This is a genomic window from Lysinibacillus telephonicus (assembly GCF_003966145.1).
In the GTDB taxonomy this organism is placed as follows: domain Bacteria; phylum Bacillota; class Bacilli; order Bacillales_A; family Planococcaceae; genus Ureibacillus; species Ureibacillus telephonicus.
Genome location: NZ_RXNR01000024.1, coordinates 1 through 57671 on the forward strand (window position 1 = coordinate 1; position 57671 = coordinate 57671).

The 57671-nt window shown below is 34.8% G+C and carries 55 protein-coding genes, 2 tRNA genes and 1 riboswitch (1 of these 58 running past the window's edge); of the genes, 25 read left to right on the plus strand and 32 right to left on the minus strand.

From position 1 onward, the window contains the following. Positions 1–162: 162 nt before the first annotated feature. From EKG35_RS10000 to EKG35_RS10010, 3 genes are all read right to left on the minus strand, one after another. Positions 163–717, minus strand: coding sequence for an NADPH-dependent FMN reductase (locus tag EKG35_RS10000; RefSeq protein WP_126294311.1), 555 nt, complete (start codon positions 715–717; stop codon positions 163–165). Positions 718–807: 90 nt separating this feature from the next. Continuing rightward, positions 808–2646 (minus strand): cation:proton antiporter, encoded by a 1839-nt coding sequence (locus EKG35_RS10005; RefSeq protein WP_126294312.1) that lies wholly within the window; start codon positions 2644–2646, stop codon positions 808–810. Positions 2647–2743: 97 nt separating this feature from the next. Then, positions 2744–3592, minus strand: a complete 849-nt coding sequence (locus EKG35_RS10010) for an oxidoreductase (protein WP_246020294.1) — start codon at positions 3590–3592, stop codon at positions 2744–2746. A gap of 115 nt (positions 3593–3707) precedes the next feature. Between EKG35_RS10010 and EKG35_RS10015 the strand changes: the two genes are divergently transcribed. Beyond that, entirely contained in the window at positions 3708–4757 is a 1050-nt protein-coding gene (locus EKG35_RS10015; protein ID WP_126294313.1) for a PseG/SpsG family protein, read from the plus strand. 112 nt (positions 4758–4869) lie between these two features. Here the strand turns inward: EKG35_RS10015 and EKG35_RS10020 are convergent, their stop codons facing one another. The 5 genes from EKG35_RS10020 to EKG35_RS10040 all read right to left on the minus strand — a co-directional run bounded on the left by EKG35_RS10020 (position 4870) and on the right by EKG35_RS10040 (position 10548). Beyond that, positions 4870–5685: an ABC transporter ATP-binding protein gene (locus EKG35_RS10020; protein WP_126294314.1), complete on the minus strand. Its 816-nt coding sequence runs from the start codon at positions 5683–5685 to the stop codon at positions 4870–4872. Positions 5686–5719: 34 nt separating this feature from the next. Continuing rightward, on the minus strand, positions 5720–6760 hold the full coding sequence (locus EKG35_RS10025; protein ID WP_126294315.1) for a FecCD family ABC transporter permease: 1041 nt from the start codon (positions 6758–6760) through the stop codon (positions 5720–5722). Then, positions 6753–7781 (minus strand): FecCD family ABC transporter permease, encoded by a 1029-nt coding sequence (locus EKG35_RS10030; protein WP_126294316.1) that lies wholly within the window; start codon positions 7779–7781, stop codon positions 6753–6755. The genes EKG35_RS10025 and EKG35_RS10030 overlap by 8 nt, the downstream gene beginning before the upstream one ends. Positions 7782–7807: 26 nt before the next feature. After that, positions 7808–8827 carry an ABC transporter substrate-binding protein gene (locus tag EKG35_RS10035; protein ID WP_126294317.1) on the minus strand — a complete coding sequence of 340 codons (1020 nt, stop codon included), beginning with the start codon at positions 8825–8827 and terminating at the stop codon, positions 7808–7810. Positions 8828–8925: 98 nt separating this feature from the next. Next, a complete protein-coding gene (locus EKG35_RS10040) occupies positions 8926–10548 on the minus strand; it encodes a helix-turn-helix domain-containing protein (RefSeq protein ID WP_126294318.1) in 1623 nt (540 codons plus the stop codon). 462 nt (positions 10549–11010) lie between these two features. Between EKG35_RS10040 and EKG35_RS10045 the strand changes: the two genes are divergently transcribed. The 3 genes from EKG35_RS10045 to EKG35_RS10055 all read left to right on the plus strand — a co-directional run bounded on the left by EKG35_RS10045 (position 11011) and on the right by EKG35_RS10055 (position 13604). Beyond that, positions 11011–11196 carry an SE1832 family protein gene (locus EKG35_RS10045; protein WP_126294319.1) on the plus strand — a complete coding sequence of 62 codons (186 nt, stop codon included), beginning with the start codon at positions 11011–11013 and terminating at the stop codon, positions 11194–11196. Positions 11197–11287: 91 nt separating this feature from the next. After that, a complete protein-coding gene (locus tag EKG35_RS10050; RefSeq protein WP_126294320.1) occupies positions 11288–12856 on the plus strand; it encodes an ABC-F family ATP-binding cassette domain-containing protein in 1569 nt (522 codons plus the stop codon). 184 nt (positions 12857–13040) lie between these two features. Then, the gene (locus EKG35_RS10055) at positions 13041–13604 is read left to right on the plus strand and encodes a hypothetical protein (RefSeq protein WP_126294321.1); all 564 of its coding nucleotides are present in this window, start codon (positions 13041–13043) and stop codon (positions 13602–13604) included. Positions 13605–13952: 348 nt separating this feature from the next. On the opposite strand, the gene EKG35_RS10060 is transcribed toward EKG35_RS10055, so the two are convergent. Beyond that, complete coding sequence (locus EKG35_RS10060) at positions 13953–14240, minus strand: hypothetical protein (RefSeq protein WP_126294322.1); 288 nt, start codon at positions 14238–14240, stop codon at positions 13953–13955. A 734-nt stretch (positions 14241–14974) separates the two neighbouring features. Here EKG35_RS10060 and EKG35_RS10065 point away from each other — a divergent pair. From EKG35_RS10065 to EKG35_RS10075, 3 genes are all read left to right on the plus strand, one after another. Then, positions 14975–15829: a DUF2167 domain-containing protein gene (locus EKG35_RS10065; protein WP_246020296.1), complete on the plus strand. Its 855-nt coding sequence runs from the start codon at positions 14975–14977 to the stop codon at positions 15827–15829. A gap of 650 nt (positions 15830–16479) precedes the next feature. Further along, positions 16480–16884 (plus strand): transcriptional regulator Spx, encoded by a 405-nt coding sequence (gene spx / locus EKG35_RS10070; protein ID WP_126294323.1) that lies wholly within the window; start codon positions 16480–16482, stop codon positions 16882–16884. Positions 16885–16953: 69 nt separating this feature from the next. Further along, on the plus strand, positions 16954–17397 hold the full coding sequence (locus tag EKG35_RS10075; protein ID WP_126294324.1) for a MarR family winged helix-turn-helix transcriptional regulator: 444 nt from the start codon (positions 16954–16956) through the stop codon (positions 17395–17397). A gap of 222 nt (positions 17398–17619) precedes the next feature. Here EKG35_RS10075 and EKG35_RS10080 read toward each other — a convergent pair whose 3' ends face one another. Continuing rightward, on the minus strand, positions 17620–18165 hold the full coding sequence (locus EKG35_RS10080; protein WP_126294325.1) for an RNA polymerase sigma factor: 546 nt from the start codon (positions 18163–18165) through the stop codon (positions 17620–17622). Between the two features lie 162 nt (positions 18166–18327). Between EKG35_RS10080 and EKG35_RS10085 the strand changes: the two genes are divergently transcribed. Further along, positions 18328–19710: a dipeptidase gene (locus EKG35_RS10085; protein ID WP_126294326.1), complete on the plus strand. Its 1383-nt coding sequence runs from the start codon at positions 18328–18330 to the stop codon at positions 19708–19710. Positions 19711–20156: 446 nt separating this feature from the next. After that, positions 20157–20408, plus strand: a complete 252-nt coding sequence (locus EKG35_RS10090; protein ID WP_126294327.1) for a hypothetical protein — start codon at positions 20157–20159, stop codon at positions 20406–20408. Positions 20409–21928: 1520 nt separating this feature from the next. On the opposite strand, the gene EKG35_RS10095 is transcribed toward EKG35_RS10090, so the two are convergent. The 5 genes from EKG35_RS10095 to EKG35_RS10115 form a co-directional block, all read right to left on the minus strand. Next, complete coding sequence (locus EKG35_RS10095) at positions 21929–22597, minus strand: hypothetical protein (protein WP_126294328.1); 669 nt, start codon at positions 22595–22597, stop codon at positions 21929–21931. A gap of 13 nt (positions 22598–22610) precedes the next feature. Next, positions 22611–23069, minus strand: coding sequence for a DUF4879 domain-containing protein (locus EKG35_RS10100; protein ID WP_126294329.1), 459 nt, complete (start codon positions 23067–23069; stop codon positions 22611–22613). Between the two features lie 623 nt (positions 23070–23692). Further along, entirely contained in the window at positions 23693–24574 is an 882-nt protein-coding gene (gene cyoE / locus EKG35_RS10105) for a heme o synthase (protein WP_126294330.1), read from the minus strand. A 188-nt stretch (positions 24575–24762) separates the two neighbouring features. Then, on the minus strand, positions 24763–26382 hold the full coding sequence (locus EKG35_RS10110; RefSeq protein WP_185807703.1) for a M14 family zinc carboxypeptidase: 1620 nt from the start codon (positions 26380–26382) through the stop codon (positions 24763–24765). 161 nt (positions 26383–26543) lie between these two features. Beyond that, on the minus strand, positions 26544–27464 hold the full coding sequence (locus tag EKG35_RS10115; RefSeq protein ID WP_185807704.1) for an AbrB family transcriptional regulator: 921 nt from the start codon (positions 27462–27464) through the stop codon (positions 26544–26546). Between the two features lie 398 nt (positions 27465–27862). Here EKG35_RS10115 and EKG35_RS10120 point away from each other — a divergent pair, with 398 nt between their 5' ends. Beyond that, positions 27863–28927: an NAD(P)/FAD-dependent oxidoreductase gene (locus tag EKG35_RS10120; RefSeq protein ID WP_126294333.1), complete on the plus strand. Its 1065-nt coding sequence runs from the start codon at positions 27863–27865 to the stop codon at positions 28925–28927. A 74-nt stretch (positions 28928–29001) separates the two neighbouring features. Continuing rightward, on the plus strand, positions 29002–29835 hold the full coding sequence (locus EKG35_RS10125) for an AraC family transcriptional regulator (RefSeq protein ID WP_126294334.1): 834 nt from the start codon (positions 29002–29004) through the stop codon (positions 29833–29835). A gap of 302 nt (positions 29836–30137) precedes the next feature. Here the strand turns inward: EKG35_RS10125 and EKG35_RS10130 are convergent, their stop codons facing one another. The 6 genes from EKG35_RS10130 to EKG35_RS10155 form a co-directional block, all read right to left on the minus strand. Then, the gene (locus tag EKG35_RS10130; RefSeq protein ID WP_126294335.1) at positions 30138–31010 is read right to left on the minus strand and encodes a YitT family protein; all 873 of its coding nucleotides are present in this window, start codon (positions 31008–31010) and stop codon (positions 30138–30140) included. Between the two features lie 176 nt (positions 31011–31186). After that, entirely contained in the window at positions 31187–31903 is a 717-nt protein-coding gene (locus tag EKG35_RS10135) for an amino acid ABC transporter ATP-binding protein (RefSeq protein WP_126294336.1), read from the minus strand. Then, positions 31896–32552 (minus strand): amino acid ABC transporter permease, encoded by a 657-nt coding sequence (locus EKG35_RS10140; protein WP_126294337.1) that lies wholly within the window; start codon positions 32550–32552, stop codon positions 31896–31898. Before EKG35_RS10140 ends, EKG35_RS10135 begins: the two co-directional genes overlap by 8 nt. Positions 32553–32770: 218 nt before the next feature. After that, the gene (locus EKG35_RS10145; protein ID WP_126294338.1) at positions 32771–33589 is read right to left on the minus strand and encodes a transporter substrate-binding domain-containing protein; all 819 of its coding nucleotides are present in this window, start codon (positions 33587–33589) and stop codon (positions 32771–32773) included. A 14-nt stretch (positions 33590–33603) separates the two neighbouring features. Next, positions 33604–34920 (minus strand): aspartate aminotransferase family protein, encoded by a 1317-nt coding sequence (locus EKG35_RS10150; protein ID WP_126294339.1) that lies wholly within the window; start codon positions 34918–34920, stop codon positions 33604–33606. A gap of 563 nt (positions 34921–35483) precedes the next feature. After that, complete coding sequence (locus EKG35_RS10155; protein ID WP_126294340.1) at positions 35484–36737, minus strand: DUF5068 domain-containing protein; 1254 nt, start codon at positions 36735–36737, stop codon at positions 35484–35486. A gap of 539 nt (positions 36738–37276) precedes the next feature. On the opposite strand from EKG35_RS10155, the gene ssuC reads away from it, so the two are divergent. The 4 genes from ssuC to EKG35_RS10175 are packed head-to-tail and all read left to right on the plus strand — an operon-like array spanning position 37277 to position 40332. Continuing rightward, positions 37277–38056, plus strand: a complete 780-nt coding sequence (gene ssuC, locus EKG35_RS10160) for an aliphatic sulfonate ABC transporter permease SsuC (RefSeq protein ID WP_126294341.1) — start codon at positions 37277–37279, stop codon at positions 38054–38056. 28 nt (positions 38057–38084) lie between these two features. After that, the gene (locus EKG35_RS10165; RefSeq protein WP_126294342.1) at positions 38085–38780 is read left to right on the plus strand and encodes an ABC transporter ATP-binding protein; all 696 of its coding nucleotides are present in this window, start codon (positions 38085–38087) and stop codon (positions 38778–38780) included. A gap of 2 nt (positions 38781–38782) precedes the next feature. Then, positions 38783–39799, plus strand: a complete 1017-nt coding sequence (locus EKG35_RS10170; RefSeq protein WP_185807705.1) for an aliphatic sulfonate ABC transporter substrate-binding protein — start codon at positions 38783–38785, stop codon at positions 39797–39799. A gap of 20 nt (positions 39800–39819) precedes the next feature. Continuing rightward, positions 39820–40332, plus strand: coding sequence for a thioredoxin domain-containing protein (locus EKG35_RS10175; protein ID WP_126294344.1), 513 nt, complete (start codon positions 39820–39822; stop codon positions 40330–40332). A 154-nt stretch (positions 40333–40486) separates the two neighbouring features. Here EKG35_RS10175 and EKG35_RS20875 read toward each other — a convergent pair whose 3' ends face one another. Next, positions 40487–40651 (minus strand): hypothetical protein, encoded by a 165-nt coding sequence (locus EKG35_RS20875; protein WP_185807706.1) that lies wholly within the window; start codon positions 40649–40651, stop codon positions 40487–40489. A gap of 1 nt (position 40652) precedes the next feature. Between EKG35_RS20875 and EKG35_RS20880 the strand changes: the two genes are divergently transcribed. The 6 genes from EKG35_RS20880 to EKG35_RS10200 all read left to right on the plus strand — a co-directional run bounded on the left by EKG35_RS20880 (position 40653) and on the right by EKG35_RS10200 (position 44708). Further along, positions 40653–40796, plus strand: coding sequence for a hypothetical protein (locus tag EKG35_RS20880; RefSeq protein WP_185807707.1), 144 nt, complete (start codon positions 40653–40655; stop codon positions 40794–40796). A 120-nt stretch (positions 40797–40916) separates the two neighbouring features. Continuing rightward, positions 40917–41027: riboswitch (TPP riboswitch) on the plus strand. A 106-nt stretch (positions 41028–41133) separates the two neighbouring features. After that, on the plus strand, positions 41134–42141 hold the full coding sequence (locus tag EKG35_RS10180) for an ABC transporter substrate-binding protein (protein WP_126294345.1): 1008 nt from the start codon (positions 41134–41136) through the stop codon (positions 42139–42141). Positions 42142–42153: 12 nt separating this feature from the next. Beyond that, positions 42154–42444, plus strand: coding sequence for a thiamine-binding protein (locus tag EKG35_RS10185; protein ID WP_126294346.1), 291 nt, complete (start codon positions 42154–42156; stop codon positions 42442–42444). Next, positions 42444–43202, plus strand: a complete 759-nt coding sequence (locus EKG35_RS10190) for an ABC transporter permease (RefSeq protein WP_126294347.1) — start codon at positions 42444–42446, stop codon at positions 43200–43202. The genes EKG35_RS10185 and EKG35_RS10190 overlap by 1 nt, the downstream gene beginning before the upstream one ends. Position 43203: 1 nt before the next feature. Next, positions 43204–43941, plus strand: coding sequence for an ABC transporter ATP-binding protein (locus EKG35_RS10195; protein ID WP_126294348.1), 738 nt, complete (start codon positions 43204–43206; stop codon positions 43939–43941). Next, positions 43938–44708 carry a TatD family hydrolase gene (locus EKG35_RS10200; RefSeq protein WP_126294349.1) on the plus strand — a complete coding sequence of 257 codons (771 nt, stop codon included), beginning with the start codon at positions 43938–43940 and terminating at the stop codon, positions 44706–44708. The genes EKG35_RS10195 and EKG35_RS10200 overlap by 4 nt, the downstream gene beginning before the upstream one ends. Positions 44709–44864: 156 nt before the next feature. Here EKG35_RS10200 and EKG35_RS10205 read toward each other — a convergent pair whose 3' ends face one another. Genes EKG35_RS10205 through EKG35_RS10215 form a run of 4 tightly spaced genes read right to left on the minus strand, consistent with a single transcriptional unit; the run spans position 44865 to position 47484 of the window. Beyond that, a complete protein-coding gene (locus EKG35_RS10205) occupies positions 44865–45335 on the minus strand; it encodes an SRPBCC family protein (protein WP_126294350.1) in 471 nt (156 codons plus the stop codon). A 25-nt stretch (positions 45336–45360) separates the two neighbouring features. Next, complete coding sequence (locus tag EKG35_RS10210; protein WP_246020298.1) at positions 45361–45705, minus strand: GNAT family N-acetyltransferase; 345 nt, start codon at positions 45703–45705, stop codon at positions 45361–45363. Beyond that, on the minus strand, positions 45672–45869 hold the full coding sequence (locus EKG35_RS21250) for a hypothetical protein (protein WP_246020300.1): 198 nt from the start codon (positions 45867–45869) through the stop codon (positions 45672–45674). The genes EKG35_RS10210 and EKG35_RS21250 overlap by 34 nt, the downstream gene beginning before the upstream one ends. Positions 45870–45879: 10 nt before the next feature. Continuing rightward, positions 45880–47484 (minus strand): M20/M25/M40 family metallo-hydrolase, encoded by a 1605-nt coding sequence (locus EKG35_RS10215; protein ID WP_126294351.1) that lies wholly within the window; start codon positions 47482–47484, stop codon positions 45880–45882. A gap of 183 nt (positions 47485–47667) precedes the next feature. Here EKG35_RS10215 and EKG35_RS10220 point away from each other — a divergent pair, with 183 nt between their 5' ends. Further along, a complete protein-coding gene (locus EKG35_RS10220) occupies positions 47668–48300 on the plus strand; it encodes a nitroreductase family protein (RefSeq protein ID WP_126294352.1) in 633 nt (210 codons plus the stop codon). Between the two features lie 244 nt (positions 48301–48544). Here EKG35_RS10220 and EKG35_RS20885 read toward each other — a convergent pair whose 3' ends face one another. After that, positions 48545–48700 (minus strand): hypothetical protein, encoded by a 156-nt coding sequence (locus EKG35_RS20885; protein WP_185807708.1) that lies wholly within the window; start codon positions 48698–48700, stop codon positions 48545–48547. Positions 48701–48860: 160 nt separating this feature from the next. Here EKG35_RS20885 and EKG35_RS10225 point away from each other — a divergent pair, with 160 nt between their 5' ends. Both EKG35_RS10225 and EKG35_RS10230 read left to right on the plus strand, forming a co-directional pair. Beyond that, positions 48861–49424 carry a PadR family transcriptional regulator gene (locus EKG35_RS10225; protein WP_126294353.1) on the plus strand — a complete coding sequence of 188 codons (564 nt, stop codon included), beginning with the start codon at positions 48861–48863 and terminating at the stop codon, positions 49422–49424. Then, positions 49424–49903 carry a DUF4188 domain-containing protein gene (locus EKG35_RS10230; RefSeq protein ID WP_126294354.1) on the plus strand — a complete coding sequence of 160 codons (480 nt, stop codon included), beginning with the start codon at positions 49424–49426 and terminating at the stop codon, positions 49901–49903. The genes EKG35_RS10225 and EKG35_RS10230 overlap by 1 nt, the downstream gene beginning before the upstream one ends. A gap of 228 nt (positions 49904–50131) precedes the next feature. On the opposite strand, the gene EKG35_RS10235 is transcribed toward EKG35_RS10230, so the two are convergent. Genes EKG35_RS10235 through EKG35_RS10245 form a run of 3 tightly spaced genes read right to left on the minus strand, consistent with a single transcriptional unit; the run spans position 50132 to position 55738 of the window. Beyond that, positions 50132–52543 carry a restriction endonuclease-like protein gene (locus tag EKG35_RS10235; RefSeq protein WP_126294355.1) on the minus strand — a complete coding sequence of 804 codons (2412 nt, stop codon included), beginning with the start codon at positions 52541–52543 and terminating at the stop codon, positions 50132–50134. After that, positions 52515–53960 carry an McrB family protein gene (locus tag EKG35_RS10240; RefSeq protein ID WP_246020302.1) on the minus strand — a complete coding sequence of 482 codons (1446 nt, stop codon included), beginning with the start codon at positions 53958–53960 and terminating at the stop codon, positions 52515–52517. Before EKG35_RS10240 ends, EKG35_RS10235 begins: the two co-directional genes overlap by 29 nt. A gap of 59 nt (positions 53961–54019) precedes the next feature. Further along, positions 54020–55738 carry a hypothetical protein gene (locus EKG35_RS10245; protein ID WP_126294356.1) on the minus strand — a complete coding sequence of 573 codons (1719 nt, stop codon included), beginning with the start codon at positions 55736–55738 and terminating at the stop codon, positions 54020–54022. 118 nt (positions 55739–55856) lie between these two features. Here EKG35_RS10245 and EKG35_RS10250 point away from each other — a divergent pair, with 118 nt between their 5' ends. Then, positions 55857–57140, plus strand: a complete 1284-nt coding sequence (locus EKG35_RS10250) for a DNA cytosine methyltransferase (RefSeq protein ID WP_126294357.1) — start codon at positions 55857–55859, stop codon at positions 57138–57140. Positions 57141–57574: 434 nt separating this feature from the next. On the opposite strand, the gene EKG35_RS10255 is transcribed toward EKG35_RS10250, so the two are convergent. Together EKG35_RS10255 and EKG35_RS10260 are read right to left on the minus strand one after the other, a co-directional pair. Continuing rightward, positions 57575–57646, minus strand: a tRNA-Glu gene (locus EKG35_RS10255). A 13-nt stretch (positions 57647–57659) separates the two neighbouring features. Next, a tRNA-Ser gene (locus EKG35_RS10260) sits at positions 57660–57671 on the minus strand; it runs 79 nt beyond the window's last position.

A 57671-nucleotide genomic window follows, 5' to 3' on the forward strand; every position in this document is an offset into this window, starting at 1 on the left:
CATTTGCACGTATCACCTTTCATTGCTTGTTTCTCGACAATTCAAGTATATAGAAATCGGTGATTACGTGCTTTTTTATTTATGAAATTTTTTCAAACCCCAACAAATATTATAGAGCCATAAAAAAAAACAGGACGCCCTCTCTTAGGACGTTCCCGTTAATCAATCCTTGTCTACCTGTTCCTTTAATAGTGGTTCACTTAGTTTGCAATATTGAACGAACACTCTTGCCAATTCACGTAAACGCTGAAGAATGGCATCATCAATAATGTTATTTTCTTTATCAAAATGTGAAGCATGTGTATATACGTAGTTTGGTGTAACCAAGCAGCGGAAGTAATCTAAAATAGGTCTTAACTGATTTTCTACAACTAAGTGGTGTTGATATGTGCCACCGTTCGCTACCATGGAGACTGGTTTATAACGCATTGCTTTTGGATTTATCATATCAAGTGCATTTTTTAACACACCTGGAATTGATGCTTGGTAAATCGGCGTAGCGATTATATAGCCATCTGCCTCTTCAAATTTTTGAATCATTTTTTTCATATCATCATTAAGGGGACTTCCATCTAATATCTGATGCTGTAAGTCAGCAAAGTATAAAATCTCAAGTTCCAGCTCTTTATTGAATTCTTGAATATATTGTTCCACTTGTCGTAAAATGGCACCTGTTTTTTCGCCGAAAACAGTACCGTCTACAAGTAATATTTTCATGTTGTATATCCTCCACTTTTCTATTTCCATTCGTTATTGTAACAGATGCAGCAAATGTCGAATAGGGAACGATTTTCAATTTTTTAAATTTCAGTCTTTTGTCGGAATATCAACATTACTTGCTTTTTCAAGTGCTTTTTCCATTTTACGAGTAGGTGAAGTTAAACTAACAATGGTTGTCCCTGGCTCAAATGCACGTTTCTTTGCATTAGATAAAAACACTAAATTATTATCTTTATCAACTGCGAAAAGTGGAATGGTTTTATGGCTATCATCCTCAAGAAAATCCCCTAACGTATATTGTTCTGTTAATTGTGTTTTCCGGATCATATAACCTTCATCAATATAACGATTTAAAGTATGAATATCATTATCCTGGTCAAATAATGCCTTTCCACCAATTGACTTACTATAATCACTTGGATCACCTGTGTGTATTGGTGTTTGGAAAATATTCTCACGTCCAAGTTCCGGAACAAACCTTTGGCAAATTAGAGCATTATAAGAATCTTCTTCTGTAGCAGCTATTAAAATTTCATATGGTGTTAAATCCACATGATATTCTGTATGTTCGCTTAAAATATCCCCTACTTCTGTTTTAATTCCAAGTTGACGCGCTTGTGAAAGTGCGCCCCATGATCGATCTATTATTAATACTGGTTTATTATAGGATTGGATTGCCTCAGCAAATATCGCACTAAATGGACTCCCCCCCACAATCATAACACCAGTTTCTTCAGTAGCCTGAAGCCCAAGCTTTCTAGCCAACCAACTAATCGAAAATCCATGAGCAAGTACAGTAGCAAAGACAAGTGCAAGTGTTAAAGCAGTGATTATATCAGCATCTTGAAAGCCAGCCTCAGATAATCTACCCGCAAAAAATCCAGAAACTGTAAGAGCAACAATCCCTCTTGGAGCAATCCAACCAATTAACGTTCTTTCTTGCTTTGTTAATCCAACCCCTATTGTAGAAAGCCAGATTGATAAAGGTCTTACAATAAACAACATTGCTAAAACGAATATCAACATTCGCCAATTCAAAATATCCATTAATGTATTGTTTGATAATGAAGCAGTGAGCATAATGAATATACTTGAAATCATAAGTACTGAAATATTTTCTTTAAAGTGCAGTAAATCTCTAAACGATGTTAAATGCATGTTTGCCATGACAATCCCCATAGCTGTTACTGCAAGCAGCCCAGTTTCATGCATAATCCCATCTGATAAAACAAATACCAACAATACACTTACTAAAACAATCGGTGATTTTAAAAATTCTGGAATATACCCATGCTCTAATAATCGACCAAGCAAATAACCTGCACCGATACCGATTATAGCTGTTAAAACAGAGGCACCAAAGAACATGAGTAATGATGTTCCCGTAATCATTTTATTCGCCCATAAAACTGCCTCCATAGCAAACAAAGCGACTAATGCACCAAATGGGTCTACTACAATCCCTTCCCATTTCAAAATCGTTGCGGGACGTTCCTTCAATTTAGCTTGCCTTAATAAAGGCATAATAACAGTAGGACCTGTTACAATAAATAGCCCTCCAATAATAAAGGAAACATCAAGAGAAATTCCGGCTAAAAAATGGGCTGCTAAGGAACCGGTAATCCAAGTGATTAGAGAACCTACTGTAGATATGCGAAATATCGAGCGGCGAAACCCTTTAATTTCCCGTATATCTAAGCTTAAACTTCCTTCAAATAATATAATTGCAACTGCGAGTGAAATAATTGGATTAAACAATTCGCCAAAGCTTTCTTCTGGATTGAATAAATGTAAAAGTGGACCAACAATCAATCCAACCAGAGACATAATGACAATAGCTGGAAGTTTGAAGCGCCATGCAATCCATTGTGATACAATACCAAGCATTACAATGGCTACCAATTGGAAAGTTATGGAGTCAAGCATCATTACATCTCCTTTTCATTTCAAAAAATAAAATCCTCCACTGTATGTAGTATTTGCGGAGGAATCTCTTTCATTCCATTATTTATTTTGATTTCGATTAATTATCAATATCGTTATTTGTTTTTATTTTTCTTAATTTTTTCTGATCAAATACAACTTCTTCATCTAAAGGTGCGATTTCCTCACTCTTCAATTTATCCCAATTGAAAAGCTTTTCACGATCCGGACCTTCCTCTTTTTCCTTTATAGGCATTTTCATATTTGCAAGCTCATCTGCCTCATATATGGATACTTTCGATTTTTTACTATGTAATGCAATTACCATCATAGCAAGGGCAACTTGGGTTGCTTCAATTGAGCGATATTTTTTTACAGGGCCAATAAGAATAGGATTTAGAATTTTTAACATCCATTCCCCTATTTTTTCTCCGAATCGGAATTCATTTCTGTCGCCAACAAGCAACGATGGTCTTACGATTGACAGTTGCGGCAACTCCAAAGCCATTAACTCCTGCTCAAGCTTACCCTTCACTCTGTTGTAGTAAATAGCGGAATTTTCTTTCGCCCCCATTGCAGACACAACGATGAAATGCATAATACCACATTTTTTAGCAAGAGAGGCAACTTGCAAAGGATAGCTTACATCAACTTTTTCAAACTCCTTGCGGGATCCTGCCTTTTTTATCGTTGTTCCTAAACAGCAAAAAATTTCATGTGCAAAGTCAATGTCTTTTTCTTCAAGCTGATCAAATGAACGTACTTTTACAGTAAGTTTTGGATGTTCATAATCTAGTTTTCTTCGTGCAATCGCTACAACTGAAATATATTCTTCACTTTCACATAGAAGTTTTATTAGAGCGGAACCAACCAGGCCTGTTGCCCCTACTACAATAGCAGAACGCATTTTCACTTTTATGCCACATCCTTTCATGTTTCTCTTATTCACTGCATAAACTTGAAAATCTATATGTCTCTTATGAAAGTATTATATTGTCAATTTTCACACATACTTTCAAAATTTTCACCATAATTTATTTATAGTTGGGAAAGGATGGGATTTTATGCACAACGAATTAAGTGTAAATACTCTAAAAAAGAAAATTGTCTTTATCGTAGAGCATAGTTTAATTAAAGGATATTATCCACTTGAGCGAACTGCTATCTTAGCAAAATTATTAAATACCGAAGAAAATATTTATATCTTTTTAAAACAAACAGGTCCTGAAGCCATTGAAATTTTTACAGATTTACAGCTTTCTCCTATTTTATTCGACAATTATGATGAACTTAAAATGCAAATTCGTAATCTTGAGCCAGATTTAATTGTTCAGGACGGAAAAGATACATTAATCGAACATATTGAACAACTGCGTCCTTATTGTAAAACAATTGTTCACTTCGACGATTTTGGTGAAGGTGGACAACTTGCTGATTGCAATATAGTTGCTCTTTATGAAGAAATGAGAGAAAATACAGCACAAAATATATTAGCAGGTACTTATGCATTTGCAGTAAAAGATACACTAAAAACTATCGCTGAGGAACGAGTTTCAAACGAACTATCTAATCCACCACATATTGTTGTCGCCTATGAGGATGGAGACGAGAATAATTTAACATACCGCACATTACGCCACTTAACTCAATTACAAATTCCATTAAAAATTACAGTTGCAATTGATCGAGAATACCGCCACTCAGTTGAAGATTTGCAAATGATGGTTTTAAGCCGTCGCAATACAAAGATATTTAAGGATGACCAAGCCCTAGAGAAACTTTTACAGGAAGCTGATATTGTGATTTGCAATGCAAATTACACACCATATAAAGTTGCTACAGTTGGTATTCCTTGCATTACTGCAGCGCAAAACGAACGCGAGCTAAACAATGCATTCCCTAGAGAGCATAACGGATTTATTCATCTGGGTCTAGGTCGTAAAATGAAACAATCCAATATTCAAAATGCAGTAATGGAGCTTCTACTACATGAAGCAAGACGCGAGCGTGCAGTTCGCAAACAATTCGAGCTAGAAATTACAGATAACAATGATGTACTAAAATCCTTACTATTAGATTTTGCTTATGAGCGCCATAATATGGTGCCTTTGTGAGTTATATAAAAGACTTCAACCAGCCAGTACATTTTCTAATATATTGGCTGGTTTTTCATTACTATTACACTTAATAAATCTATCTTGTATATGAAACTAATAGTTTCAAAGATTAAAAGTTATTAACTCTTTTTGAATTAATACTCCGCCCCTTTCCATGCGGAATAAACAAAGGTGTCCCAAATATAGGATCGAAAGTTATTTCACAGTGCATGTTGAACACAGTAGCCACTGTTTCTTTTGTCATCACATCTTCCGGCTTTCCGGCTGTATATACGGATTTATTATGGATTGCAACAATGTGGTGTCCGTACCGACATGCTAGATTCAAATCATGCAGAACCATTACAATCGTTCGCTGCTCCCGTTCATTTAATTCATAAAGTAAATCAAGAATTTCAATCTGGTGTGCTAAATCAAGATAGGTAGTGGGCTCATCCAACAATAAGATATTAGTTTGCTGCGCCAAGGTCATGGCTATCCAGGCACGCTGACGCTGCCCCCCAGATAAAGAATCCACAGTTCGATGATCTAGTTCAGATAATTTTGTTTCATGTAATACTTTGTTAACAATACGTTCATCTTCCTTTGACCATTGTTGCAGCCAGTTTTGATATGGATATCTTCCTTGACGGACCAACTCTTTTACGGTAAGTCCCTCTGGAACAATTGGTCCTTGAGGCAAAATACCCATCTGTTTTGCAACTTCTTTCGTTGGCAATTTAGAAATATTTTTTCCGTCCAACAGTACTGCTCCACCATCTGGTTTAAGCAATCGGCAGATAGAACGCAACAGTGTAGATTTACCACAGCCATTACTACCGACAAATACAGTGATTTTCCCTTCATGAATTTGTAAATGAAGATTATCTATAATTCGTTCTTGACCATAAGACAGCATTAGTTCTTTTGTTTCCAACATTTGCATCCCTACTCTCCTCCTACTAACAAATTGCAGTTATTTATTTGTTCCGGTTACGGTAAAGCAAGTAAATAAAAAAGGGAGCACCCACTGCAGAGGTAAATACACCAACTGGAACATCCTGGGGTAAAAAAGCTGTTCTACCTATAGTATCAGCCAGCAGAACTATAAGACCTCCAATGAAAGCCGATGCTAGTATTAAACTTCTAAAATTGGAACCGACCAGTTTTCGTGCTATATGAGGAGCTATCAAGCCAACAAAACCTATTGCTCCTGCAACAGCTACAGCTGATCCTGCAAGCGCAACACTAATCATTAACAAAATCGCACGATGATACTGTAAAGGAGAACCGAGTCCCCTCGCAATATCATCTCCAAGTTGTTGAATCATAATATTGTGCGAAAATATAAAAGCAAATGGAATAAATACAGCCACCCATGGAAGCAAAATTAATACATTACTCCATGAAGAACCATAAACACTACCCGTCATCCATATGTAAGCTTGACTTGCAGAAGCTGAAGGGCTAATTGTTATCATTAGCATTGTTAAAGCACTGGTTATTGCCGACATACCAATTCCAATCAATACAAGGCGTGTTGAAGTTACTCCTCTCCTCCATGCCAATAAATAAATAATGATTGATACGAGTCCCGCTCCACAAAACGCAGCAAATGGCAGCCAGTGAATACTTACCTTACCGGCTAAATAAGTAATAAAAGTCACCGCTGTAAAGGAAGCACCGCTAGAGATTCCAATTACGTCTGGTGAGGCAAGCGGATTACGGATAATTCCTTGCAAAATCGCTCCAGATACCCCTAATGCCATACCAGCAAGAAATCCTACTATCATTCGAGGCAACCGTAAAATACCTAAAATAAGCACTTGATCCTCTGTACCTTGTCCCACCATTGTTTTCATTACATCAAAGGGAGTAATAATTACATTACCTAAGCAAATGCTAAATAGAAAAGCTACGATACTTAGAATAGCGAGACATATAATAGCTTTTAAATTCCGTTTATAAATAAATAATGAAAATTTATCATGTTTGCTTCGTATAACATATTTATCAGCCATGGTGTTCCCCCTTTTTAGAAAAGCCTTTACGAGCAATGTAAACAAAGAATGGAGCACCAATCAAAGCAGTCATTATTCCGACTGGCACTTCTCCCGGCATAATAATAAAACGCACCGCTACATCTGCAAGCAACATTAAAATCGCTCCAAGAATTGCACTGTAAGGAATAAGCCAACGATGATCTACCCCAACAAGAAAACGGGCAACGTGCGGAATGACCAAACCTACAAAACCGATTGCCCCTGCTACTGCTACTGTACTTCCAGCTAATACGACAATCGTTAAAGCAATTACAATTTTAACTAGAACTGTTTTTTGCCCTAGACCCATAGCGATATCTTCACCAGTGGTCAATATATTTACAGCCCGTCCAAGGAATAATGCAGTTGCCATCGCAATGAACATATAGGGCAAAATAGGCCATAGCATGTTTATTTCCCGACCTGCTATCGATCCAGCTAACCAGAATAAAACCTCTTGTAACCCAGATTCATTAAGTACTAACATTCCCTGTGTAAAGGAAGAAAATAAAGCAGTCATTGCTGATCCAGCAAGGACGATTTTTATTGGCGTTGCTCCATCTCGCCCTAAGGAACCAAGGACATATACTGTAGCAGCAGCTACACCAGCACCTAAAAATGCAAACCATACTAATTGTGAAAAAGAACTGATATTTAGAAAATTTAATGCCATAACAACGAAAAATACTGCTCCTGCATTTACACCAAATACACTAGGGGAAGCTAGAGGGTTTCGGGTTAATGCCTGCATAAGTACACCCGCGACAGATAAATTCATGCCAACTAAAGTTGCTATTACTGCTCTTGGAACTCGTGTTGTTTGCACAATAACATGAAAATCAGATGTTGAATCGTATTGCCAAAAAGATTCCAAAGCCACAAAAAACTGAATTTTTGTTGCACCAAACATAAGGCTGATTATAAACGCTAAAATCAGAAAAAAAAGGCCGAACAACAGCCCGACTACTTTGGTTGATGTTCGACTAAACAATGCAGCCATATTTAATCTCTCCTTTTGAAGAAATGCTAATTAAGGTTTTGAAAGTAGTCAAATAAATCTTCCACCATTAAATTTGCTGCCATCGGTCCGGATCCATTGTTCCAGACAGCAGTATCCACCTCAAATACCTTATTATTTTGTACAGCTCGCAAATTTTGCCAAAGTGGGTGTTCCATCCATGAAGCCCTAATATCTAATCTTCCATCATCCCTGTCCAAGCTTGTCTGATCAAAGATTATATCAGCATCCATTTGAGGTATATTTTCCTTTGTTGTAAGTTTTACACCCCACGATTCACTTTTTTGATTATCCGGACGTGGTATACCTAATTCGTCCAGGACAAGAGCAGCAAAACCGGTATGTACAATTCTTACATGGTCTGCCCGAAAGTCGATAACTGAAACCTCAATATTATTTAATTGGTCACCCATCTCTGATTTGAACTCTGCTACCTTTTTATCCCATTCCTTCAAAAACTCCTGTTCTTTGTCCTGTTTATTTAAAGCAGCAGCCGTTATTGACAATGTTTCTTTCCATAGATGAACCTCATCTGTCATTACCGTTGGTGCAATAGCACTCAATTGGTCATAAATTTTTTCATGTCGGGTTTTTGAAGCAATAATTACATCTGGATTTAAAGCCGTAATTTCCTCTAAATTAGGTTGATTTTCTGATCCTAAATTTGTTACTCCATCCATTTTATCGCGAATATAATGGTACCAAGGCTGCTCAATCCATGATTCAACTGCACCGACTGGTTTAACACCCAACTGTAAAGCAGCATCTGTTGCACCTTGGAATAAGGTTACAACTTTAGTAGGTGTACCAGTAATCTTTGTGCTTCCCATTGCGTGTTCCACTGTCCTTACTTCATCTAATCCATTTTGTTCGGTCTTTTTATCATTAGAAGCAGACCCTCCCCCTTCAACAGACGCTTCATTTACTTCTGTACTTGTATTATTGCTATCACTGCCGCATCCAGTTATAATCATGGCAATTAGCATTATAAGTAGTCCAATTAGCCACTTGTTTGAAAGTTTTTTCATATTAATCTCTCCTTTTACACAATTCCATTTGTGATATTGATAATCATTATCAATTATAGAGCGATTTTCTATATTCACCATGGATTTTTCCGACTTTTTTATAAGAGATTATTATTATTTCTTTCAAACACTTCTAAAATTTTATCCAATAATATTTCGTGAGACATTGCATTATAGCTTGTATACAAATGACGCATATCAAAAAGGTTATACGTTTTAATTTCTTTTTGCTTGATGTGATTTTTCCATCTCTCATCCTCTAACAATATGTTTAACTGGTGTTGAATCCTCCAATCAGCATAAGTGCTTCCATCATGCTGAAAATTTGTAAATATTATGTGGTCTGCTTCGCAGCAAAGTAATTCATCCATTGTAATTTCCTTATAATGAGCGATTTCATCCACACCTTTTGGAGCTGTAAGATGCAAATCGTTATACAAAACGGTTCCAATGTTTCGTTTACCAAACAAATACATATTGTTATCGATGCCAAAAGCAACGATAAGCACCCTATCATCCCCTATTCTTCCTTTTATACGATGACGAAGTTTCTCTGCCTTATCCTCATAGTAATCCATCCATCGGTCCGCCTCATGCTCCTTTCCAATAATGCGAGCAATTCTTTGAAAATGCGTTCGCCAATCTTCTGAATAGTCAAGTATGATAGAAGGTGCAATTTGTCCGACCATCTGTTCATATGATGTTATTGTCTCCCCCCTTTTTCCACGGCCTATGATTAAATCCGGTTTGATATCCCACAACCTATTCAGTTCAGGGACTTTTTCTCCAAGCATTAACGTATGATTTAATTTGACAGGAAATGCAGCATTAACTATTGCTGCATAGGGTTCCATTTTTAAAGCAAGTAAATGCCCAGTTACTAAATGATTAAGAGAAGCTAACTTCCCTTCCATCTTAATTCGATTTACATAAATAGTTGGGGCAACTCCGATTTCCGTCTTGAATTTCCGACTGAAATAAAATTCATCACGAAAACCAAGACTAAATGCAATGGATTTTATAGACTCGTTTGATTGGATCATCCTCTGTTTCGCATGGCGTATACGTAATTCCGTTAAATAAGTGACAGGACTTTTTTTATATATTTTTTTAAAAATACGAGAATAATAATCCGGATTTAATCCAGCAACTGCTGCTAGTTCATTTCTAGTGATCTGTTCAGAAATATGCTGTTCCATATACTCAATGGTACGGTATAAATGTTGGTTTACACTTTTCTTACGTTCTTGTACATCATGTTCAAGCAAGGGGATAAACATTTCCTGAAAATAGACATCAACTTTTTTAAACTTCCACTTATCACTTTTATTTAGTAATTGATCCAATTCTTCGACAAAGCATTTAACAACATCCCAATTTTTCACAACAAGTTCAACTGACTCATTCAAAATCAAATGAAGGTGAGATTTCTCTAGCGCTTCTAACGCCTCAAATTGTATATCGTAATAATAAGAATTGTCACCGTTAAGTGAAATATGGACCCACGATCCGCATGGCACAATGAATAGATGTCGATTGTCCAATGAATAATGCATAGAATCAATTATGACTTGTCCTTTCATTTCCATAAAAACAAGTAAAGAAAAATAACTATTTGACTGTTGGTAAGTACTTAACTTCTTCTCATGGCGTCGCATTGCACCTAGACGAAAGTAATCGTTCTTCCCTTGTAGAATATAAGAAGAATTGTCTATTTCCATTAAAAGCACACCTCTCTTTGAGAATGATTATCATTTATAAGTTTAAAACAACTCCTGTTCTTGCTTCAACAACAAGAATGTAATATGGTGAAATGTTCTATTCACTTTTCAAGTAAAAGTTACTGTGAGGACAATTTAAAAGGTTAAATGAAGAGTTTTAAGTGTAGTTATTTAAGAAAAAAATGACTTGAAAAGAATTCTCTTAATCTATGTAAAGAAGATATTATAAATTAAAAAAATAAGTTGAAGGGTTTGTTGCTGCGACAAATACATAATACTCTACAATTACAGTTATTATTTGAGCTCGAAAAAATGAATCTTAAAATTTCATTTTTAGCCCCCTCCTGTTTGTCATTGCTGTTGTTTACTAATGTAAAACTTCCTTGTCCTGTGTTACAATGTTCAGTAGATATTTTTATTAAATTATAATTACGATTGTTTAAATAAAAGGAGCGTCTTTCCATGCAAACTAAAAGCGAGCTTCAACAAAAAATTGCAGAACTAAAAATGGATTATATAAATTTACAAGGTGATATTGAAAAGCTTGAAAGTACAGGTCATGCTGATTCTGTAAAAAAAGCGGAAGAACGCCTTGCAAACATGGAAAAACAACTTGCAGAACTGAATAAGCAGCTCGCGGCGTTGTAACATGCCGCGATTTTTTTATGGAAACGTTTTTAATTAAAACGAGATTGGGTTTTATACAATATCTTATTTATTATCGGAGGAACATATATTTATGGCGATATTAACGGTTGAAAATTTGGGTCATTCCTTTGGTGATCGTACACTTTTTAAAGATGTATCATTTCGTCTTGTTGAAGGTGATCATATTGGCCTTGTCGGTGCAAATGGTGTAGGGAAATCTACGTTAATGGGTATTATTACTGGTCAAACCATCCACGATACAGGGCGTGTTGAATGGCTTCCAGGAACTCATTATGGCTATTTAGATCAACACACTGTGTTAACTGCTGGTCGTACTATGCGTGATGTTTTGCGTGATGCCTTCCTTCCGCTTTATAAAAAGGAAGAAGAATTAAATGAAATTGCTGGTAAAATGGCAGATGCAACGCCCGAAGAGCTAGAGGATCTACTAGAGCAAATGGCTGAAGTACAAGACGCATTGGATGCGGGTGATTTTTATACGTTGGATATAAAAATAGAAGAAGTTGCCCGCGGTTTAGGCTTAGATGCAATTGGATTAGATCGTGATGTTGCTGCTCTTTCTGGTGGACAGCGTACAAAAGTTTTACTAGCAAAACTTCTACTTGAAAAACCAAAAGTCTTATTGCTGGATGAGCCGACTAACTACTTAGACGAAGAGCATATAACATGGCTTTCAAATTATTTAAAGGATTACCCGCACGCATTTCTCTTAATCTCTCATGATACTGAATTTATGAACGGAGTCGTTGATGTCATTTTCCATTTAGAGTTTTCGAAGCTTACACGATATACAGCGACATATGAAAAGTTTTTAGAGCTTGCGGAAATAAATAAGCGCCAGCATATCGATGCATATGAGAAACAACAGGAGTTCATTAAGAAACAAGAAGAATTTATTGCGAAAAATAAAGCACGTTATTCTACAACAGGTCGTGCAAAGTCGCGTCAAAAACAATTAGAACGATTAGAACGAATTGACCGTCCAGAAACAGCGGTGAAACCTGAATTTAGTTTCAAAGAATCCCGTGCTTCAAGTCGTTTTGTTGTAGAAGCTGAAAATTTATTAATTGGTTATGATCCAGCAAAACCTCTATTGCCTCCTCTTACATTTGCCATTGAACGCGGGGAGAAGATAGCATTGATTGGGATGAACGGTGTTGGTAAATCAACATTATTGAAAACAATGCTAGGTAAAATTAATGCTCTTGGCGGAAAAGTAAGTCGTGGGGATTTCCTATTCCCTTCTTATTTTGAACAAGAAGTGAAAGCTGGCAATATAACACCAATAGATGATGTATGGAATGCATTTCCTAACATGGATCAACATCAAGTTCGTGCTGCTTTAGCACGCGCTGGTCTAAAAAATGAGCATATCTCTCGCCCACTAAATTCATTATCTGGTGGTGAGCAAGCAAAAGTCCGTCTATGTAAATTAATGATGGAAGAATCCAACTGGTTAATCTTTGACGAACCTACCAACCACTTAGATGTTGATGCAAAAACTGAATTAAAACGTGCAATGCAGGAATATAAGGGGACGATTGTTTTAGTTTCCCATGAACCGGAGTTTTATGAAGGTTTAGCAACAAAAGTATGGAATGTACAGGACTGGTTTACGACAGGAAAAACGGATTTATAATAGAGACGGTTTGGGCATCGAGGGATGCTTAAACCGTTTCTTTCATTTACGCAGCTCATAATACATATTTTAATGATATGGGAAAAACGCGACAATCCCTCTAAGACAAGGTTTTTGGAATTTTTTATAGAATATAAATTAATATAGTATTCTTTTTAAAATTAAATTTGAGGATGTGCATTTGATGGGTTTTTTCAATCGCTTTTTTAAAAAAGTAGAAGATGTCAATAAAGGAGAATCTGCTGTTTCTGAACTAGAATCTGAGTTTTATCTAGAATCACCAGTAGAAGAAGCAAAAAATTTTTGGGTAGAAATTGCTCAGAATATTATCGTAAATTCGGTTAAGGCTACAAACAACACTGTAGAACGTGCCTTTATTTTAGTGGATATGGGGGAACAACCCTCTTTCGATATTTTTTACCAAATTGATGGCAATCTAATTATGTGGCATGATCTTGAGGATCCTATAATAAAAGAAAAGATTGAAAGTGAATTACTACCTCAAGCACCTAATGTTGCTTCCGCAGTAAATGGTGAATTTGTTCAAGCCCGACACCCTCGGATTGCATTTGCCGAGCTACAATTTGAATGGGCAACTGGCGCTTGGTTTTCTCATATAATTTGGGAAGACGATGACCATGCAAAGCTAGTGAAAGAAGAAATTTTAAGCAAATGGTTCAAAATACTGAGTGCGGAAATTAAAAGCACACCATTAGATAGTGATTCCAAACTTTCATGGTATCCATAAAGTTTTTATTATGCTTGAAATGATTTAGAGGTTAATTTACTAGACGAAAACAAATAGATTTACCTTAGGATGTAATTTTTCAACTCGTGAAGTGTATTCGATAGTTATTAATCGGGTACACTTCTTGATTTTAAAAAATTAAAAACTAATCAATTTCATAATTCGTATTTTTCAAAAGGTTAGAGTACCCCTAATATGAAAAATTGCGTTATTTACACTATGCTACTTGATTGCAATTTCTTCTTATCTCCCAAAAATATCTTCTAAGCTTTTTTATCTGATGGATTAAATATACCTGGTGTATAACTAGACATCTCCCCTATATAATCAACTATTTCTCCTTCATATTCATATATTAAGGATAAGATTATCTCCTTCGGGGTCCTTCTCTTTTAATTTATAAGTGGTTATTTTTAGCTCTTTTCCTATATAATTTTCAACAAATGTTATATTAGAGGCTTTATATTTTGCGATAGTTTCTGGTGCAAAATCCAGTTTTACTTGTTTAGTTGAATTGAATGATGCAATTGTCCAATCTAAACTTTCTATGTATGCAAGATGTTCTTTATCAATACTTTTATTGGTACAAGCAACTAGAATAATTGTAAAACTTAAAATAATCATTAACTTCTTCATAAATATCCCTCTCTGTTGAAAGAACTCTTTACAATTAATTACTTTATAACAAAATAAAGTAATAGTTACAAAAACCACCAAACCAACTCAATACAACAACAAATCCAGAGGATTGACAAGCTTGATGAAAGATCTGCTCAAAATCATAGCCTAGCATCAAAACGATGGGAACTATAATCAAATAAAAAGTCCAAACTAAAAGATTATCAAAGGCAATAGTAGATAAGTTAAAACTAGAAAATATACAAACTCCCCTTCCTCGCTTCCTTTATGAGCTTTTACTAAAATAGCAATCACTAGTGTTAACCAAACAAAATGCATGACTACCTCAAAAACTCGCCGCATATCAAAAAATCACATGAGCATTGCTTTTCCACTATAATTAAGAAAATACGATCTGATTATTCGGTTGTCTGTTCATAGCTTTTTGAAGTTTACTAAGAGATTCTCTAATATTCCCCCATGGACATCAAATTATTTTGAAATAGAGAAATTATTAAGAGGGATTATTTAAATGGTATAAAATGGAACTTATTGATATCCAAATAACCAATAGTATACGGGGTTTTTATAGTAATTTCTATTTATTTACATTTATTTCCCTTCCCTTTTAATTTTTAGTTGCTATAATAATCCCTGGATACATTTGGAATAGCTGTTTTCGACTGGTAAATACCCATTTCACTTGTAACTAATTTGAATCAAAATATCGAAAATATCGGGGGAATTTTAGTTTGAAACGACTTATTGTAATGCTTCTAGTATTTTGCATGATGTTTAGTGCAACAGCTGCTGCGGAGGGTGAATATAATTGGATTGAAGGAGGCACAACTGTTGACTTAGGAGACATAGCCTCTATTGAACTTGATCCAGGATTTATTTTCCTTGACGGAGAAGAAACAAAGCGAATGGCGCAAGATTATGGTGATCCAATTTCCGGTCTTGAAATCGGTAGTATATTCCCAATGGACGAGAGTCAAACATGGGCTGTTTATTTCGATTATGAAGAAACTGGGCACATTAAGGACGATGAAAAAATCGATGCCGACGCATTATTGAAGAGTTACCAAGAGGGAACTGAAGAAGCAAATAAGGATCTACAACCTAGTGAGCGTTATTATGTAACTGGCTGGGACATTGAACCGTTTTACGATGAAAAAACAAATAATTTGACGTGGTCTTTATTACTAGAAGATGCTAATAAAGAAACTTTCCTAAATTATAATACGCGAATTCTCACAAGAGAAGGGAACATTTCGGTCATTCTTGTAACAGACCCTCAAAATATGGAGGCAAATAAACAGATACTTGACGAAAAAATATTACCTCTGCTGAATATTAAAGAGGGAAATAAATACACAGATTTCAACGAGTCTACAGATAAAGTAGCTGAATATGGGTTATCCGCTCTAATTCTAGGTGGAACTGGTTTAGCAGTAGCTAAAAAAGCTGGTTTAATCGCTGTCCTTCTAGCATTTGGTAAAAAATTCGGAGTTCTCGTAGTAGCCGCGATTGTTGGTCTTTGGAGCTTCATTCGAAAAAAGAAAAAGAACAAAACATCTGAGACAGTCGAGCCTATAAGTGAATAATCAAGCTCAGTTCCAACACATTTGTGAAGGAACTGAGCCTTTTACTTTCATAAAAAGATCACATTTTCTCTTTTATTTAATATGAAATTTTTATCTTCTAAAGTAATCAACCACACAATTACCCATGTCTGTTAAATCAAGTTACAAATTTTTTTAACGTTTTTTTTAGCAAGCTCAAATACTCATGGATAATCAATCATTATTACAGTAACATCAGAATTGTCTTAAATTCTGTTTATAGCTCCTTCCCTTCATCCAATATGTAAAATCTTTTATTATTTTTTGTTCTTAATAAGTGACCGAAATATCATCACAAAAATTGGTACTGAAAATGCTTTAATAGAATCAACAATCCCCTACCCTTCAGTCAAAAAATAGCCCTATTTCCCTAAACTTTCAAAATTATATTTTTCACAGAAAACTTCAATTTACAATTACTAATCAAGTGAAAGAAAACCCAAAAAGTTGAAACTTTTCTCGATTATAGACGTATATATTTATAGAAGAATGGTTATATATTTTATTAGAAGCCCACTTATACTTTTTTAGAAAAGCTATTGACTTACATTTATCTTACTAGTAAGATATAAATATAAACAAACATATCTTATTTGTAAGCTATTACAAAACAAAGAAAGCGAGGAGATTTTATGACAGTTACAATTTATACACAATCAAGCTGTTCCTCTTCACGAAAAGCCATTAAATGGTTAAAAGAAAATAATATTGCTTATTCAGAAAAACGTATTACTTCACAACCTTTAACATTAGCAGAATTTAAAAATATTTTAAGAATGACTGAAGATGGAACTGATGAAATTATTGCGACAAACTCTAATGATTTCAAAAACCTTAATGTTGATATTGATCAACTTTCCATTCAGGATCTTTATAATTTAATTCAACAACATCCACGTATGCTGCGCAGCCCTATCCTACTTGATGAAAAACGCATCCAAGTTGGGTACAATGAAATGGATATTCGCCGTTTTATCCCACGTAAAGTGCGTGCATATGAATTAAATGCTATGCAAAAACTTGCAACACAAGGTTAATCACAAGTCTAGCGATTCTGATTCTGTATTTAAGTTACGGAATTAATTATGTAAGTGGAGCTGAACAAAATGGATAACCAAAGATATGAAACCCTTTCCTCTCTTTTTGAAGTTGTTTCTTCATTAGAGCGTAAATGGGCAAATGAATGGAACCAACAAAATATTTTAGGATTTTCAAAATCTCATATATTACTTTTAGATTTATTAGCGAAAGAAGGACCAAAACGCCCTTCTTCTATTGCTGAGCGTTTGAAAGTGACAACTGGTGGAGTAACTGTTTTAACAACGAAACTTATCAATAGTGGTTTAATTGAAAAAACGCAAAGTAGCGCAGATCGCCGTGCTTCTCAAATCGCCATTACACCAGAGGGCGAAAAAGTACTAAAAGAATCACAAGCTCAAGTAACAGCAATGGTTAACTCAATGTTCGGCATGCTTACTAATGACGAAATTAAAACGCTACATACAATCTTTGAAAAATGCCTTCTGAATGGAAACGGTTCTTCAAAGTAGTTTTTATGAGAATCAAATTACAATTTTGGGATGCAGCGCACCTCAATCAAAAGAATAGTTTATAGGAAATTACGATGTTTATTAATCTAAAACCCAAATAAAAACGCAAGATGCTATAAAATGCACCTTGCGTTTTTTATTTATATATAGGGAGTATTATAAGCTATTAAATTTAAGGAACTTTCATCATTTTGAATCGTCAAATGAATTACTAGAATATCCTTAAGCCATTACAACATCTTGTAAAGATGTATCTGCTAGCATTATTTCTTTCAAGCGCGCTTTAGCACGGAAAAGTCTTGATTTTACAGTACCAATTGATACTTTCATTAAAGTTGAAATTTCTGCTAGAGAATATTGGTCAACATAGAAGTACCATAATGTTTTTTGATAAATGCTATCTAGTTGCAACATTTTTTCTTGAACAATTTTTGTTACTGCAACCTTTTCAATCTGCTCTTCAGTAGATATTTCATTATTTGGAACCAAATCTAAAATCGGTACGTCTAATGTTTCAGGTTGATTCATCATATATTTACTTCTTCGAACATTTTTGCGATAGCGGTCGCGGAATGTATTCATTGTAATGGTTGTAAGCCATGCTTTAATATAATCAACCTTGTCAATTTGTTCTTCATTACGTACAACTTTTAACCAAACCTCTTGCATTAAATCTTCAGCCTCTGCTGAATTGCGTGTTAATTTTAAACATAAATGATATATATAACGATTATATTCTTCGTAAATTCCAGCTAAATAGTTAGTCATGATTATTTCCTCCAATTTCTAACTTCTGACTACATTTTCCCAAAAACTTGCATTACACTCTATCGTATTTGCTTTCAATTTCATTACACATATGTAAGATTCGAAGTGGCAGAAACACTATGCTATACTTATTTTTACAATTAATGAAATGAGGGATTTTATATGAGCCATCTGGAAAAATTAGATGCTTATTTCGCTAAAAACCGTGAAAGACATTTAGAGGAGCTATTTGAATTCCTTCGCATCCCAAGTATAAGCTCATTATCAGAGCATAAAGAGGATATCAAAACTGCTGCAAATTGGTTAGCAGATCGACTTCGTAAGCTCAATATTGAAAATGTATCTGTTGATGAAACTGCAGGACACCCTGTTGTCTATGGTGAGTGGCTTCATGCTGAAGGAAAACCAACAATTCTTTTATATGGACATTATGATGTTCAACCAGTTGACCCACTCCACTTATGGGATTCTGAACCTTTCAATCCTGAAATCCGAGACAACAAATTGTATGCTCGAGGTGCATCGGATGATAAAGGACAAGTATTCATGCATTTAAAAATGATAGAAGCATTGTTTGAAACTGAAGGTACACTTCCTGTGAACGTAAAATTTATTTACGAAGGTGAAGAAGAAATTGGCAGTCCAAATCTTCCTGAATATGTAGAAAAAAATAAAGAAAAATTATCAGCCAATCTTATCTTGATTTCGGACACAGGACTTTATGCACCTGGAAAACCTGCTGTATGTTATGGTTTACGCGGACTAACGGGTATACAAATTGACATACGTGGCGCTAAAGGAGATTTACATTCGGGGTTATATGGCGGCGGCGTTCAAAATGCAATCCATGCCTTAGCCGACATACTTGCTTCATTCCGTGATGAGCATGGAACTATTCAAGTAGAAGGCTTTTATGATAAAGTGCGTCCTTTAACTGAAGAAGAGCGCAAAGCTTACAGTGAATTAAATTTTGATGAGGAAGCTTTAAAAGAAGAAGTTGGTGTAAATGAATTATTCGGTGAACAAGGCTACTCCTACTTAGAACGCACTTGGGCTCGTCCTACTCTAGAAGTAAATGGTGTCTTTGGAGGCTTCTCTGGTGAAGGGATTAAGACAGTTCTTCCTGCTGAAGCAGGTGCAAAAATTACTTGCCGCTTAGTGCCTGATCAAGATCCGAACGAAATCGTAGCACTTCTTAAAGCACATATCGAAAAACATAAACCAAAAGGTGTTAACGTTACAATATCTGAATTTGACAAAGGTGCACCTTACTTAACACCTTTTGATCACCCATTAATCCAAGCAGCAGGCCGTTCATATGAACGAATTTACAACGTCCCTACTGCCTTTACCCGTGGCGGTGGTTCTATTCCAATCGTAGCATCATTTGATGAAATATTATCTTTGCCTGTTGTATTAATGGGTTTCGGCTTAAATAGTGAAAACTTCCATGCACCAAATGAGCACTTCCATTTAGAAAACTTTGATAAAGGACTTCGTGTTCTTGGTGATTACTTGCATGAAGTTGCTGATTTAGAATTTTAATATTGATTTACCCTACGACTGTCCTAGAAGTATGTATTACAAACTTCTGGGACAGTTTTCTTTTAAATACTTAAGTACAACATCACTCTTTAGTAATGATGCTGCTCTTTCATGTCCGCTTTGCCTATCATCGCATAATGGGGACGCCCCCATCCCCTAATGAGCCCTTCTTTCTGCTTTGATATTATGAATATCTATTAAAGCATTATTACTGCGGTGATTCCATCCTAGCCGCAAAAAGAAAGTGACTCCTGCTCTAGACATCCTAAACATCCCCATCCTCTATACCGACCTCTAAAAATAATTTTTTTGCGGCACTTTTTTTACAAATATTTAATTTATATAACAAAAAGGAATTTCCTAAATATTTGTAGAATTGAAATTATACTATTTTATAAAGCTATAAATTAATTGTTTTATTAAAAGAAAGACAGGGGTGTTTTAAAATGGAAAATAAATGGAGTCTTGTATTATTTGTTCAACCAGTTATCGGGTTATTGCTCATTTTAATTGGATTGTATACGTTTATTGCTGGAAGTCCACATTTACTCCCTTGGGCCTTCATGTTGATGGGACCATTATTTGCAATGATGTGCTTATATGAAAGGAAAAGAGAAAATAAGAATACTAGTATTTTTTATTTAACTTTAGCGGCTATATCATTTTTGTTTGGTTTCTATTCATTTACAACGTTTTAATTTTAGCTAAGAAGCATTAGTTTGAAAGCTATGAGGGTCACTGTGTTATCACTGTAGACGACTTATTCTAATTTAAGAAGGCGGTATCAGGAAGTTAGAGTTTCTGGTAATCCCCTTCTACTTTTTTTGATATAATCTTAAGACACTATTTTTTGGTATTTCATATCCTCTTGGCAGAAATCGCCTTGCTCTTAGAGGAAGTACTTCACTATACTCATCATAAAAATCTCGTCCCGAAATATCTTACTGCAAGGGTCCTCTTGCCATAACAGAAAAATCTAAAAGACATGAAAAAAACCACCGCGCTTCTAATGGCACGGTGGTTTTTTAACTGACCTTTTAAAAAGCATTATATATATAGGGGAGGTTATATATCTTGTCGAACAAGCTTTTACAAGGGTCTTTTGAGCTTACACTTTTACTATGAGCGATTTTTCATAAGAAGCAATTATTATTGACTTCTTTATGATGTACTAAGTGTACCATCATTCAATTACTTATTGGACTACATGACGATAGATGTCACATTTTTATCACATTATTGTTCACAATTTCGAAATAAATTGTTATATAACAATAAAAACCCCTCATTTTACTTCCCTATACAGATTTATCAAAACTGTTAATTTAAAGCACTTCCACTGAAACAACTTTACTTTATGGGGATTGCAAACTGATGTGCAACAGGCTAGGAATTAAAATAATTTATAATAATTTTATAACTTTTGAATTGAAGATTTCAGCGTTCTATTCATTGTCCCTGCAAGAAATACTTTTCATAAATTAAAGAAAAGTTGTATCAATCTAGCTGACGTTGCCTTTATCAATTCAGACCAAGAAATTCATTAGAGGAGTTTAGAGATAAACAGTGATAGCTATTAAGATAACCTTGAAGAATCCATATTTTTCATTTGCAACTACTTGCGATTCTTCACCTTCCTTTCGAGTTCCTCCAGCTTTTTTAGTAGTTCAATTCCAGCTTCTAAATAATGAATACGAGCTTCTGCTTTTTTAAGTATTTTCAGCAGATAAATCTTTAGTTGAAGGTCGTTCAGTACTTCCTTTTCCTCTGCGTTCTTCTAAAAACCCATTTTCCCCATATCGATTAAAAGTTCTTCTCCAACGGACTAAAGAATTCTTTGCTTTTTGTTAACCAATCATTTCAAGACCGAATCCTTTTTTTATAATATTTGAGCTGTCCTTTACCTACTAAAATTTCTTTCACTGCTTTAATTTTAAACTCAGGTGTTTACTGAATCGAACAATCAGATACTGAAGCAACAATAGGATTATCTTCTAACAGTTGACGTTGGTGTTCGTTGAAAAAGTTTTAATCTTAAAAATTCCCGTTCAGTATAATTTGTTTTAGTATAACGGGCTTTTTAAATAGAAAAAACCCCGAATAGGGTACTTTTTTAAAGTGACCATTATTCGGAGCTCGGTTCATCTAAGTTGCTTAGAGACTTTTTTAATTTTTCTTTACAAAAAGAATAATTTTATTTGATGAGGCTTATAATTATCTAAATTGATTTTTGATAAGCACTATTCATTAGTGCTTTATTATAATTATTATCCATCTTATAATTAATTAACATTATATTATCCTTATTTAACAAAGCATGTTCCATTTTTTTCTCAAAACGAATTTTGTAAAGCTCACTAGGAAATAATAATCTATTTTCTTTTGTCATCATTCCAAGTTCATAGCATTTTTTAATAATATCTAAAACACTCGCGCTTTTTAATATATCGCTTTTTCCTTCATCATAAGTAGACAGCTCTGTACGTATGTCCCAATTAGAGGCATAAAAATTTTCAAAACCGAATTCTGCATTTTTTTCGCTTACTACTTCACCTTTTTCAATCATAGAACAAAACTCATAAAAATGAATCGAGTAGCGATTATCATCTGTTACATTATTAATGTCTACACCTTCGTTAGCTAAATTACAAAATGCTAAAAACATTGGATCTAATTTTTCAATGTACTCGTCCCATCGTGCAGCATCATCTGCATCATAAGCAATACCATTAACAATGACACTTTCAGTTGATTCTATTATTTCCCCTCTATTATTGGCTTCTGCTTCGCAAACATTATCCCATCTTATCTTACTTTGATTTATAGACGTGCTATTTGTTGTACTTGAAGTATTTGTTACAATTGCAGTGTTAAGAGATTGTATCATATCTATTCTCCTATTATTCTCTATCAAAAGATACTGTATTACCATTAACAATTTGACCTAGTTGATTTATGCCTTTAATTGTTATTGAAATACTAGGCAAATCTCTAGATTCTACTTTAAAATAATATACAAATCCTGTTACAATTTTGTTCGAATCTACAACTGGTGTAGTTTGATAATTAATAACTTTTTTATGACTTAGGTTCACATCATTGCTATAAGCTAAATACGTTAAAGGATACCCTGTAAACAAAACTCTAATATATAAGGTATCTGTTGTTGTTACCGGAGTCTCTGCTTTTGATTGCTTCACTCCTATAGTTTCCCATTTGGTACCATCCACTGAAAAACCTGCAATTCGAACAGATATTAGATCTTGAGCAGGTGCCGCAGATACTTTTTCTTTTCCTACTCCTATAAAAATACCAAATATTAACGAAAATGTAATAGCAATAGTTAATAACTTTTTCATATTGCTACCTTCTAAGATATATTTATTGAGTTAAGAATTCTACGACGTCGTATAATTGATTATAATTTTATAATTGGTAAATTTCAATATATTTTACATTTTTTACATATTTTCTATATGGTATCCAACTTCTTAAGTTAACAAAACGAAAACAACTTGTATGTAATCCCTATGCAAATCCTGTTAATGAAAGTTCAATTTTAGAATATTTTAATGAATAAAAAGAAGAGGAATATTAAAGATTTTATTTTGGATATATATTTTGTCTAAGAGCCTTGGGGTAAAATCTACTGAGATGTATTAGTAGTTACAATAAAAGAGAATTCAAAAAACTATAGATTGCTAATATGAAGGTTAGAATAAAAACATGTTTATATCTTTTACATCTGAAGGTGTGCCTTTACCATTCAGATAAAGAATTCTATTATACGTCGGACAGTAGAATTAAAAAAAGATGCTACCTGTAAAATACAAGCAGCATCTTCTTAAGTTACTTAGAAACTTTTAAAAAAAAATGATTTATTTATAATTATCTGTGTAACCGGCAAAAGCCATGTATGAACATAAAGATGAAATACCCTAAAGTCCACTTAAAAACCTCAGGATACTCATCTTCCTATTATTTAAAAAATTAAACCAACCGATGCATAAATAATAACCGTTGCAAAAACTGCAGTCATATAAATTAGGGAATAAGCAAACATTTTATTTGCCCAAATTTTTTCATCCATTTGGCGATAGCCTACGAAGCTGATCCACAACCAAATACCACCTAAAATAAGGGACGATAACGTTAATCCCCAGCTTAAGGGCAAGAATAAGAAGCTTGTAAACATTAAAAGAATTAAGTAAATGTTTGTTTGAATGTACGTTCTTCTCGCACTTTTTATAACTGGCAGCATTGGAATTTTTGCTGCTGCGTAATCATCTTTTTTGCGAATAGCAATTGCATAAAAGTGTGGCATTTGCCAAATAACCATAATGATGAAAAGTGCCCATGCAGCTGGATGCCAAATATCTGGCGCTACTGCTGCCCAACCTATTAAAGGCGGCATCGCACCTGAAATACTGCCTACCTCAGTATTCCAAATAGTTCTTCTCTTTGTCCACATAGTATAGGGGACAACATAGAAAAATACTCCTAGAAAACCTAGAAACGCAGCAAGTGGTGTTGTTAATAGTAAAATTCCAAGCCCTAGAACAAGTAAGAGTATGCCGACAATCAAAATTGAGCGGATACTTAACTCACCTGTTACTGTAGGTCGTAATTTTGTTCGTTTCATAACCGCATCAATATCTCGATCATATAAATTATTAAAAATCCCTGCTGCACCAATTATGAATGCAGAACCAACAAAGGCATATATTATAGTCGGTATATGTTCAACAAAGCTTAGTTCATACGTATATAAAGCTAGCATAAGAGCCGCTATCATCGGAATTAAATTTGATTTAATAATTCCTGTTTTGACGGTCTTTGCCCATAAATTGATGTAGTTTTGCATAGTATGTCTAATTCTCCTCATTGTTAGGCTACCAAGGGTAAGCACTATATTCTATCATACCACTGATATGGGAGATTCAACAATCAGCACAGCATGTTTATTTTTAAAATTTTAAAGACTTACTTAATAAATTCGTAGTTTAGTCAAATTTTAAACTTGCCATTTAATAAATTTTTCCACTTTCTTATTTATCTCGAATTTGCCTCATTTGCTGCAAGTAAACCAATTGTTTTATTTTTCTTCCATACACTATCCCAATATTTTAGAGGAACAACTGTTTCACCTCCATAAGGGGCAATTTCTATAGTAATTCCAGGCATTCGATAATTCATAATAAACCAATCCGTTGATGCACCAGAGCCCGCCTCACCAGTTGGAGACATAATTTTGTAGCCTGTTGCCTTGCCAATCATTTTAGCAACGGATAAATCACGTGTTAAAGCTGTTGATTTTTGATAATGGTAGTAGTATAGGATTGATCCTGAACTATGATATGAAATATAGGATTTGAAATGATGCTGTGCTACAAAATTGCGCAGCGCTTGTGATTCCGGCTCAGAGAAAGCTTTTGCTCCCTTATAATTTTTATAAGATGGAGATGCAGCAGAAGCTTTTTTCTCCCAACCACCGTCAAAATTTCTATTCAAATCTATACCGCGAATATTGGCTTTCCATCTATTATAATTCGAGCTGCCATTATTTAATTTTTTGGTTGTTGAACTTGCATTCACTCTCGTCTGAACCAGCGTTACACCATCCGGATTCATCATTGGAACAAACCATATGCTTACCCTGCTTAAAATTGTTTTAACATTCATTGACGAAAATTTTTTACCTTTTAAATAATGATAAGTATACTCATCAATCATTTCTAATAAAACGTTCGTTGTCATATGTTCCCTTGCATGCAACGACGCATCCATTAAAATCTCTTTTGATCCTGTTCCTACCTTTAAAGCATATAGCGCTCTGCCTTGAACGGAAGAACCAATCTTAACTAGTTCCGTAAATTCCGGATACATATTTGAAAATACTTTTAAATAATATTCCATCTCTTTATAGCTAATATTCTTTTTCGGTTCTACTTGATTCGTATGATAAAAATCCACTAAATTTACATATACACGCTTGCCAAACCGTTCAATCACACCACGACTGCCATTAATCATATGTAAATTAACCTGTTCTCCTTTTGCTACTGTCCCAAGTATATTGCCAGCCTTATCTTCAAATGGTGCATCAATTTCAGCAACAATACTTCGAGGGAAATTCCCTTGTATATGAGCTTCTAGATTTGTTTCTTCATCTGTAGAGGTTAGAGCTGTTCTAGGGATATAAAAGGATTTCTTATTAGCCGTTACAATAAAAAAATTTGCTGTCACATTAGTTGGTGATAATATCGTGCCTTTTTCCAATGTCCCTGCATTTTCAAACCCCTTTGAAGAAGATAAGTAATACGGAGTTGTCTGAATCACTTTTCCATTTCCGTTTATGTATGGAGAAATTACTTCTTTTACTTCTGGTGGTAATGATTGTTCTTCTTCTGGTTGAGTATATGTATTTTCTTCATTTGCTTCATTTAGCAGTTGGTCAGATGGGATTCCAGATGTCTCTGCTTTATTTGGTTGCTCTTCAGAAACATCATCTATAATTATTTCAGGATTTAATTGTTCATCTGTTAATCCTACACTAGACGTTACTTCTGCTGAATTAGTAGATTTTTCAATTTCGCTCGCCGAAACGATTGAAACTTGAAAAATAAGTATAAACACTAAAAAAATTGATAGAATTGCTTTATAGTTGTTCAAAGTAATTAACTCCATTTCATTATTAAATTATCAAAAAGTTACTAATATTATCATAACTAATACAATATAAAATTTACAAATTACATTTATATTAAGAATTTTATTAGTATTTTCTATTTTCTTACAAAATAAAAAGAGACTTAGGAATTATCCCAAGTCTTTTAATAATATTTTATTTGTTCTTTTAAAACTTTTTCTCTTCTATCCAAATATGAACATGCTACTTTTAATAACGGTAAAACTAGCAGAAAGACAAACAGCAATCGGAAAATTTGGAACACAGTAACTACAGAAACATCTGCTCCAATTGAGTTGGCAAGCAGACTCATTTGATCAAGCCCCCCTGCTGCTGCACTTAGGAAGCTGGTAGATAGTGAATAGTCAAGGAGATAGACCAGCAATAAGCCTTGGAAAAACGTAATTGCAAGTAGAAAAAGTGCACTTCCTACTCCTAATAACAATACTCGTTTTCCTAGCTTTATCATATCTGGTTTTAAAAGCAGACCTATGTATGCACCCATGAACAATTGTGCCGCATGTAAAAGTAAAATTGGCACTTCTGGTACATTAACCGAGAATAGTTTTAGTACAATGACAAATAATACCGGAGTTAAAAAGTACGGAACTGGCAGATTGATTTTCTTCCCTACCCAAACAACAACCCATGACACAAGCAACAATAATGCTAGAGGGAAAATTGAGCTAATCAAAAAATGCCCTTCCCCTTTTGCTTGAATAACATGCCCCGAGAGAATAAATGGAACGAGAAAGACAATGCTTATTACCCGAACAACATGGAAAAACGTAACGATTGCTAAATTAATATCCTTTTCTTCTTCAGCAAATACAACAATTTGTCCTAAGCCACCTGGAACTGTACAGGTTAGAGCTGTCTTTAAAGGGATACTCCCTATTTTTTTAACTCCAAAGGCCATAAATATACTAATTATAACTAAGACGATATTCATTATTAGCATAAGTAAAAGAAGCCAGCTCATGCCTTTAAACAAATTAAATTGAAATGAATGACCGATGGAAACACTTATAATAACAAGGCCTAAATTCGAAGTTTCATAGGCCAATATAATTGATACTTAATAAAAAATTGACTGATTAGCACCGAAAATAGTGGTCCTAGCATCCATGGAACCGGCATTCCAACATATTCAAACAACAGTGCACCTAAGATGCTAATGAATGCTACCAAAATGATCGATTTTATATGCAAAACTCGAGCCTCTTTTCTATCTACGTTTACCTCAGATTATCATAAATTGACCTGCTACACATACACAGTTAGTCCCCTCCCGCAAACAATAAGAGATTCTTAACTACAATCATATGTAGAAAAAATATTATTTTTAAACCCTTGCCGCAAAAATCCATATAATTATTTTTTTTGTCCATTTACTTTTGTGTAAAAATAAGTAAGAATAATCAATAATGATAATCATTATCAATTATTCTTTAGGAGGATATTATGAATACTATTTATGATGTCACGATTATTGGCGGCGGACCAAGTGGATTATTTAGCGCATTTTATGCAGGTCTGCGAGATATGAAAACAAAAATCATTGAATCTCAACCAATGCTCGGTGGAAAAGTTCATGTTTATCCAGAGAAGTTAATTTGGGATATTGGCGGAATGACACCGATTACTGGACAACAATTGATTGACCAATCGATTTCACAAGCATTAACGTTTGATCCAACGGTATGTGTAAATACAAAGGTCCGAACAATTGGTAAAGAAGATAATATGTTTATAATTACAACCGAATCTGGTGAAAAGCACTTTTCAAAAACAGTGATTCTTGCAATCGGTTCAGGTATTGTAAACCATCAAAAATTGGAGATTGAAGGTGCCGAAAAGTTCGAAAATACCAACTTATTCTATTCTGTTCGCAGCCTATATGACTTCAAGGACAAATCTATTTTGATATCAGGCGGAGGGCATGCTGCAATAGACTGGGCACATGATTTACATGGCTTCGCAAAAGATATAACGGTTATTTACCGCGGAGAAAAATTATCTGGTCATGAGGCATACATCCAAAAAATTAAAAATAATGGAACACCGATACTATTGAATACACAAATTAAACAATTCGTTCCTTCTTTAAACGGCTCAACCATCCAACAAGTAATACTTGAAAATACAACAACTACTGAAGAAAAAGCAATTCATGTTGATGCCGTACTAATTAATCACGGCTTTTTGAAAGAGCGAACAATTGCATTTGATGACTCTATTACTGTTGAACGCGATAAAGAGCGCAACTATAAAGTAGTAACAAATGGGAAATGTGAAACTTCTGTACCAGGATTATTTGCTGCCGGCGATATTGCTGAATATCCTAGCAAAATTCATTTGATTGCAGGCGCTTATCAAGACGCGCTTCATGCAGTTAATAGTGCGAAAGCATACCTTGATCCAACTGCAAACCCTACTGCTCGTGTCTCTTCACATAATGAAACGTTTGATGAACGCAACCGTGAAATTTTTGAATCCCGAATAAAAGAAAAAACAACGATTAAATAAACTATTTTGCGAGGGTGATTGTATCTAAAGATTCAACAATGACTCTCTTCTTTTCGTTTTAGAAGGAGGAAGCGATGAATATTGAGGATTTAGCAAATTACTTTGCAAGTGCATCCATTAGCTTTGAGAATGCAATTCAACAAGTTATGGAGCCAAGAACAAAAAATATAGAAAAATATCATGAGTGCGCCAGTATAATTATTATTTCAAGTGGACTTGCAAGTTTCACTATAAATGAAACATCTTACAAGCTAAAAACTGGATCAGTTCTTCATGTTGGTCCAAGTACGGTTATTAGTGAAGTTTTAAGTGATACTAAATGTTCTTATATTCTTATTCAATACCGGATACTAGAAAATGAAGTGAGTATATTCCCCTTATATACAAGCCATTTCATAATGAATATTGATAATCAAAAAAAAGTTTTTCAATATGCTATGGAACTAGTAGAAAACTTCAGATCAACAGATGTCTATATGAAATTAAAATGTAAATCTTTGCTCTTAAGCTTTATTGTAGAATTAATACATGCTCTAAAAAACGATTCAAAAAAACAACCAGCAATTGATTTAGAAAAGATTAAAAGCTATATTCATCAACATTATGCAGAATCCATTACCATTAATGAAATTGCAAGTAACTTTGGCATCAAAAGAAGGTATTTAACATCTATATTTCAACGTTATATTGGTTCAAGCCCCATCGAATACTTAACAGCATATCGGATTCATAAGGCACAAGAGTTATTATTATTAACCGATAAACAAATTATTGAAATCTCAAACAGTGTAGGCTATGTTGATAATTTATATTTTAGTCGTGTGTTTAAAAAGAAGACTGGCATGTCCCCTACTGAATATCGTAAATATCGATCCTTCTTAACCAAAGAGAAAGTAAATCAAGATTAAATGTTTATAATAGCTCAATTGCCATTTAATGAGATAAGATTCCAAATGCAATAATTTGTGATTAATGATTTGTATGAGAAGTCTTGATACTAGGAATACCAAAAGGAGCCAACCAAAATTAGTTTGGATGGCCCCTGGAAAGAGGGTTATAAGGATATTCAGTTGTGGCTTCTGTCTATCTTAGATTGTACAACATGAATAAAATTATGCTCTTTTATAAAAAAATTTGTTATTTTTTTAGGAGTAATATAAAAAAGGCTGTTCAGACATATTACTTCTGGACAGCCTTTCATTAAAATATACTAATGGATATCATTCTTTTTGAAGTTTCCACCTCTTACTTCTGCTACGTCATAAACGGTAACAAAAGATCCCGGGTCGATTTCTCTTATAATTTCCTTCATTTTACTTTCTTCTAAACGGTTTATAACACAAGTAATTTCCTTAAATTCTTCATTTGAATATGCGCCTCGAACAATATTATATGTCGCACTTCGTCCTAAGCGGTCGCGAACAGTTTCAACCATTAATTCTGGTTCATTTGTAATAATTTTAAATGTTTTCGAACCGCTTAATCCTTCCTCAACGATATGAATCACTTTAGAAGCAATAAAGTAAGCAATACCTGAAAGAATTGCACCTTGCAGTCCAAATACAGTTGATACAATAATAAAAACAAATAAATTTAAAAATAAAATTAAGTCACTTGTCCCAAATGGTAATTTACGTGATAACAGCACAGCCAGCATATCAATTCCATCTAATGCTCCACCGTTGCGCAATGCTAACCCCATACCAAACCCGATGATAATACCACCAACAACAGTTACTAATAAAGTATCTCCTTCAATAATTGCAGGTATATGGTGCATAAGACTTGTACCGACTGCTAATGAAACAATCCCAACTACTGAAAATACAGCAAAGCTTTTACCTATTTGTTTATAGCCTAAAAATACAAAAGGGATATTTAAAAGGGCAATAAGTACCCCTAATGGCAAGCCAAATAATTGTGAGCCAACGATGCTCAACCCTGTTACTCCACCATCCGATACGCTGTTAGGGATTAATACCGCCTCAAGACCGTATGCTGTAACAAATCCCCCAATCACAACCATTAGCGCTCGTAAAAGCATCCAAGATTTACTCGATTTGCGATGTGTGTTTGCAACCATGTCATTTCCTCAATTCCATTTAATTTTACCAAAAAATATGTGTCACTAAATACCGTCACTTTTCTAGTATAGCATGCATCTCCTACTTACATCCTCTGAAAGCTCCTATATTAGGAAAACTAAACAAAAAAATCTGCCCGCGAGTCATTCTCTACGAACAGATTAAATATGATGGGTTATAATACTTTATCTAAAAAGTCTTTTGCACGAGCAGACTTTGGTGATGAGAAGAATTCATCTGGAGTGGCATCTTCAACTAAATAGCCTCCATCTAGGAACAATATACGATCGGCTACTTCGCGTGCGAAGCCCATTTCGTGTGTGACGATAATCATTGTCATCCCTGATTCTGCTAGAGATTTCATGACAGCCAATACTTCTTTTACCATCTCTGGATCAAGCGCAGAAGTCGGTTCGTCGAATAACATAACTGTTGGATTCATAGCTAGCGCACGAGCAATTGCAACACGCTGCTTTTGTCCTCCCGATAATCGATTAGGATATTCATCGCGCTTTTCATATAAGCCAACTTTACGTAAAAGCTCGTCTGCGATTTCGGTTGCCTCTTGCTTTGATATCCCTTTTACATTCATTGGTGCGTAGATTAAGTTTTCAAGAACCGTTTTATGCGGGAATAAATGAAAGTGTTGAAATACCATTCCTAAATTTTCACGCACTTTCATCACATTTTTCTCAGTAATTAATGTATCTCCAACTGTTATGTCGCCGCTTGTAGGCTCTTCTAATCGATTAATACAACGTAAAAAGGTAGATTTACCTGATCCAGATGGGCCAATAACTGCAATAACTTCTTTTTCTTTTATTTCTGTTGAAATACCTTTTAACACTTCATTATTTCCAAACGACTTTTTTAAATTTTCAATTTTAATCACTGCGTCTCATCCTCTTTTCTATTGTTCTTCCAAGGAATGTTAATACGAGTGTCATAATATAATAGATCACACCAGCGATTAATAACGGCTCAAAGTAGCGGAATGTTGATCCACCAACAACGTAGGCACGACGCATAATATCTAGTGCACCGATTACTGTTACAATTGCCGACTCTTTATTTAATGTAATAAATTCGTTCATTAGAGAAGGCAGAATATTTTTCATTGCTTGCGGCAAAATAATATCCTTCATCATTTTGGCATAAGGAACACCTAAAGCTCTTGCCGCCTCTTGCTGTCCTTTATCTACTGCATTAATCCCCGCTCGAATTATTTCAGAAACATATGCACCCGAATTTAAGCCAAATGCGATAATAGCAGCAGGTATTGGATCGATGTTCGTACCAATAAATTGTGGTATCGCATAATAAATTAGCATCAATTGAAGTACAAGCGGAGTACCACGGAAAATCGATGTATAAAACTCTGCAAACCATTTTAAAGGCTTAATGCTTCCAATTTTACAAAGAGCTAATAAAATACCGAGAACTAGCCCTACAATCGTCGCAAAGATAACTATTTGTAATGTTACGCCTATTCCTTGTAAAATGTAAGGAATAGAGGGAACGACTTTAGAAAAATCAAACATCGTTATCCCCCTTTCTTAGATTAAAAGTGGAAGCGCCCTGTTAGTCCCGACAAGCACTGGAAGGCTCGAATCGATAAGCTTTTCCAGCTTTCGACCGAGGGCAGACCGCGACCTCGAGGGGCTGGGCGCTGTAACTGAATATTAATATGAGAAATTTTCTATTCTCTTATTAAATAGAATAGAAACGCCATTCAGATAAACTGAATGACGTATTTGAATTATTGTTCAACAACGAACCATTTTTTCTTAAGTTCGTCAATCTTGCCTTCATCAACTAGTGCTTGGATTACTTCATCGAATTCTGCTTTTAATTCACTGCCTTCTTGGAATACTACTGCTTTGAAGTCAGGATCTTCAACTTCGATTGGGAATGCTGCTAAGTCATCATTTTGAGCTAAATAGTTTTCAGCTACGATGTTTTCAATTACAGCACCTTGGAAACGGCCATTTTTTAATTCTTGAATTACTTCTGGAATTAAGTTGCGGCTTTCAACAGTAAAGCCATGCTCTGCTGCTAATGTATTTGCTAATTCTTCTTGAATTGAAGAAACTTGAGCCCCTACTACTTTACCTTTTAAGTCTTCTAAAGAAGCAATGTTGCTTTCTTTTGGAGAAACTAAATATTGCTCAGTTTCATAATATGGAATTGAGAAGTCAACTACTTCATCACGGTCCTTCGTTGGTGTCATACCAGCAATAACAAAATCAAATTTATCCGCTTGTAAACCAGGAATTAAACTATTAAAATCAGAGTTTGTGAATTCTAATTTATACCCTAAACGTTCAGCAACTATATTTGCTAAATCAATATCAAATCCGATAATTTCATCACTCACTGCAGTATCAACATATTCGAATGGTGCGTAATCTGCAGAAGTACCTACGCGTAATACCTTTGCTTCTTCTGTTGTTGCTTCAGTTTCTGATCCATCAGCTGCATTATTTCCTTCAGTTGTATTACCTTCTTCAGCTGTACCACAGGCTGCTAAAATACCAATGACTAATACTAGCATGAATAAAAAATACTTATTTTTCATTGTTTATTTCTCCTCTATTGTTTAGATAATTGTTCTGCTAAAAATCTTTGAATTGCTTTTTCAAGCATTTCCAAGCCATCATCAATTTGTTGCTTCGTTACTGTTAACGGTGGAATCATTCGAATAACTTCCCCAACATTTCCGCAAAGATAGAACAGTACGCCTTCTTCTAGTGCATAATCAAGAATTTTCATAACTGCTTGTCCATCAAGCTCGCCTGTTTGTGGATTTGATATTTCAATTCCGATCATCAAACCTGCTGAACGAACATCACTAATTATTGAATATTTCTCTTTTAATTGAAGTAATTGTTGTCTAGCATACGCTCCTACTTCTTTAGAGTTTTCTACAAGTTTTTCCTCATGTAAAATCTCTAAAGTTGTCAATGCAACAGAACAAGCAATTGGGTTGCCTCCAAATGTAGTCCCATGCATCCCAAGCGGCCATTGCTGCATAAGTTCCTTTGATGCAACCGTTGCACTAAGTGGCAGTCCTGAAGCAATCCCTTTTGCAATCGCCATAATGTCTGGCGTTACATCAAAGTATTGAGCTGCAAACCATTCACCTGTACGGCCAAAGCCTGTTTGTACTTCATCAAAAATTAGTAAAATGCCATGTTCATCACAAATTTCACGGACTTTCTTCACCCATGCTTTTGGAGGAATGATGTATCCACCCTCACCTAGAACTGGCTCCATAATAACCGCTGCCACTTCCTCCGGCGTTACTTGATGTTTAAACAAACGGTTAAAATCTTTTTCAAGCTGTTCAACACAATAAACTTCTGGGTCAACACCTTCTGGACAACCTTTTACGTCGGCATATGGAATTTGGTAAGACAAATGTGAAGGTTGTAAGAACTTACGGTATTTACTTTTCGATGTTGTAACACCTAAAGCGCCCATGGATCGACCATGGAAACAGCCCGTAAAGGATACTACGTAAGGACGTTTAGTTACAAACTTCGCAAGCTTTAAAGCCCCTTCAATAGCCTCAGTTCCACTGTTAGCAAAGAAAAAGCAATCTAAATTACCAGGCAATACTTTACCTAGTTCATCTGCTAATCTCAAAATAGATTCGTACATAATTACCCCTGATGGTCCATGTACTAATTGGTCGGCCGCATCTTTAATACTTTGAACAACTTTCGGATGACGATGTCCAGTATTCGCTACGGCAATTCCTGATGTGAAATCTAAGTATTGTTTACCATCTACACCATAGTAATAACAGCCTTCTTCTTTTACTATCGGAAGATTGGGATGATCTTTTGCCATACTAGGCGCTAATAAATCACCCATTCGTTCATATAAATCAAGCCAATGACTCATGTCGTTTTCCTTCTTTCTAATTGTTGCAAAGACTAAAGATTCATTATTATTAGTAAGATGCTAATAAAATGATAATTCCAACATTAATTTAATATATAACCTATTGTATAATTATGCAATAGAAAAAATGGTTAAATTAAATAGTCGAAATTTAATTAATATTTAAAATTATATATTTCGAATATATGTGTTGATTGGTAATTATTATATTATAGTGGATTTTCACTTTCGTAAAATAGTTTTTTCCATTTTAAACCTTATTTATCACCCAATCAATCGTCTAATAAAAAACAGCTTGGCACTTACAATCCAAGCTGTTGCTATTTATAATTATCCAATCACCTAAAATTAACCATTAAACAATTGACTGCCTATTGTAGTAAATTTAATTTGGGTTTACTAAATAAGCCCGATGAAAGTCTTTAAGCCCATTTTTTTCTGGTAATATGTTTCCTTCATTATGCTCTCATTACTACAATATAAAAAGTCAGTGCTATATTAAATAGAGAATTTAAAATAGTGCAGACAAAGAAAACTATTGTAACTTTGTCTGCACTCTGAAATTAAAATTCGAAAATAGCTGTCTTTCCTTTAGAAATATCCTTCGCTTCTTGATTTCGAATTGGTCCAACTTCTACTTCAAATGATTTATTTTTCCAAATCTTATCATATTGTTCCTTATCTAGTAAGTATATTTGCAGGAGTTCACCGGATTGTCCGCCAGCAATTACATCATCATAGCTGTAATCGAGCAGCATTCCTTCTCCAAGCGTATACTGTGTACCGTCGTTAAGAGTCAATTTAGAAGACATTGATGACAATGAGACAGAATCAGATCCTTTATTATCTAAATTAAACTTTACTGTTAAAAGTACAATGCCTGTTTTAAAGTTTTCAAAACGTGGTGCTTCAACTGCATTTGGAGTGAAATCTGTAAATTGGTATCCGTCAAACGTAACAGTAACATCCCCCAATTGTTCACTTTTTCCGATGCCGCTCTGTTCCTTCAGCATCTTCTTTTCACCCATATCATCTAACGTAACTTTATCATTATAAAATGCTGCATTGGCTTTAATTTTTTCAGCACCCGCATCATTCAAGCTTAAAGTAAATTGACCGTCTTTCCCAATTGTTGAGCTAAAATCATCTTTTACAGCAAGAGGTGCAGGAACTTCTACTGTTACAGTTGATACATTTAACGCATCTTGTAAATGATCTTGACCAAATGGATATGTATAATATCCTGTTACAGTCTCGCCAGCCTTAAGCAAATAATCATTTGTTGGTGATAACTTTTCCACTAATTGTTCTTCAGGTGGAAGCAAATCTCTAAAATTGTTATAATCTTTTTCCGCACCTGTGAAAGATAGATATAGGAAAGGAGTGTAATAAACATCCTTGTCTAATTCGTTCTTCACTGTATACTGTGCAATAATTACACCACCATTTGTCTGGTCATTAAAAGGAATACTAAAGTCCGTATGGAAATCATTTAATTCAACAAGTGTATATGCATCTAAAGACAGTGTTACACCGTCCATTTCATGAACTTGCGGTTCTTTATTTTCATAAAGAACTTTCGCTGTACCTTCTGTTTCTTCTTCCATATATTTAATTAAATCTGAAAAGTCACTTGTACTAGTAGCAGTTGTTGCTGCTTCCTCAACTTCTTCCTTAGTATCTTCAACTTCTACGTTATTCTCCTCTGTAGCATTTGCATTCTCATCAGCCTCTGTTGGTTTCTCGTTGCTTCCACATCCGCTAATAATTACTGATGTTAGTAATGCTGTCAAAAGGAATGTCCATGATTTACTCAAAATTTTCAAACCTCCAATTTCCAAATTAGTAACATACTAACACATTATTTAATTCGGTAATATAAGGAGAAGGAAATAAATTACAGACAACTACAGCGACTCTATTTTTTGGTACATATTGGAAAGTTATACTATAATAGTAACGTTAAATGATACTACCAACAAAAATATCTACGTAAATTTGAGTTATTTTAGAAAAATGATTTAGTAAGGAAGGAGGGCATTAGAAGTAATTATAAAAAAGAAAGTTATCTTTCTTCACCTTCACCTTCTGCTATTCCCCTTTAGCATCTCGTATACAAAACCACTATATTTATTATCATCATATAATTCGTTCGATAACTACGTAACGCAAGATTTTCTTTAAATAAGTGCGGTTTGTTGATAAGGAAATTTATACCCTGTTCAAAAGTAGTTGGTATGATTTCCTCTTAATCTAATAAAATAATTTTAAATCTTTACAATTCTTATAGGCATTATTATAATTCAATATGTTACATAATTTTCTAATATATCAAAAAATATAAGAAGGTGAGAAATTGAGGAAAGGAAGAAAATGGTATAATAATAGATTAGTTCCTTGGATATTACCTGTTGTTACGATTATTTTATGGCAATTATTAGTGCAATATAAAATCGTTACGACCACGCTACTTCCCTCTCCGTTAGAGGTGGTCGAAGCAGCAATTAAGCTTTCTAAATCTGGGGAATTACAAGAGCATGTATATATTAGTACTCAACGTGCCCTGATTGGATTTGCGATTGGTGGAATCATTGGATTTATTCTTGGATTAGTCAATGGAACTGTTGTCTTTTTTGAAAGAACAATAGATACAACGATTCAAATGATTCGTACAATTCCCCACCTAGCTTTAATTCCACTTGTTATTTTATGGTTTGGTATTGGAGAAAGCGCCAAGATTTTTTTAGTTGCACTAGGTGTTATGTTCCCAATTTATATTAATACCTTTAATGGCATTAAAAACGTTGATCGGAAACTAATTGAAATGGGCAGCGTTTATGGTTTATCGCGGAACAAATTATTTACGAATATTATTTTACCCGGCGCTTTACCTTCCATACTAGTCGGAATTCGCTACGCTTTAGGCGTTATGTGGGTATCCCTAATTGTTGCAGAGACAATTGGTGCAGACTCTGGCATAGGCTTTTTGGCTACGAGTGCCCGTGAATTTATGCAGATGGATATTATTGTATTAACAATTGTCCTTTACGCCATTTTAGGAAAACTATCAGATTTAATTGCAAAGTTATTTGAACATCGTCTATTAAAATGGCATCCGGCTTTTCATAAAAAATAATATTTGGATATAAAAGTGAGGTGTTAGGATGTTCAACATTGAACTAAAGGATGTAAGTAAAAGCTACGGGGATAATGAAGTACTACATGACATAAACCTCTCTATTGAACCTGGGAGTTTTACGGCAATTGTTGGCCGCAGCGGCTGTGGGAAAAGTACACTATTACGCGTCATTGCACAGCTAGAAGAGATTTCAAAAGGAACTTTATCTTTTTCTAGCAACAGTGGTAGCAAGCCGAAAATTCGTATTATGTTCCAGGATGATCGACTCATTCCTTGGAAAAGTATTATTAAAAACATCGAACTTGGAGCCATTAATAATGAAGTTGCAGAGCAATCTCTGCAAAAAGTTGGATTAATCGATAAAAAGACAGATTGGCCAGATCAATTGTCAGGTGGTCAAAAGCAACGAATTGCTCTTGCACGAGCATTGGCTAGCAACCCAGATATATTGCTTTTCGACGAGCCCCTTGGAGCTCTAGATGCGTTAACACGAATTGAAATGCAAAACTTAATCGAGGGACTTTGGCAGCAGCAGGAATTTACTTCCCTTCTCGTAACACACGATGTAACAGAAGCGGTTCGTCTTGCAGATCGCGTCATTGTCATCGATAAAGGAACGATTCAGCTAGATGAAAAAATTGATTTGCCTAGACCTCGTGAACGTGATGAAAAATTCACCTACTACGAGCAAAAAATATTAAATCAAATTTTAGGAGGATGAGCATGAAAAAATCGCTGTTATTTTTAATTACTGCATTATTTGTATTAGTTTTAGCTGCTTGCGGCAATGAATCAAGTACAGGGTCTACAAACGAAGAACCAACTGATGAATCAACTGGCAGTACGGAAAAAGAAGTAATTACAATTGGCTACCAAAAAGGAAATACAATTAACATTTTAAAAGAACATGGCAACCTAGATGCGGCACTTGAAGAAGCTGGTTACACTGTAGAATGGAAAGTTTTCCCTACTGGCACAGTGCTATTAGAAGCTTTAAACACAAACAATATCGATTTCGGTCATGCATCTGACGGCAATGCTGTATTTATGCAAGCGGGAGGTCATCCTTTAAACTATGTTGCCTCTGAAGCCCCATATCCAGAAGGTGTTGCATTAGTGGCAAAAGCAGATTCAGATATTCAAACAGTAAAAGATTTAAAAGGTAAAAAAATTGGAGTTACAAAAGGCGGCAACCAACATTATTTATTGCTTGTTGCATTAGAAAAAGCGGGTATTTCACCGGATGATGTAGAGATTATTTTCTATAAGGATGCGGCTGAAGGTTTAGCGGCCTTCACAAAAGGTGAATTCGATGTTTACGGTTCATGGGATCCATACTTAGCAATCGTTGAAAACACAGTAGAAACTCGCACAATTGTGAATGGCTCTGATTTAACGGAAAACCGTACATTCTACTTCGCAACAGACCAATTATTAACAGAAAAACCTGATGTAGTATCTATTATTCTAGAAGAATTGCAAAATGCCGATCAATGGGCAAATGAAAACAAAGATGAAGTAGCAAATATTCTATCTTCTGAATTAGGTTTAGACGCAGCACCACTTCAACAAGCAAACAACCGCCGTACTTTTGGTGTTCAAAAAATCGGTGATGAAATTATCTCAAGCCAGCAGCAATTAGCAGATACATTCTTTAACGCAGGTTTATTGGAAACAGAAATTAATATTAAGGAAGCTGTGAATATTGATGAATCAATTATTCCAAGCAATGTTCAATAATAAATTCGGGAGGTACAAAAATGACAACAGTAATTGAAAATGCCTTTTTAAGCTATGGTTCAAAAGGAGCTCCAGTAAAAGTAGAGGTTTTTCTAAACTTGGCATGCCCTTATTGTGCTACATTTTTTGAGGCTGCTGATAAAACACTTCAACCTTATATTGAAAATGGCCAAGTAGAATATGTTATTAAGCATTTTGATAAACCACGTGAAATGCTATTATACGGAACACTTGCAAACTGTTTCTTTGATTATAAGGAGCCTGAACGTGTTTATGACTTGATGAAAGACCTTTTCGCAAAGCAAAGCGAATGGCATGAAATCGACAGTGATAGTATCAAAAAAATGCTGACAGAACAATACGGCTTAAAAGAAGAACCTGAAACAATCGATTTAAGCTTACAAATTGTTGCAGAAGCTGTTAAACGCAACGTTAAAATGGTGCCAACTGTCTTCATTAACAATAAAGAATTCCAATACCCAGTCGAAATTGATGCAGCACAACTAAAAAAGGAAATCGATCAATTGTTATAATTCAAAAAAGCTAGAGTAATTCAATATGTAAGTAGACTATTTATAGATAGTTAAATTTAAAGCTGAACTAATGCACAATTAGTTCAGTTTTTTTGTAGTCTAATATACACTTTGGAAATTAGTGGGATTTTGTTATTGTATTAATAAATGATTTTCAATCATAACCTAAAGGAGGAATAAAAATTGAGAGTAAAAAACGATTATCTCTAATTGGCTCAATCGTAATTTTAAGTATTAGTATTTTAGTAGCCGCCTCATTAATATCTAATGCAATTAATAATGCTGGGTGGGATCTTTCATCTAATCTAAGTTCTATCAATATGAATGATTCTGTAAGTGAAAATTACGAGTTGCTTGTAAATGAAGAATGGCTCTATTTATATGATACAACAACTGGCCGAGTATGGAAAAAGGCAGATGATCCAAATGCAGCATGGGAAGAAGTAAAACATTTTACGGAATAAACTCAACTAATTCCAATAATAAGATAGATCCCCCTTCCCCTTTTTACCTTAAATGTTAAATAAAAAATGATTGCTCCGTGCTATAGTCATTGCTAAAATAAAATACAAAGTTCATAGCAAGAAGAAATGTAGGGGAGCTGGTATGGCCAGCTGAGATTGTATCCCGTAAGATACTAACCCTTTGAACCTGATTTGGTTAATACCAGCGTAGGGAACATTGACTTCAATTTGATTTTCTTTTCATTTTGAAATGAATGTTTTTTAACGTCTGGGATACTATCCTAGACGTTTTTTATTTCTTCGAGTATGAATAATTCATTACAATGGAGGATTCATCATGAAAAAACTTTTCTTTCTGGTGATGATTGCAGTTTTAGCGCTTGTTGGCTGTCAATCAAAGGAATCACAAACTGAAACAAACACAAACGAGCAAACAGAAGAAAAACCATTAGAAAAAGTAACCGTTGTTTTAGATTGGACACCAAATACAAATCATACGGGGCTTTATGTAGCAAAAGAAAAAGGCTATTTTGAAGAACAAGGATTAGACGTTGAAATTATTCAACCTGGTGATGCAGGTGCAGATCAGCTCGTAGCTTCTGGCCAAGCGGAATTCGGTGTCAGCTATCAAGAATCCATTACACTTGCTCGAACACAAAATGTACCTATCGTTTCAATTGCAGCGGTAATTCAACATAACACATCTGGATTTGCCTCACCTGCGGGCAAAAATATTACTTCTCCTAAAGATTTTGAAGGCAAAACTTATGGAGGTTGGGGATCTCCTATTGAGCAATCAGTTCTAGAAACATTAATGAAATCAGACAATGCAGATATTAACAAGCTTGATATCGTTAATGCAGGAAATGCCGACTTCTTTACGATGGCGAACCAAGGAATTGACTTTGCATGGATTTATTATGGTTGGACAGGTGTTGAAGCTGAACTTCGCGGCGAGGATATTAACATGATTTATTTAACCGATTACAGTGAAAAGCTTGATTACTATACTCCTGTTCTTGCAACGAATGAAGAAATGATTGAAGAAAACCCTGATACCGTAAAAGCTTTTGTGGCAGCAGCCTCTAAAGGCTACCAAGATGCAATTGAAAACCCAGAAGATGCAGCTAGTATTCTATCAGCAGCAGCACCTGAACTGGATCAACAGCTTGTATTAGAAAGCCAAAAATGGTTGGCAGATAAGTACCAAGATGATGCTCCACGATGGGGAGTGCAAAAGCTTGAGATTTGGGCAAATTATGCAGAATGGATGAAGGAAAATGGTGTATTAGAAGGCGAATTTGATCCGGAAAAAGCATTTACAAATGAATTTTTACCGGAATAAGGAGAGAAAAAAATGGCGAATTCATTAATTAGTGTACAAATTATACCTAAAACAAAAAATCCTGAAGATGTCATTCCTTTTGTGGATGCTGCTATTGCAGTAATTGATGCTTCTGGTGTGAAATACGAGGTTCATCCATTAGAGACAACAATGGAGGGGGAACTTTCCGAACTTCTATCCATCATTGAGAAAATGAATGAAAAGATGATTGAATTAGGTAGTCCAAATGTTATTACACAAGTAAAAATTTTATACCAACCTAGCGGAATTACAATGAACACGTTAACGGAGAAATATCGTTGATGCAGCAGATGTGGCAACGAGGAGGAAAATCAATTGTGTTCCTCCTTCTTTTATTCATTCTTTGGGAACTACTTGTTTATATAACAGCTACACCAATGTGGCTATTGCCGGCACCGAGTGATGTAATAAAGGAAATTTACAATGGCATTTGGGAATTTTATGGTCATCTAATTTCCACAATGAAATTAACATTACTTGGCTTGAGTATTGGATGCAGTGTTGGTCTTTTCATTGCAATCATTCTTTATCGATTACCAAAAGCAAACCAAGTTCTTTATCCGTTGCTAATATTATCCCAAAATATCCCGACAATTGTATTAGCCCCCCTGCTTATTATATGGTTTGGTTTTGATCTATTGCCGAAACTCATTGTGATTAGTTTAGTTTGTTTCTTTCCTATTGTTGTCGCAAGCATGGACGGTTTTAGACAAACCGCTCCAGAATTAAAACACTATATGGAGATGGTTGGTGCAAGTAGAAATCAAATATTTTGGAAGCTAGAAATGCCCCATGCCCTTCCATCAATCTTTTCTGGACTTAAAATAGCAGCAACATATAGTGTGATGGGTGCAGTGATTTCTGAATGGCTTGGTGCAAAACAAGGAATTGGTGTTTATATGACTCTTGCACAATCCTCCTTCCGCATCGACCGTGTATTTGCAGCTATTTTCTTTATTATGCTATTAAGCCTTTTGTTGTTCGGAGTAATACGACTCGTCGAAAAGCTAATGGTTAAAGGTAGAAAAGAGGGAGTGTAGGATGCTAACAATCAATGGATTAGATAAAGCATATGGAGATCTTTCAGTTTTAAAAAATATAAATTTACATGTGAGGGACCGTGAATTCGTTGCTATTCTTGGACCGTCTGGCAGTGGAAAAAGCACGCTATTCCAACTAATTGGCGGAATTATTAAACCTGAACACGGCACAATCACATTAAATAATGAAGTGATTAATGGAAAAAAAGGATTGATTAGCTACATGCCGCAACAGCCTTCCCTGTTTCCATGGCGAACCGTATTAGAAAATGTAGTGCTTGCAGCAGAATTAACAGGCAAACCAAATGTTGAAGAGGCAAAACAATGGCTTGAGAAAGTAGGACTTGCAGAGTTTGAGAACTCTTATCCCATTGATTTATCTGGAGGGATGAGACAACGTGTTTCATTTATCCGCGCTCTACTGAGCAAACAAAGTTTACTCTGTTTAGACGAACCATTTTCAGCTTTAGATGAATTTACACGAATTAAAATGCAAAAATGGCTTCTTTCTGTTTGGGAGGAAAATCGAAAGTCCGTATTGTTTATTACCCATAGCATCGAAGAAGCGATATTTTTAGCTGATCGCATTTATGTACTTTCAAAGAGACCGGCAACTATGAAGGCAGAAATCACTGTCCCCTTTTCTAGACCAAGAAATGAAAGCTTACTTGAAACAACCGAGTTTTTCGATTTAAAGCAGCAAATTTTCCAATACATTAAGGAGGAAATTGTTGAATGATGATCGATGCACATATCCATCTTGATAAATATGATGACAAGGAACGAAACTATATTTTATCGAGTTTAACTGAGCATCAAATTGAAGCTTTAATTGCTGTGTCGTTTGATTTAGCGTCTTGTGTTAAAAATCGAAGCTATTGGGTTGAAGATGCTCGGGTGAAGCCGGCGTACGGTTTTCATCCGGAGCAAGAAATCCCTTCTTCTCAAGATGTAGAAGCACTTTTTTTATGGATGAAACGGCATGTTCATGAAATGGTGGCAATTGGCGAGGTTGGGCTGCCTTATTATAAGAAGCTGGAAAGTAATCATCAGCTAGATTATCAGCCTTATATTGAATTGCTAGAGCGGTTTATTCAAGTTTCTGCAGCGTGGAAGAAGCCGATTGTGTTGCATGCCGTTTATGAGGATGCACATATCGCCTGTGATTTACTTGAAAAGCACGGCGCTACAAAAGCTCATTTCCATTGGTTTAAAGGGGATGAAGTAGTTGTTAAGCGAATGATTAATAATGGCTACTTTATTTCTATTACGCCAGATGTTCTGTATGAGGACGAAATTCAACAGCTCGTGCGCATGTATCCGCTTGAACTAATGATGGTGGAAACAGATGGACCATGGTCTTTTGAAGGACCTTTTACAAACCAGCTGACTGAACCGAAGATGATGAAGCATTCTATTGATAGAATAGCCCAGCTCCAAAATCGTTCAGTTAAAGAAACCGCGCGAGTATTGTATGAGAATACGAAGAGGTTTTATGGGATTTAATTATTGTGAAATTGTGGCTTTTTTGGAGCCCCAACTAGATCCAAAATCGGGTTTTGTGATTGAATCTCTTGCTATGCGCGCTAATGCTACAGTAGCTTCGAATATGTAAAAAGGTTGTGTAGAATTTGAATATCTACACAGCCTTATTAAATTTAGTTATGAAAAAGTAAGGGCAGGCAAAGTTTTACCAGTTTCCAACAAAGACTTTAAGTTGCTTATAATGGCTGGCCAACCGTTATTAATCCCTTGGAAGCCTTCACTTTCGTCAAAGAAATCCGATGGCAAAAGGTCTTCATGTTGCAAAATCAATTTGACTGTCGACTCCATCGGCTGAAGTTTAAAGGTTACTTTAGGTAAACATTGACGTTGAGTTTGATCTTCTACCCAAAGAAATGTATATGAAAGAAGTTGATGGGGCTCATAAGCAATAAGTGTGCCATCGTCCGTAATGTTTCCATTTTCATCAAAAAACGTAACAAGCGATCCTTCTTTCCAATCAGATTGAATCTTTCTTCCGAACCAATACTTCTCAGTAAATTCACTGTTCGTTAAAGCTTCCCAAAGTTTTTCAGGTGTCGTTGCAATGTAAGTAACATAATGAAATGATGTGGTAGTTATAGGAATCATCCCTTTTTATAGAATTTCCAAATTTTTAATTGTGTAAAAACAGCACCATTAAATCTTCATCAAAGTACAGTTCCCTATCTTTTATAGCCCTTGGTTCAACACCGTAAGTTTCAAAGCCTAAAGACTTGTAAAGCATTTTTGCAGAGTCGTTAGTAGAGACGACTTGCAGAATCAATTGCTCTAATCCTTCTGTTTCTTTTGCGCGCTGAATAACCTCAAACATTAAAGCTTTCCCCACACCCTGACCTCGTGTTTCGGGTGCAACATACATGCCATAAATATTCCCTTTATGCTGTGATTTTAAAAGGGACTCACGTATAAAAGTTACAACTCCAACTAATAAACCATCCGTATTATACGCACCAAGCACAAACTTATCTTCATCCGGTCGAATGCCTCTTGGACCATTTCAGTTGTGAACACCGCTTCCCTTTCATATGTAGAACCAAAGCTTTCCGGATTAGTTTGCAATGCTCTTAGTCGAAGCCCTTGATAATCCTCTGCATCTGCTTCATTTAATACATGAATTTTCATACTGCTCCCCTCATTTGTTCATAGTTTCTTTATCAACAAAACGCAGCAACTGATAGATTAAGTCCGGCATTTCGTAAAAAGCACTCTTCATATGCAACCTTTCTGAAATTTGATGAGCGTCTTTTCCATAAGGACCTACATTCAACACAGGTGCCTTGAACTTCGCGATATGGTCAAATGGTATATCATAAGTACGTTTCCAAACAGGGGTGTTCATTTCATATGCCTGCCACCCATTGTCCTCGCTTAATTGGCAATAGCTTAAATCACTAATGCCATTAAAATAATGAACTTGCTGCAACGGAATTTCATATGGCTTGGATGCCTGCAACACTAGTTCTATTGCCTTTTTAGCTAAAGGATGATCGCTTGAATTAACCGCAGGATAAAATGGCGGTACGAATAACACAACAACTGCCGGTGCCAACTCCTGGCAATGAATCATTAATTTATCTGCAATGAAAAATGACTGATCACGCTCATCTAAATCAAGACGGGCAATTACTTCTTCAATCAGCTTTTCAACTGCAGGTTCACCAAGCTTTTTCTTTGCATAGCTTAGTAGTTCACTATAACGAATTGTACGTATTTTACCGAGTGGGTTAATATTCATTTTTGCACAGACTTCATCATAGCGTTCCTGACATTTTTCCATCGCACGAACTGTAACTTGCTCAAACAAGTCTAAAATTTCTGCTGCACTGCGCTTCATTAAAAAAACATTATACATTGCCACCGCTCGATACGGTGTTTGAGTAGAGTATTGTTCCTTTAAATCTTGTAGTTTCAATGCAACCGGAAGTGGTGTTCGTTCACCGTAAACTGTTTCACAAAAAGCGTCGTTCCATTCCATTTCGGTTGCTAAAAATGCACTCATAAAAGGTGCACTTAATCCCTTTAAAGGCTCACCCACATGTGTTTCCTTACCATAAAATAAGGCTGCTGGCATCACTTTTCCAATTGATCCTGTATAAATGTATTCTTGTAAATCATACGGGTCTTGTGAAAAAGATGGTTCACTGTTTAAAAACAGACAGATGTCCAACTCATAGCTTTCCGCTATCTGTGCTATATGCACCGCTGCTTTACGCATTCCGGCCGAGTTTACTTCTTCATCTGGCACAGTAATCAGCAGCAAGTTCATCTCCCATCGTTCCTCGATAGCACGCTCTAGCACTTGCATATGGAGAGCAAGGCCCATCTTCATATCCATCACACCGCGCCCAAATAAGTAATCCCCTGTTTCTAAATCCTTCTGTGCCTGCTCATTCAACATTCCCTTCTCCTCTTTAAATGCTTGAGTTAACTCCTCTGGTAATGTAGCAAGCGGCATAAGCGCACCATATTCTTCAATTTGAACTGTATCAAAATGGCTAATAAGCACAACAGTCTTTTTTGATTGTGGATGTTTATACATCGCTGATACGACCTGTCTGCCTCCTTCAACATCTACCGTTTGTAAGTAGTCACGGTTCGTTTGGAAATACGGAAGCAGCTGAAATTTAGCATATAATTTTTTGGAAAATTCCTGTTCCCCTTTTGTTAACGTTTGGCTCTCCCAGCTTACTAGCTCACATAATAGCATTTTTAACTTTTCTGGTGTATCCCATCTCATAGATGTCCCACCCCTTCTGTTTGCTGTGAATTAATTTCGATTGTTGTAATATTTAGACAAATGGTGTTGCAATCCCTTTAAAGGATTGAAAAAACATATGAAGCAAATCATAATGATAATTTTGAATGTTATAGTAAAATTTACTTACCTTAACAACTATTAATAGAAATGGAGAATGCTAGTATGAATTTTGAAGATCTAGTAAGATTACGTCACTCCGCAGTAAATTTCATTGAAGATGAACAAATGACCGAAGACGATTTTAAAAACATCTTCGAGCTAACAAAATTAGCACCTAGCGCTTATAATTTACAATTCACGAATTATCTCGTGATTACCGATAAAGAAAAGAAAGAGCGAGTTTTTGAATTAAGCTACCGCCAATATAAAATACATACGGCAAGTGCAGTAGTTATTGTAATGGGCAATAAAAATAGCCTCGAGGTTTCCGAAGCTGAGAGAATCTATAATCCAATGAAAATGTTAAAAATGATGGATGAAGTAGAATTCAATATGACGATGGACATGATTAAAAAATATAGTGATGGATTAAAAAAAGATCCACATGAAGTGGACTTAGAATTATATCGAAACGCTGGACTCCATGCCATGCTATTCATGTTAAGCGCAAAGCATTTCGGTTTCGATACATGCCCGATGCATGTCCACAATATTGAGGAATTAAGAAAAGAATTCAATATCCCTAATCATTTACAACCGATAATGATGATTACTATCGGAAAAAGTGTTGATAAAGAACGTCCCCGTGGCTATCGTAAACCGGTTGGAGAGTTTGTTAGTTTTAATGGGTATTGATGTGACGAGGCTGGTAATCTTCCCCTAGAATTAGATACTAAACAGATGAAGTTGTTTTGAAAATAATAAAGCGTTTCTATTAGATAATTGATAGAAACGCTTTTCGGTTATTATATTATCATGTTCTTTTCTAAAGTAATTTCTAAATTTTTTATGAATACTTGATATGCTCTTGTATAATCCAATTTTTCTTTGTACGTTTGACTTATAATATCATTCTTTAAAATTTTACCTGTTTCTAGAATTATTTAAATAAATGTAAGCATCTCTTCAGAAGTAAATTTGCAACTTCTAAATTGTAATAACTTATTCCGAACAATTGGTGGCCAAATAACACTCCGTTTAACCATTCTTTAAAATCCTCTACTGAAATTGATTTTAATAAATCAGAAGTAGTCATTGCTTTTCCGTGCCCATACCATTCACCTTAATCCTTTTTCAAGTGTAACGTTTGTCCTAACTCACTGATTTTTATTCTGAAAATTCCCACTTGTTTTTCCACTACGTTTTGATTATTATATATCTAAATGATATATATCTTTTAGATAGGTGGGTGGAATTTGAAAAATTATAACGATACAACCTACGCCATTTTAGGAATTTTAACTACTAACTGTAGATCTGGCTATTCCATTAAACAGTTTATTGACCAAAGTCTTAATCATTTTTGGAAAATTAGTTATGGCCAAATATATCCAACATTAAAATTAATTGTCCAAGAGGAATTGGCGGAGGTCCATACTTCATCTTCTACAGGTAAGCCGGATAAGCATGAATACTATCTTACTGAGAAAGGGATAGAAACCTTAAAAAATTGGTTAGAAAAACCGATTGAACAGCTCCCAGTTGAACGAAATGAAATATTGCTTAAATTGTTTTTTGGCCGATTTCAGTCCCGTGAAAAAACGATCTCCCTTCTAGAAAATTACAAGGAAAAATTAGAAAATCGCTATCAAACGTATGTATCGATTGAACAGGCAATTATTAATTATCCAGACAATGATACAGATCCGGATTCAATGTATTGGTTATTTACGTTGGATTATGGAAAAAGAACAACTAGAGCTTCTATTGAATGGTGTGAATTTACTCTCGAAAAGTTTTTAAATAAGGAGGATTCATAATGGCTAAGCAAGTTTTTAGTGGGCGTTATACGACGGAAAATACTGAAGACATTGTTGTTTTTATTATCGGAATGAGGGTTAACAAACGTCTCGCTTTTCACAAATGGCTACCTGTATTTAACGCTATGCCTGGAATGATTAAAGAACTTTATACAAATAAAGAAGAATTGGGATTCTTATCGATGGAAAGCTATTTCGGTCTAAGAACGACTGTCATGATACAATATTGGCGTTCAATGGATGACCTCCTCGCCTATGCAAAATCAGAAAAGCACTTAACTGCGTGGAAAAATTTCAATCAAAAGGTCGGCAAGAATGATGCTGTTGGAATTTATCATGAAACCTACCAATTGAAAAGTGGAAACTATGAAGCTTTTTATGGCAATATGCCTCATTACGGCTTAGGCAAAGCATTAAACCCCATTCCAGTCACAGCAAAACTAAATTCCGCGCGGGAACGGCTTAAAAGTAAAAGTTAATTTTAGGAAGGTTTGCATAAATAATCGTTTAATCATTCGAGGTTTCCAATGACAATTTTTATATATTACGAAATTAAATTAAGATAATCATGCATTTTCAATAAAAGGTACTCAACAACTACATGGAAAAAATCATATTGAAATTGTAAAAGCCGATTACGGATTATTGTAATCGGCTTTAGCCTTTTTTAGTTAAGAAGAACATATCTTTATTAGCATAATTTTTTTCTAAATCTTAGACACTAGATCACTCATAATTTTAGATGGGTTTTGTTTTAAACGTTCAAAATTAATTTCTTCAACAATTTCATTAAAAGAATGTACTAGAGAATTTGTTTTCCATAAAAACTCATGACCAAATAACTTAAAAGATTTTATCTTCGTCTTATGTGTGATTTGGTAAGAATCTAGCTCGATTTCAATCTTATCAAATTTTCCTTTTAACATTATCCAAAATTGACGTTGTTGCTCAGAGATAAATAATTCCTGAATTATAGTTGCGTCATTGTATAAATATTCCTCTACTACAATTGGTTCGGCTATTACATATTTACTTAAAAAAATAGTAGGAACTCTTGGTGTCCATTCTTGAACCTTGAATATAAGCTGCGCAGCATTTTTACGATCAACTCTATGAAGAATCCCTTCTTCTTTGAGTCCATCCACGGTAGCTAAAACGATTTTCTTTGCTTTACTCCAATCCTTTGGAAGTAACTTTTCATCAACTGAAACTTCCCGATCTATTATTACCTTTTTTAAAAAACCTTTTACTGGAACAATTAAAACATACTCCCGATTAGAATTATATAAAAATTCCTTCGTCCCTTTTGGTAAAATGCCTTCACTTTGCAATTCATCTGCACTTTTATTTAAAAGATTGTCAATGATAGACTCTACTAATTTTGTCGCATTTGGTAGAAATGGAAGTCCACCAATATTAACCTTTTCAATACTTTTATAAAGATAATGTTCTTTGTATCGATCCGTTTCATTCCATGGAAATAAAACATATGCCCCAAAAGCTGTTCGTTCATATACACCATCACTTTCTGCAACGATGGCATCACGATAACGATGCATTGTGTTAATATCGTCTTCCATTGGACCAGGACCATTATCCTCTTCATCATTTAAATTAATTCGATATTTTGCATCAAAAATATATTGAAAGTGATATTCGCGTCCAAGCTTCTCAATGCTCAACATTGTATCAGGTTTTTGATTTACTGTAATTTTCTTTTTAGTATTGTATTGATACTGTAAACGAATGATTTCACCTGTTTGGTAATTTCGAAAAACTCTCTTAGGCCCACTATTTTGACTTAAATTGACGACCAATCCATCAGTAGATACCTTAATGATATCTTGAGATATCTGTTCACATTTCTCATTAAGGATTTTACCTAACTTAATAAATGTCCAATATTCATAAAGAGTTGCAATATCTTTAATCGACATTTTATACAGCTCGCCCTGTAGGATAACACCTTTCGAAAGAATTCCGTAAATTTGAAATACATCCCGATATCCAGCGGCCATTTGCATCACAAGACTAGTAACTGATCTATCTAATTTGCCAATACTAATCCAGAAATGATTCTTTATTTTTTGTTCTAAACGTTTTTTCATATCTTCTAAAAGATCTAATATTACTGGGTCTGGAGCCTTATCAAATCTTTTATTGGCAGAGGCATTTACAATTTGTTTATGAAGAAATTCGATTCTTGCATAAAGTCGCATTAATGTCATTTTAACATAGCGGTTTTCGTGGGTATCCGTTGTGTTTACCTTTTTTATTAACAGTCCCTTTTTAGGGAGCATTTGAGTGCAGTTAATAGGAATTCCGTTTTCTACCTCAATAAATAAATTAGCGTTTTTCCTTAAGTAAGCTCGTCCCCTACTATCCTGCTTTCTTAAACGATCGCCTCGTACTTCTTCATGAATTGTTTCTAATCGTCGGTGTGGTCGTTGTTCAATCAAACTAATGGCCTTCATATAGTCGTTAAAATGTTTTTGGAGTAATCGATAAAACTCAACTCCAGTCGGTTCTTTAAAAACTTCTGCAGATCCCTGTAAATAAGTTCGTTTTATAAAGGCATACGCCAAATTATAGATTTCTTCATTCACTTCATCTAATAAGGCACGATAATCCTTTTTGTAGTCAAGTTTCGTCGGATAAACTTCAATGACAACTGATAATAGTGTTTCATTTTGCTCATCACGAATTTCAAAATTACTAAAACCAACTTCATTTTGGAAATGTAATGTGCCTGTTAATGCATTGGTATTTAAGAATGGATGGATAGCATTTCGAAAGCCCTCGTATTCATGCCAAAATTTAATTCCTCTATCTCCTTCTGGTTGGATCTGCAACTCATACATCCCATTTTCAAAGAAGATTGGTAAAAAGGATTGTCCAGTACTTTCAACTAATTTGCCACTATGAACATCAAATATTTTTATATCTGCTTCTTTTGAGCAACTAAAAAACATAGCTTCTTGATTTCCAATAAAAGATTTATAACTATCCTTATTATATCTTTGTAAATCAAGGTTTCCCGTTATGGCTAAGAAAAGATCGTTAGTCTTTATGGTTAATAGTTGAATCCCTTTAAGAAATCCAGAATGAAGTGAATCCATCCTTATCCAACCTTCCTAACATTTCCTTAATTTTCTTAGTACATCTAGGATACGAACTCAATTCTTCCTTTAAATTATTTAGTACATCTCGTACAACTGCTTCCATTCCTCCCACACGTGGCAATATTTTCTGCATGATACAAAAATCCATCGCATCATTTAGTGAAAGTAGTTGTCCAGCCTCTACATTGTGAGCCAAATAGAAACTAATCTCATCCCGTACACGATACCCTACCTGTGCATGAATCGGTTCTAGAAGTTCATTAATAGCCTCTAGCCTTTCAGAAACTTCTCGGATAAGTTGCTCATGAGTAGAAAATGCATCAATTAAGTGAATAAAGGATGATTCTAAGACCTTATTTGAAACATGGATGGGCTCTACTATTTCTCTTCTAGTCATTGAACCAAAATTCATCAAATCAATTTCATGGAATTCAATTGTATTTGCACGATCTAATACTTTCTTACTGAATGGATGCGTCGTTTCGTCCATATTCACAGTACCGATAATGTATAAGTTACCTGGAAGTGTTAATGAATCTCCATCTACTGTAATAAGTGTCGAGGAAGTAATTTCTCCCTCTACCTTTTTTCTACTTTCCATTACACTCAATACGTCACTAAAGTAATACTCAACCCGTGCTAAGTTCATCTCATCTAAAAGAACAAAGTGGGGTAATTCAGGATTTAGATGTGCTTGTTCTACTATTTCTATTAATGGTCCTTTAATGAAATCCCCCTTAATATCTGTATAACCAAGTAGCTCTGAACTATCGCTCCAATCCGGACGTACTGGAATTAATTTAAACTGTTTGTTCTCTTCTGTTGCACCAATCGCTTCAGCAAATAGTTGAACAATTTTTGTTTTTCCGGTTCCGGAGATACCTGAGATGATAACAAAAGGCTTTGAACGAAGAGAAAGGTAGAGGTTTTTTATATCTTTTTTTAAATAAGTGAAACCTTTAGAAGTAATATAGTTACGGATATGTGAAATTAATTCATTTTGTTCTATATCTTTTCTAACTTTTTCGTTTTTCTGAGCGCCTAAAGACTCTAAATTTAATAGTCTTTCCAATGATGTATATTTTATTGGGTTCCCACTTCCTTTATGAAGGTCACTAACATCTAAACCAATTAAAGTCCTTCTTATGTCTTCTGATGATAATTGCCCATGTAAAATGTATCTTGACGGTTCTCTCCTTGGTATCTCTTCTTCATATCCTAAAAAATCATACACTTCAATTATTTTATTTTGATAAACTGCACAATAATATTTTATGTCCCTTGTTTCAGTCTTTTTAAAACTAGCAACCCAACTATAACTTGTTGCACGATAAAGTTGCTCAGGTGTCATGTTTTCTTTAAACGATCTATTAATTTTGATTAGAACCATGTCTTCAATATTAAAAGCCCCCAATATTTCCCTCCTCTGCTTATATAGCTAATTTAAACCTTTATATAATGACTATACTTATATTAATATTCTATTTTATATTCACAAGCTAATTTTAAAGATGACCAGCCTTTAGCTTGGCCTCCACTAAATTTCACACGTAATGAAAGTTGTTGGCTATTTTGATCCCAGCTTAACGTTGTCTGAATTGGTGTAGGGCTATTTGGTATAACATCAATCTTACCTTTAATTGATTTATGTTCGATAATATTACATTTATTTTCTTTATAAAATGTAATTACTGCTGTAGCACTGCCCAATAAAGCTATAAGACCTTTTTTCAAATTAGATTGAGGTGCCATAACTAAATTCTTTCCTAAACTCGCTGATACTAGCTCTAAACTCTGTTTATGATTAATTTTTCCTTCTTCAAATTGGCATTTTAGTTTATCTACTAGCGGTTGTAATGAGCCTATATCAAAATATTGCGGTCCCAGGATGGTACCCACACCTGGATTTTTTAATGTTACTTTTCCACCCATTTTGGCAATAGCCTTTAAAGAAAGTTTCTTATCAAAATATTTTCCATTAACTTTCAATGTTAGCTGTAAATCACCCGTATCTAATCGGTCAATTAAGTAATTATCTGGAACAAGTTGCATACTCTCGATTTCATATGTACCAAATTCTTCTCTTAGGTAAATCTCAATATTTTTAGCAGTTATTTTTGAAGCGGTCCGTATTTCCTCTAAAGTGTGCGGTAAGACAGAAATTGAATACTTTTCTATCATTGTAATAAACGCTTCATCATCTATTTGTTTAAGTTCAGGTTTTTCCTTCAATAATTGATAATACACCATCGCTTCATTGCATTTACCAATCGCATTATTACTATTCTTCTTTACATTTGAGATACACTTGTTCAATATTGTCTCAAATTTTTGTATAGATTTTAGATTTGTAAGTAATACTTGATTTTCAGTTGGAAATGTATCGAAGCTGGTTGCTATTTTAATTGACGAACCAGGACCACTTTCAAATTTAAATCGAATTGTTAAAGCTTCTGTACCTGAACGAATGCCTATTGTATCGTTCCCTTTTTTATATAGTTGAAGTTTACCCGGTTTAATATTCGATTCCCATCGATCAACAGAACATTTGTTTCCATTTGTGTATCGTGTTATAATGTTAACACTATCTAATAACATTAATTCACGAAATGCATGTTCAATTCCTTCAAATTGGGAGTTATACACCTCCTTTAATAATTGAAAGCATACTTCTCTTACTTCAAATAAAAAACTTGTCCGAATAGGATTGATAACATTATTAAATTTGGGGTAAAAGTTTTCTACCCGTTTTTTTAACTCTGTTACTGTTATATAGGTTGGGATATCCTTTACCTTTTTAGATAAAATAGCAATTAGAAATTGACGATAAAGTTTCTCTAATTTAATATTAAATTCCGTTTGCAAACTATTTAAGAGAAAGTATTTTTTCAAAAAACTTTTTGCCCCTATGTTCTTAGGTTGAATTTGCGAAGTCCCCTTTAAACTAAAAAGTCTTACTTTAACCGTTTTAGAATTTGAAAGTGTTAAAAGTAAACTTGGATGTTGATCCGGCTTATCACTTTGAAATTTATTTTTTACGTTAATGATATTAGGGAATTGTTCAACAATAAATTTTACCGTCTCTTGAATTGGTTCTTGAAATAATGTTATTGCTTGACCATTTAGATATTTAACTAATGCATTATATACATCTAATACATGTTTTTTACCATTTTGACTAGATTTACTCATCGTTTTCCTCCTACGCTTTCTATTCTATATTAAATGTTAAATGATTCCAACTTCTCGTTTTAGTGGCCATTTTTATAATTGCATGGTACAATAATAAAGATAATTGGAGGTGCGTAACATGAAAATAGCTGAAAGAGGAAGAGCGAAGTTTCGCCCCTTAAAGGATTATGATAAACAACAAGTGAAACATTTACTTATAGATAAAATTAGACAAGAACAAGAAAATGCTCGATCTTTATCGGAAAATATATTTGAAACATATCATTACCGAAACGATAAACTTAATTTAGTTAGTTTATTCTCAGGTTGTGGTGGACTTGATTTAGGATGCGAGTTAGCAGGATTAGACGCGGTTGTAGGTAAAAATGAGAGTGACCGCCTACTCTTGTCTCGTAATGATTTTATGAAAAGCAGACATGAAAGTTTATTTCATACCATTTATTCAATCGATATGTTTAAGGAAGCAAACGAAACATATCGTTTAAATTTTCCAGATACCATCGTACAGCATGAAAAAGACATTCGTAAAATAAAAGACTTCCCTAGCTGCGATATCGTATTAGGAGGATTTCCATGCCCCGGTTTTAGTGAGGCAGGACCACGTTTAATAGACGATGAGAGAAATTTCTTGTATATCCATTTTATTCGCTGTTTAATAGAAACTCGGCCTAGTTTCTTTATTGCTGAAAATGTGAAAGGAATGCTGACACTAGGTAAAGGAGAAGTTATTAAGCAAATTATTCAAGACTTCGAATCGGCTGGTTACCGAGTTAAATATAAACTTGTTAATGCTCGCGATTACGGTGTCCCTCAATTACGTGAACGAGTATTTATTGTTGGGGTTCGTGAAGATCTCGATTTTGAATATGAATTTCCATCCCCTACTCATGGAGATAAAGAAGGGCTACTTCCATATGTAACACTAGAGGATGCTATTCTTGATTTAGCAGATAACCCTGGTGACTGGTATGAAGGTAGTTTTTCTCCAATTTATTTATCTCGTAATCGTAAAAAAAGGTGGGGAGAGCAAAGTTTTACAATACAAGCATCAGGTAGACAAGCTCCTCTACATCCTAGTGGTCCAGCTATGGAGAAAGTCAGTAAAGATAAATGGATTTTACCTGGTGAAGAAAGGTTACATCGTCGACTTTCTGTAAAAGAAATTGCTCGTATTCAAACGTTCCCTGATTGGTTTATTTTCTCCGATGGGAATAATCCATTAATCAATAGAAATGGTCGGATAGATAAAATTTATAAACAAATTGGTAATGCAGTTCCTGTTCAATTGGCCAGAGCTATTGTTAAACCTATTGCAGAATGGAGTGCAAATAATTTCGCTACGATTGTAGAAAATAGAAATTATACAGAGCAAATGGATTTGTTTGATCTTATCCACAATTAATACTATTGCCATCACATCTGCTAGCAATGTGATGGCATTTTTATTATCTATTTATTTATTTCCTACTATAGCCCCGCCAAAAATCTCCCTGAAAATTTCATCTAATTCTTCAAGGTCCTTTCCGTAAATGTTATCTTTTTAACACCCAATATGTTCAGATATGTACTTATTTCAGCAAAATGGGCACGTTTGATTTCATACCCTTATCCCTCAGTCAAACTAGTGCATGTAAGATAGATATAACGTGCGATTGCTGTATTTGTTTGTGAAATTGCTTGAGTAGAACTTACAGACCGGGAAATTTTGTTATTGCAGATACACTAAAGCCCGACTCATAAGAATCGGGCTTTTTTGCCTAGCGACGTCCTACTCTTTAGAGGATCCCCCTAAGATACTTTCACTAGATTATTTATTTAATTACTACGATTTATTTATGAACCGTACGGGATTCGAACCCGTGTTACCGCCGTGAAAGGGCGGTGTCTTAACCACTTGACCAACGGGCCAAAACATTATGTATGGCGGAGAAGG

Excerpts from the sequence above, each read along its gene's own strand:
- EKG35_RS10180 (WP_126294345.1), top strand. The coding sequence starts at position 41,134 with ATGAAAAAACTTTTCTTTCTGGTGATGATTGCAGTTTTAGCGCTTGTT.
- EKG35_RS10080 (WP_126294325.1), bottom strand. The coding sequence starts at position 18,165 with ATGACTAACTATTTAGCTGGAATTTACGAAGAATATAATCGTTATATA.
- EKG35_RS10215 (WP_126294351.1), bottom strand. The coding sequence starts at position 47,484 with ATGAGATGGGATACACCAGAAAAGTTAAAAATGCTATTATGTGAGCTA.
- EKG35_RS10085 (WP_126294326.1), top strand. The coding sequence starts at position 18,328 with ATGAGCCATCTGGAAAAATTAGATGCTTATTTCGCTAAAAACCGTGAA.
- EKG35_RS10145 (WP_126294338.1), bottom strand. The coding sequence starts at position 33,589 with ATGAAAAATAAGTATTTTTTATTCATGCTAGTATTAGTCATTGGTATT.
- EKG35_RS10230 (WP_126294354.1), top strand. The coding sequence starts at position 49,424 with ATGGCTAAGCAAGTTTTTAGTGGGCGTTATACGACGGAAAATACTGAA.
- EKG35_RS10095 (WP_126294328.1), bottom strand. The coding sequence starts at position 22,597 with ATGATACAATCTCTTAACACTGCAATTGTAACAAATACTTCAAGTACA.
- EKG35_RS10195 (WP_126294348.1), top strand. The coding sequence starts at position 43,204 with ATGCTAACAATCAATGGATTAGATAAAGCATATGGAGATCTTTCAGTT.
- EKG35_RS21250 (WP_246020300.1), bottom strand. The coding sequence starts at position 45,869 with ATGAAAATTCATGTATTAAATGAAGCAGATGCAGAGGATTATCAAGGG.
- EKG35_RS10200 (WP_126294349.1), top strand. The coding sequence starts at position 43,938 with ATGATGATCGATGCACATATCCATCTTGATAAATATGATGACAAGGAA.
- EKG35_RS10140 (WP_126294337.1), bottom strand. The coding sequence starts at position 32,552 with ATGTTTGATTTTTCTAAAGTCGTTCCCTCTATTCCTTACATTTTACAA.
- EKG35_RS10050 (WP_126294320.1), top strand. The coding sequence starts at position 11,288 with ATGGCGATATTAACGGTTGAAAATTTGGGTCATTCCTTTGGTGATCGT.
- EKG35_RS10175 (WP_126294344.1), top strand. The coding sequence starts at position 39,820 with ATGACAACAGTAATTGAAAATGCCTTTTTAAGCTATGGTTCAAAAGGA.
- EKG35_RS10075 (WP_126294324.1), top strand. The coding sequence starts at position 16,954 with ATGGATAACCAAAGATATGAAACCCTTTCCTCTCTTTTTGAAGTTGTT.
- EKG35_RS10030 (WP_126294316.1), bottom strand. The coding sequence starts at position 7,781 with ATGGCTGCATTGTTTAGTCGAACATCAACCAAAGTAGTCGGGCTGTTG.
- EKG35_RS10205 (WP_126294350.1), bottom strand. The coding sequence starts at position 45,335 with ATGATTCCTATAACTACCACATCATTTCATTATGTTACTTACATTGCA.
- EKG35_RS10170 (WP_185807705.1), top strand. The coding sequence starts at position 38,783 with ATGAAAAAATCGCTGTTATTTTTAATTACTGCATTATTTGTATTAGTT.
- EKG35_RS10020 (WP_126294314.1), bottom strand. The coding sequence starts at position 5,685 with ATGCAAATGTTGGAAACAAAAGAACTAATGCTGTCTTATGGTCAAGAA.
- EKG35_RS10045 (WP_126294319.1), top strand. The coding sequence starts at position 11,011 with ATGCAAACTAAAAGCGAGCTTCAACAAAAAATTGCAGAACTAAAAATG.
- EKG35_RS10000 (WP_126294311.1), bottom strand. The coding sequence starts at position 717 with ATGAAAATATTACTTGTAGACGGTACTGTTTTCGGCGAAAAAACAGGT.
- EKG35_RS10040 (WP_126294318.1), bottom strand. The coding sequence starts at position 10,548 with ATGGAAATAGACAATTCTTCTTATATTCTACAAGGGAAGAACGATTAC.
- EKG35_RS10055 (WP_126294321.1), top strand. The coding sequence starts at position 13,041 with ATGGGTTTTTTCAATCGCTTTTTTAAAAAAGTAGAAGATGTCAATAAA.
- EKG35_RS10060 (WP_126294322.1), bottom strand. The coding sequence starts at position 14,240 with ATGAAGAAGTTAATGATTATTTTAAGTTTTACAATTATTCTAGTTGCT.
- cyoE (WP_126294330.1), bottom strand. The coding sequence starts at position 24,574 with ATGCAAAACTACATCAATTTATGGGCAAAGACCGTCAAAACAGGAATT.
- EKG35_RS10015 (WP_126294313.1), top strand. The coding sequence starts at position 3,708 with ATGCACAACGAATTAAGTGTAAATACTCTAAAAAAGAAAATTGTCTTT.
- EKG35_RS10185 (WP_126294346.1), top strand. The coding sequence starts at position 42,154 with ATGGCGAATTCATTAATTAGTGTACAAATTATACCTAAAACAAAAAAT.
- spx (WP_126294323.1), top strand. The coding sequence starts at position 16,480 with ATGACAGTTACAATTTATACACAATCAAGCTGTTCCTCTTCACGAAAA.
- EKG35_RS10250 (WP_126294357.1), top strand. The coding sequence starts at position 55,857 with ATGAAAATAGCTGAAAGAGGAAGAGCGAAGTTTCGCCCCTTAAAGGAT.
- EKG35_RS10025 (WP_126294315.1), bottom strand. The coding sequence starts at position 6,760 with ATGGCTGATAAATATGTTATACGAAGCAAACATGATAAATTTTCATTA.
- EKG35_RS20880 (WP_185807707.1), top strand. The coding sequence starts at position 40,653 with ATGAATGATTCTGTAAGTGAAAATTACGAGTTGCTTGTAAATGAAGAA.
- EKG35_RS10190 (WP_126294347.1), top strand. The coding sequence starts at position 42,444 with ATGCAGCAGATGTGGCAACGAGGAGGAAAATCAATTGTGTTCCTCCTT.
- EKG35_RS10035 (WP_126294317.1), bottom strand. The coding sequence starts at position 8,827 with ATGAAAAAACTTTCAAACAAGTGGCTAATTGGACTACTTATAATGCTA.
- EKG35_RS10130 (WP_126294335.1), bottom strand. The coding sequence starts at position 31,010 with ATGGTTGCAAACACACATCGCAAATCGAGTAAATCTTGGATGCTTTTA.
- EKG35_RS10165 (WP_126294342.1), top strand. The coding sequence starts at position 38,085 with ATGTTCAACATTGAACTAAAGGATGTAAGTAAAAGCTACGGGGATAAT.
- EKG35_RS20885 (WP_185807708.1), bottom strand. The coding sequence starts at position 48,700 with ATGACTACTTCTGATTTATTAAAATCAATTTCAGTAGAGGATTTTAAA.
- EKG35_RS10005 (WP_126294312.1), bottom strand. The coding sequence starts at position 2,646 with ATGCTTGACTCCATAACTTTCCAATTGGTAGCCATTGTAATGCTTGGT.
- EKG35_RS10245 (WP_126294356.1), bottom strand. The coding sequence starts at position 55,738 with ATGAGTAAATCTAGTCAAAATGGTAAAAAACATGTATTAGATGTATAT.
- EKG35_RS10235 (WP_126294355.1), bottom strand. The coding sequence starts at position 52,543 with ATGGATTCACTTCATTCTGGATTTCTTAAAGGGATTCAACTATTAACC.
- EKG35_RS10150 (WP_126294339.1), bottom strand. The coding sequence starts at position 34,920 with ATGAGTCATTGGCTTGATTTATATGAACGAATGGGTGATTTATTAGCG.
- EKG35_RS10125 (WP_126294334.1), top strand. The coding sequence starts at position 29,002 with ATGAATATTGAGGATTTAGCAAATTACTTTGCAAGTGCATCCATTAGC.
- EKG35_RS10220 (WP_126294352.1), top strand. The coding sequence starts at position 47,668 with ATGAATTTTGAAGATCTAGTAAGATTACGTCACTCCGCAGTAAATTTC.
- EKG35_RS10090 (WP_126294327.1), top strand. The coding sequence starts at position 20,157 with ATGGAAAATAAATGGAGTCTTGTATTATTTGTTCAACCAGTTATCGGG.
- EKG35_RS10120 (WP_126294333.1), top strand. The coding sequence starts at position 27,863 with ATGAATACTATTTATGATGTCACGATTATTGGCGGCGGACCAAGTGGA.
- EKG35_RS10100 (WP_126294329.1), bottom strand. The coding sequence starts at position 23,069 with ATGAAAAAGTTATTAACTATTGCTATTACATTTTCGTTAATATTTGGT.